Source organism: Mizugakiibacter sediminis (assembly GCF_000953855.2).
Classification (GTDB): Bacteria; Pseudomonadota; Gammaproteobacteria; order Xanthomonadales; family Rhodanobacteraceae; genus Mizugakiibacter; species Mizugakiibacter sediminis.
The window spans coordinates 1-55,228 of record NZ_DF970134.1; the positions used below are offsets into that span (position 1 = coordinate 1).

The 55,228-nt window shown below is 71.7% G+C and carries 51 protein-coding genes (1 of these 51 cut by a window edge); 13 read left to right on the forward strand and 38 right to left on the reverse strand.

Annotated features, from left to right (window positions below; translation table 11 throughout):
* The 8 genes from MBSD_RS00265 to dnaA form a co-directional block, all read right to left on the reverse strand.
* On the reverse strand, nt 1-86 hold an 86-nt coding region (locus MBSD_RS00265), incomplete at its 3' end, for an ExbD/TolR family protein (RefSeq protein ID WP_425478081.1).
* Between the two features lie 11 nt (nt 87-97).
* Complete coding sequence (locus tag MBSD_RS00270; RefSeq protein ID WP_082306391.1) at nt 98-883, reverse strand: MotA/TolQ/ExbB proton channel family protein; 786 nt, start codon at nt 881-883, stop codon at nt 98-100.
* A gap of 124 nt (nt 884-1,007) precedes the next feature.
* Nucleotides 1,008-1,661, reverse strand: coding sequence for an energy transducer TonB (locus tag MBSD_RS00275; RefSeq protein ID WP_062533964.1), 654 nt, complete (start codon nt 1,659-1,661; stop codon nt 1,008-1,010).
* Between the two features lie 181 nt (nt 1,662-1,842).
* Entirely contained in the window at nt 1,843-3,129 is a 1,287-nt protein-coding gene (locus MBSD_RS00280) for a tetratricopeptide repeat protein (RefSeq protein WP_062533966.1), read from the reverse strand.
* 199 nt (nt 3,130-3,328) lie between these two features.
* Nucleotides 3,329-5,740, reverse strand: coding sequence for a DNA topoisomerase (ATP-hydrolyzing) subunit B (gyrB, locus tag MBSD_RS00285; protein WP_062533968.1), 2,412 nt, complete (start codon nt 5,738-5,740; stop codon nt 3,329-3,331).
* Between the two features lie 113 nt (nt 5,741-5,853).
* The gene (gene recF, locus MBSD_RS00290; RefSeq protein WP_062533970.1) at nt 5,854-6,930 is read right to left on the reverse strand and encodes a DNA replication/repair protein RecF; all 1,077 of its coding nucleotides are present in this window, start codon (nt 6,928-6,930) and stop codon (nt 5,854-5,856) included.
* A gap of 79 nt (nt 6,931-7,009) precedes the next feature.
* A complete protein-coding gene (gene dnaN, locus MBSD_RS00295) occupies nt 7,010-8,110 on the reverse strand; it encodes a DNA polymerase III subunit beta (protein WP_062533972.1) in 1,101 nt (366 codons plus the stop codon).
* Between the two features lie 203 nt (nt 8,111-8,313).
* Entirely contained in the window at nt 8,314-9,639 is a 1,326-nt protein-coding gene (dnaA, locus tag MBSD_RS00300; protein ID WP_062533974.1) for a chromosomal replication initiator protein DnaA, read from the reverse strand.
* Between the two features lie 183 nt (nt 9,640-9,822).
* Between dnaA and rpmH the strand changes: the two genes are divergently transcribed.
* From rpmH to mnmE, 4 genes are all read left to right on the forward strand, one after another.
* A complete protein-coding gene (gene rpmH / locus MBSD_RS00305; protein WP_062533976.1) occupies nt 9,823-9,957 on the forward strand; it encodes a 50S ribosomal protein L34 in 135 nt (44 codons plus the stop codon).
* 7 nt (nt 9,958-9,964) lie between these two features.
* A complete protein-coding gene (gene rnpA / locus MBSD_RS00310) occupies nt 9,965-10,345 on the forward strand; it encodes a ribonuclease P protein component (protein WP_082306392.1) in 381 nt (126 codons plus the stop codon).
* 61 nt (nt 10,346-10,406) lie between these two features.
* The gene (gene yidC, locus MBSD_RS00315; protein WP_062533978.1) at nt 10,407-12,092 is read left to right on the forward strand and encodes a membrane protein insertase YidC; all 1,686 of its coding nucleotides are present in this window, start codon (nt 10,407-10,409) and stop codon (nt 12,090-12,092) included.
* Nucleotides 12,093-12,119: 27 nt separating this feature from the next.
* Complete coding sequence (gene mnmE, locus MBSD_RS00320) at nt 12,120-13,463, forward strand: tRNA uridine-5-carboxymethylaminomethyl(34) synthesis GTPase MnmE (RefSeq protein ID WP_062533980.1); 1,344 nt, start codon at nt 12,120-12,122, stop codon at nt 13,461-13,463.
* 24 nt (nt 13,464-13,487) lie between these two features.
* Here the strand turns inward: mnmE and MBSD_RS00325 are convergent, their stop codons facing one another.
* Nucleotides 13,488-13,697 carry a hypothetical protein gene (locus tag MBSD_RS00325; RefSeq protein WP_062533982.1) on the reverse strand — a complete coding sequence of 70 codons (210 nt, stop codon included), beginning with the start codon at nt 13,695-13,697 and terminating at the stop codon, nt 13,488-13,490.
* A gap of 315 nt (nt 13,698-14,012) precedes the next feature.
* Here MBSD_RS00325 and MBSD_RS00330 point away from each other — a divergent pair, with 315 nt between their 5' ends.
* Nucleotides 14,013-16,334, forward strand: a complete 2,322-nt coding sequence (locus tag MBSD_RS00330) for a S9 family peptidase (protein WP_062533984.1) — start codon at nt 14,013-14,015, stop codon at nt 16,332-16,334.
* A gap of 105 nt (nt 16,335-16,439) precedes the next feature.
* On the opposite strand, the gene MBSD_RS00335 is transcribed toward MBSD_RS00330, so the two are convergent.
* The 4 genes from MBSD_RS00335 to MBSD_RS00350 form a co-directional block, all read right to left on the reverse strand.
* The gene (locus MBSD_RS00335; protein WP_062533986.1) at nt 16,440-17,273 is read right to left on the reverse strand and encodes a pirin family protein; all 834 of its coding nucleotides are present in this window, start codon (nt 17,271-17,273) and stop codon (nt 16,440-16,442) included.
* Nucleotides 17,274-17,539: 266 nt separating this feature from the next.
* Nucleotides 17,540-18,211, reverse strand: coding sequence for a YecA/YgfB family protein (locus MBSD_RS00340; RefSeq protein ID WP_062533988.1), 672 nt, complete (start codon nt 18,209-18,211; stop codon nt 17,540-17,542).
* Nucleotides 18,208-18,975, reverse strand: a complete 768-nt coding sequence (xth, locus tag MBSD_RS00345; RefSeq protein ID WP_062533990.1) for an exodeoxyribonuclease III — start codon at nt 18,973-18,975, stop codon at nt 18,208-18,210. The genes MBSD_RS00340 and xth overlap by 4 nt, the downstream gene beginning before the upstream one ends.
* Before the next feature lie 19 nt (nt 18,976-18,994).
* Entirely contained in the window at nt 18,995-21,040 is a 2,046-nt protein-coding gene (locus tag MBSD_RS00350) for a M3 family metallopeptidase (RefSeq protein ID WP_062533992.1), read from the reverse strand.
* 99 nt (nt 21,041-21,139) lie between these two features.
* On the opposite strand from MBSD_RS00350, the gene MBSD_RS00355 reads away from it, so the two are divergent.
* Nucleotides 21,140-22,897 carry a patatin-like phospholipase family protein gene (locus MBSD_RS00355; protein WP_062533994.1) on the forward strand — a complete coding sequence of 586 codons (1,758 nt, stop codon included), beginning with the start codon at nt 21,140-21,142 and terminating at the stop codon, nt 22,895-22,897.
* Here MBSD_RS00355 and MBSD_RS00360 read toward each other — a convergent pair.
* Nucleotides 22,887-24,299, reverse strand: coding sequence for a coniferyl aldehyde dehydrogenase (locus tag MBSD_RS00360; protein WP_062533996.1), 1,413 nt, complete (start codon nt 24,297-24,299; stop codon nt 22,887-22,889). The genes MBSD_RS00355 and MBSD_RS00360 overlap by 11 nt on opposite strands.
* 59 nt (nt 24,300-24,358) lie before the next feature.
* On the opposite strand from MBSD_RS00360, the gene MBSD_RS00365 reads away from it, so the two are divergent.
* Nucleotides 24,359-24,898, forward strand: coding sequence for a gamma carbonic anhydrase family protein (locus MBSD_RS00365; protein ID WP_062533998.1), 540 nt, complete (start codon nt 24,359-24,361; stop codon nt 24,896-24,898).
* Nucleotides 24,899-24,914: 16 nt separating this feature from the next.
* On the opposite strand, the gene MBSD_RS00370 is transcribed toward MBSD_RS00365, so the two are convergent.
* The 6 genes from MBSD_RS00370 to MBSD_RS00395 form a co-directional block, all read right to left on the reverse strand.
* A complete protein-coding gene (locus MBSD_RS00370; protein ID WP_062533999.1) occupies nt 24,915-25,202 on the reverse strand; it encodes a hypothetical protein in 288 nt (95 codons plus the stop codon).
* Between the two features lie 87 nt (nt 25,203-25,289).
* Nucleotides 25,290-26,615, reverse strand: coding sequence for a Na+/H+ antiporter NhaC family protein (locus tag MBSD_RS00375; RefSeq protein WP_062534001.1), 1,326 nt, complete (start codon nt 26,613-26,615; stop codon nt 25,290-25,292).
* Nucleotides 26,616-26,754: 139 nt separating this feature from the next.
* Complete coding sequence (plsB, locus tag MBSD_RS00380; RefSeq protein WP_062534003.1) at nt 26,755-29,292, reverse strand: glycerol-3-phosphate 1-O-acyltransferase PlsB; 2,538 nt, start codon at nt 29,290-29,292, stop codon at nt 26,755-26,757.
* A gap of 40 nt (nt 29,293-29,332) precedes the next feature.
* Nucleotides 29,333-30,271 (reverse strand): hypothetical protein, encoded by a 939-nt coding sequence (locus MBSD_RS00385; RefSeq protein ID WP_062534004.1) that lies wholly within the window; start codon nt 30,269-30,271, stop codon nt 29,333-29,335.
* Nucleotides 30,272-30,596: 325 nt separating this feature from the next.
* Nucleotides 30,597-31,469 (reverse strand): 5'-nucleotidase, lipoprotein e(P4) family, encoded by an 873-nt coding sequence (locus MBSD_RS00390; protein WP_062534006.1) that lies wholly within the window; start codon nt 31,467-31,469, stop codon nt 30,597-30,599.
* Between the two features lie 67 nt (nt 31,470-31,536).
* On the reverse strand, nt 31,537-33,516 hold the full coding sequence (locus MBSD_RS00395; protein ID WP_062534008.1) for a UvrD-helicase domain-containing protein: 1,980 nt from the start codon (nt 33,514-33,516) through the stop codon (nt 31,537-31,539).
* Between the two features lie 147 nt (nt 33,517-33,663).
* Here MBSD_RS00395 and MBSD_RS00400 point away from each other — a divergent pair, with 147 nt between their 5' ends.
* Entirely contained in the window at nt 33,664-34,308 is a 645-nt protein-coding gene (locus MBSD_RS00400) for a thymidine kinase (RefSeq protein WP_062534010.1), read from the forward strand.
* A 22-nt stretch (nt 34,309-34,330) separates the two neighbouring features.
* Here the strand turns inward: MBSD_RS00400 and mutM are convergent, their stop codons facing one another.
* The 5 genes from mutM to MBSD_RS00425 form a co-directional block, all read right to left on the reverse strand.
* Entirely contained in the window at nt 34,331-35,143 is an 813-nt protein-coding gene (gene mutM, locus MBSD_RS00405) for a bifunctional DNA-formamidopyrimidine glycosylase/DNA-(apurinic or apyrimidinic site) lyase (RefSeq protein WP_062534012.1), read from the reverse strand.
* 61 nt (nt 35,144-35,204) lie between these two features.
* On the reverse strand, nt 35,205-35,711 hold the full coding sequence (locus MBSD_RS00410) for a hypothetical protein (RefSeq protein WP_062534013.1): 507 nt from the start codon (nt 35,709-35,711) through the stop codon (nt 35,205-35,207).
* Nucleotides 35,711-37,063, reverse strand: coding sequence for a GldG family protein (locus MBSD_RS00415; RefSeq protein WP_062534015.1), 1,353 nt, complete (start codon nt 37,061-37,063; stop codon nt 35,711-35,713). The genes MBSD_RS00410 and MBSD_RS00415 overlap by 1 nt, the downstream gene beginning before the upstream one ends.
* On the reverse strand, nt 37,063-37,818 hold the full coding sequence (locus tag MBSD_RS00420; RefSeq protein ID WP_062534017.1) for an ABC transporter permease: 756 nt from the start codon (nt 37,816-37,818) through the stop codon (nt 37,063-37,065). The genes MBSD_RS00415 and MBSD_RS00420 overlap by 1 nt, the downstream gene beginning before the upstream one ends.
* Nucleotides 37,815-38,543 carry an ABC transporter ATP-binding protein gene (locus MBSD_RS00425; RefSeq protein WP_062534019.1) on the reverse strand — a complete coding sequence of 243 codons (729 nt, stop codon included), beginning with the start codon at nt 38,541-38,543 and terminating at the stop codon, nt 37,815-37,817. Before MBSD_RS00425 ends, MBSD_RS00420 begins: the two co-directional genes overlap by 4 nt.
* Nucleotides 38,544-38,653: 110 nt before the next feature.
* On the opposite strand from MBSD_RS00425, the gene MBSD_RS00430 reads away from it, so the two are divergent.
* A complete protein-coding gene (locus MBSD_RS00430; protein ID WP_062534021.1) occupies nt 38,654-39,847 on the forward strand; it encodes a DesA family fatty acid desaturase in 1,194 nt (397 codons plus the stop codon).
* An 81-nt stretch (nt 39,848-39,928) separates the two neighbouring features.
* Here the strand turns inward: MBSD_RS00430 and MBSD_RS00435 are convergent, their stop codons facing one another.
* From MBSD_RS00435 to rpmB, 3 genes are all read right to left on the reverse strand, one after another.
* Complete coding sequence (locus MBSD_RS00435; RefSeq protein WP_082306394.1) at nt 39,929-40,825, reverse strand: alpha/beta fold hydrolase; 897 nt, start codon at nt 40,823-40,825, stop codon at nt 39,929-39,931.
* Nucleotides 40,826-41,060: 235 nt separating this feature from the next.
* Complete coding sequence (gene rpmG, locus MBSD_RS00440) at nt 41,061-41,225, reverse strand: 50S ribosomal protein L33 (RefSeq protein WP_062534025.1); 165 nt, start codon at nt 41,223-41,225, stop codon at nt 41,061-41,063.
* 13 nt (nt 41,226-41,238) lie between these two features.
* Nucleotides 41,239-41,475 (reverse strand): 50S ribosomal protein L28, encoded by a 237-nt coding sequence (rpmB, locus tag MBSD_RS00445; protein WP_062534027.1) that lies wholly within the window; start codon nt 41,473-41,475, stop codon nt 41,239-41,241.
* A 284-nt stretch (nt 41,476-41,759) separates the two neighbouring features.
* On the opposite strand from rpmB, the gene secB reads away from it, so the two are divergent.
* The 3 genes from secB (at nt 41,760) to MBSD_RS00460 (ending at nt 46,419) form a co-directional block, all read left to right on the forward strand.
* The gene (gene secB, locus MBSD_RS00450; protein WP_062534029.1) at nt 41,760-42,251 is read left to right on the forward strand and encodes a protein-export chaperone SecB; all 492 of its coding nucleotides are present in this window, start codon (nt 41,760-41,762) and stop codon (nt 42,249-42,251) included.
* 3 nt (nt 42,252-42,254) lie between these two features.
* Complete coding sequence (locus MBSD_RS00455; protein ID WP_062534031.1) at nt 42,255-43,277, forward strand: NAD(P)H-dependent glycerol-3-phosphate dehydrogenase; 1,023 nt, start codon at nt 42,255-42,257, stop codon at nt 43,275-43,277.
* A gap of 118 nt (nt 43,278-43,395) precedes the next feature.
* Complete coding sequence (locus MBSD_RS00460; RefSeq protein ID WP_062534033.1) at nt 43,396-46,419, forward strand: DEAD/DEAH box helicase; 3,024 nt, start codon at nt 43,396-43,398, stop codon at nt 46,417-46,419.
* Between the two features lie 245 nt (nt 46,420-46,664).
* Here the strand turns inward: MBSD_RS00460 and MBSD_RS00465 are convergent, their stop codons facing one another.
* The 10 genes from MBSD_RS00465 to MBSD_RS00510 all read right to left on the reverse strand — a co-directional run bounded on the left by MBSD_RS00465 (nt 46,665) and on the right by MBSD_RS00510 (nt 54,210).
* The gene (locus MBSD_RS00465; RefSeq protein WP_062534035.1) at nt 46,665-47,027 is read right to left on the reverse strand and encodes a gamma-butyrobetaine hydroxylase family protein; all 363 of its coding nucleotides are present in this window, start codon (nt 47,025-47,027) and stop codon (nt 46,665-46,667) included.
* Between the two features lie 197 nt (nt 47,028-47,224).
* Nucleotides 47,225-47,839 (reverse strand): hypothetical protein, encoded by a 615-nt coding sequence (locus MBSD_RS00470; protein WP_062534037.1) that lies wholly within the window; start codon nt 47,837-47,839, stop codon nt 47,225-47,227.
* A gap of 34 nt (nt 47,840-47,873) precedes the next feature.
* Nucleotides 47,874-49,208, reverse strand: coding sequence for an ATP-dependent protease ATPase subunit HslU (gene hslU / locus MBSD_RS00475; RefSeq protein WP_062534039.1), 1,335 nt, complete (start codon nt 49,206-49,208; stop codon nt 47,874-47,876).
* Between the two features lie 126 nt (nt 49,209-49,334).
* Nucleotides 49,335-49,868 (reverse strand): ATP-dependent protease subunit HslV, encoded by a 534-nt coding sequence (gene hslV, locus MBSD_RS00480; protein ID WP_062534040.1) that lies wholly within the window; start codon nt 49,866-49,868, stop codon nt 49,335-49,337.
* A 166-nt stretch (nt 49,869-50,034) separates the two neighbouring features.
* Complete coding sequence (gene xerC / locus MBSD_RS00485; protein WP_082306395.1) at nt 50,035-50,925, reverse strand: tyrosine recombinase XerC; 891 nt, start codon at nt 50,923-50,925, stop codon at nt 50,035-50,037.
* A 1-nt stretch (nt 50,926) separates the two neighbouring features.
* Entirely contained in the window at nt 50,927-51,610 is a 684-nt protein-coding gene (locus MBSD_RS00490; protein ID WP_062534041.1) for a DUF484 family protein, read from the reverse strand.
* Nucleotides 51,611-51,670: 60 nt separating this feature from the next.
* Nucleotides 51,671-52,501 carry a diaminopimelate epimerase gene (gene dapF, locus MBSD_RS00495; protein ID WP_062534042.1) on the reverse strand — a complete coding sequence of 277 codons (831 nt, stop codon included), beginning with the start codon at nt 52,499-52,501 and terminating at the stop codon, nt 51,671-51,673.
* 1 nt (nt 52,502) lies between these two features.
* Nucleotides 52,503-52,676, reverse strand: coding sequence for an LPS translocon maturation chaperone LptM (gene lptM, locus MBSD_RS00500; protein ID WP_114693175.1), 174 nt, complete (start codon nt 52,674-52,676; stop codon nt 52,503-52,505).
* Nucleotides 52,677-52,731: 55 nt separating this feature from the next.
* On the reverse strand, nt 52,732-53,577 hold the full coding sequence (locus MBSD_RS00505; RefSeq protein WP_187300519.1) for an SEL1-like repeat protein: 846 nt from the start codon (nt 53,575-53,577) through the stop codon (nt 52,732-52,734).
* A gap of 123 nt (nt 53,578-53,700) precedes the next feature.
* On the reverse strand, nt 53,701-54,210 hold the full coding sequence (locus MBSD_RS00510; RefSeq protein ID WP_425478080.1) for a GNAT family N-acetyltransferase: 510 nt from the start codon (nt 54,208-54,210) through the stop codon (nt 53,701-53,703).
* A 121-nt stretch (nt 54,211-54,331) separates the two neighbouring features.
* Here MBSD_RS00510 and MBSD_RS00515 point away from each other — a divergent pair, with 121 nt between their 5' ends.
* Nucleotides 54,332-55,228, forward strand: partial view of a RimK family protein gene (locus MBSD_RS00515; RefSeq protein ID WP_062534045.1) — the 5' portion only. 582 nt of this gene lie beyond the right edge of the window; only the first 897 of its 1,479 coding nucleotides appear in the window; it begins with the start codon at nt 54,332-54,334; the stop codon falls past the right edge of the window.

The following is a 55,228-nucleotide window of genomic DNA, read 5'->3' on the forward strand; positions in this document are numbered from 1 at the left end:
ATCAGCAGCACCAGCATCACGTCCACGAGGGGCGTGACGTTGATGTCCGCCATCGGACCGCCGCCGCTGTTGGTGCTGAAGGCCATGACCGTCTACCTCACTTCTTGGCGGCCGGCGCCGGCGCCGCCGCCGGACGCGCGCCCGGCATCGCCGCCGCCGGGCTGGACTCGACGCGCGAACCGGTGGCGAAGAAGTCGTGCAGGTCGTGGGCGAACTCGTCGAAGCGGGCGTAGGTCACGCGGTTGGCGCGCACGTAGAAGTTGTACGCCAGCACCGCCGGGATGGCGACCGCCAGACCGATCGCGGTCATGATCAGCGCCTCGCCCACCGGACCGGCGACCGCGTCGATCGACGCCTGGCCGGACGCGCCGATGCCGATCAGGGCGTGGTAGATGCCCCACACGGTGCCGAGCAGGCCGACGAACGGCGCGGCCGAGCCGACCGTCGCCAGCAGGGTCAGGCCGGTCTCGAGGCGCATGCTCTCGCGGGCCACGGCCTGGCGCAGGGCGCGGTCGATGAACTCGGAGCGGTTCAGGGCCTCGACCAGACGGCTGCCCTCGTGGCGCTGGTGGTGCGCCGCGGCGGAAGCGCAGTCCAGGGCGATCTTGGAGAACGGCTCGGACTTCGGCTGCTGCTCCATGAAGCGGACCGCTTCCTGCGCGGACGGCGTGTCCCAGAACTTGCGGATCACCCCATCCATGCGCGAGCGGATCATGGCGTTCGTGAGGAAGTTCCTCACGATGTAGAACCACGACATCACCGACATGATCAGCAGGACCAGGAACACCACGAAGCCCACCCAGTTCTCGCCGTGGATGAAGCTCTGGAACAGATGGTCGAAGCCCATCTGCTGCAGGGCGTGGGCACTGGTGTTGCCGCCCATGCCCGGGACCGGGGCGGCCGTGGCGTCGGGCGGGATGGAACCAGCAGCAGGCTGGGTGGAACTGGCTTCTTGCAGCATAAACGCTACCCTTCGTTAAGCGTGGACTTGGACTCTAGCGCAGCCTTCATTGGCCGAGCGTAAAGTTGACCGGAATTCGTGCATAGCCCTCGACCGGCTGGCCGTTGTGCTTGCCCGGATTGAATCGCCAATTGCGTGCCGCCTCGATGGCGGCACGGTCCAGCTCGCGATAACCGCTGGAACGCTCCACTTTGACTTCCTTGGGCGCACCGTCCACGCCCACCAGGACGAGCAGGATCACCGTTCCCTGATGCTGCTGGCGCAACGCCTCCGGCGGATAGCGCGGCGGATTGCGCTGACGATAGCTCACGTCCTCGCTCGGCGCGATATCCGACGGCGGCGCGGGCGGTGCCGGCGGCGCCGGCGGCGGCGCAGGCGTGGACATCGCCGACTGTTCCTCCACCGGCGGCGGTTGCGGCGGCGGCGGCGTCGGCGGCGGCTTGACCAGTTCCTTGATCTTCGGCGGCGGCTTCTTCGGCGGCTCCGGCGGCGGCGGCGGCGGCGGCGGCGGTGGCGGCGGCGGCTCGATGAACTCCACCTGGACGATGTTGTCCTTCTTCACTTCCTTGGCTTGCGGTGGCGCGGCCGGCGCGGCGATGAGCAGGAACGCGAACGTGTGCAACGCGAAGGCCACGGCCAACGCCCACGTGCGCTTCCAGTTGAACGGCTCGGAGCCGGGGGGGTACATGCTTGTGGCCATCAGTACGAATCAACCACTCTCAAGGGGTACACCTGTTTTCCTTACACGCGCGGACGGCGCAGCCGGGAGCAGCGTCGCGTCCATAACGCATCGGGGAAAGACGTTGACACTACACCAGCCACCGGGGTCTTGTATATAGGCTGAACATCGGCCCGGGGCGGTGGCCGCCATGTGACCAAAGCTACTTGGCGGCGCCGAGTTTCTTCAGCATGTCGCGGGCCATCGGCGCGGTCTCGGCATCCTCGGCGGCGCGCTTGTAGGCCGCGATCGCCGCGGCCTTGTTCTTCATCTTCAGCTCGGCATTGCCGAGCAGCAGATACGCGGTGCCTTGGCGCTTGACGCCCTTCTGCAGGGCGCGCTGCAAGGCGGCCTTGCCCTCGGCGTACTTCTGCTGGTCCTGGATCAGCACCTGCGCGCGCAGCAGGTCGAGTTCGCCGTCGGGCGCATCCGGCGCGGCCTTGGCGTAGGCGTCCATCGCCTTGGCCGTGTTGCCGGCGATGCGGTAGGTGTCGCCGATCAGCTTGTAGGGCTTGTAGCCCGGCTTGACCACGCCCTTGGCGAGGCCGTCCTCCACCGCCTTGATGCCCTTGGCGGCATAGGCTTCCGCCTGCGACTGGTTGTCGGCGTTCTGCGCCATCACGGCGAACACCTGGCCCATGCGCATGTAGTCGTCCTCGGTGGTGAGGGCGCCCTTGGCCGCGGCCTTCTCCATCAGCGCGCCCATGCGCGCGTACTCGCCGTTGTTCTGGTAGTAGACCAGCGCGTTGTTGAGCTGGGTGGTCTTGGTGGGATCCTTGCTGAGGGCGGCGTCGACCATCTTGTCCATCTGGTCGTACTGCTTGGTCTCGCCGTAGCTGGCCAGCAGCAGCTGGTCCCAGGAGTCCTTGCTCTCTCCGTTGTTGAGGGCGATGGCCTTGTTCAGCGCGGCGATCGCTTCCGGATACTTCTCCAGCCGGTAGTCGATGTTGCCCTCGATGGCGTAGGAATCCGCCGTTTCGCGCTTGCCCTGCTCGCGCCAGACCTTGAGCTGTTCGCCGGCCTGCTGGTACTGCTCGTCGGCCATGTAGGCGGCGACCAGGTTCAGCATCGAACCGAAGTAGCTGTCGTTCGGCAGCGAGTTGAGGTCGAGCAGCTGCTTGTACAGGGCGATCGCGCCCTTGTAGTCGCCGGCGTTGTACTTGATGTTGGCGAGCACCTGCAGGGCGACGCCCTTGGCGTACTTGCTGCTGCTGGTGTCGAGGATCTTCTGCGCGGCTTCCTGCGCCTTGGCGTCGTCGCCGGCATTGCTGGCGTCGATCGCGGCCTGCAGCGCCTTCTGGTCGCGCTCGCGCAGATCGTTCTTCGGCTCGCTGCGCGTGGCGTTGGGGTAGTCCGTCTGCTTGCTCTCCTTGGCCGCGGCGATACCGCCGGTGAGCAGCAGCGCCAGCATCGTGGCGGCGAGCAGGCGGGCGAAACGTCCAAGCATCATGGCGCACCTCGTTGACTGCGCGCCGACCGCGCGCGGGGAGTCGGCGAGAGTAGCGCCCCTTGCGCACGCCGCTCAAGCGGCGGCGCATCATCCCCAGGATCGGGTTCGCGACGAAATGCAAATTTTTGCATGGCCGCGGCGCCGTGCCGACGCGCGGCCGCCGCCTCGCCGGAACGCGGCGGGCGCGGGCCGTGGCGGTTCAGATGTCGAGATTGGCGACCTTGAGCGCGTTGGATTCGATGAATTCGCGGCGCGGCTCGACCACGTCGCCCATCAGCGTCGCGAAGATCTGGTCGGCGGCGACGGCGTCCTCGATGCGCACCTGCAACAGGCGCCGCGTTTCCGGGTTGACCGTGGTCTCCCACAGCTGCTCGGGGTTCATCTCGCCGAGGCCCTTGAAGCGCTGGATGGTGCGGCCCTTCTTCGCCTCCTCCAGCAGCCATTCGCGCGCCTGCGCGAAGCTGGTCACCGCCTGGGCGGCGTTGCCGCGGCGGATCTGCGCGCCCGGCTGCACGAGGTCGTGCAGCGCGCGCGCCGTCTCCAGGATCGGCCGGAACTCGGCGCCGGCGAAGAACGGCTGCGGCAGCACATGGGTCTGCGCGAGACCGTGCTGCAGGCGCTCGATCAGCAGCGCCGGCGGCTGTTCGCCCTGCCCGGCGCGCACGCCGAGCGTGTAGCGCGCGCGGCCGAGGCCGCTGGCGTTCAGGCGTTCGCCGAGGCCGTCGACCCAGCGCTGCAACGCCGACGGGTCCTGCCACAGCGCGGCCTCCAGCGGCGCGTATTCCAGCATCGCCTGCAACGCGCCCGGATCGCAGCGATGGCCGAGACGGGCGACCTGATCCAGCGCCGCCTGGTAGTCGCGCAACAGCTTCTCCAGGCCTTCGCCGCGCACCGCCGGCGTGCCTGCCGCGTAGGCGAGCTCGGCGCCTTCGACGGCATTGGCGATCAGATAGGCGTTCAGCGCCGCGTCGTCCTTGAGGTAGGTCTCCTGCTTGCCCTGCTTGACCTTGTACAGCGGCGGCAGGCCGATGTAGACGTGGCCGCGCTCGATCAGCTCCGGCATCTGCCGGTAGAAGAAGGTCAGCAGCAGGGTGCGGATGTGCGAGCCGTCCACGTCCGCGTCGGTCATGATGATGATGCGGTGGTAACGCAGCTTGTCCGGGTTGTACTCGTCCTTGCCGATGCCGGTGCCGAGCGCGGTGATCAGCGTGCCCACCTCCGCCGACGCCAACATCTTGTCAAATCTGGCTTTTTCGACGTTGAGGATCTTGCCCTTCAGGGGCAGGATGGCCTGATACCGGCGGTTGCGGCCCTGTTTGGCGGAGCCGCCGGCGGAATCGCCCTCGACGATGAACAGCTCGGACAGAGCCGGGTCCTTTTCCTGGCAGTCCGCCAGCTTGCCGGGTAGGCCGGCGATGTCCAGCGCGCCCTTGCGGCGGGTCAGCTCGCGCGCCTTGCGCGCGGCCTCGCGGGCGCGGGCGGCGTCGACCACCTTCTCGGCGATGGCGCGCGCCTCGGCGGGGTTTTCCAGCAGGAACTCCTCGAGCCGGGCGTTGACCACCTGCTCGACGATGCCCTTGACCTCGCTGGAAACCAGCTTGTCCTTGGTCTGCGAGGAGAATTTCGGGTCCGGCACCTTCACCGACAGCACGGCGATCAAACCTTCGCGCATGTCGTCGCCGGACAGCGCCACCTTGGCGCTCTTCGCCAAACCCGATTGCTCGATGTAGGCCGTCAGGGTGCGGGTCAGCGCGGCGCGGAAACCGGTCAGATGGGTGCCGCCGTCGCGCTGCGGGATGTTGTTGGTGAAGCAGAACATCGTTTCCTGGTAGCCGTCGGTCCACTGCATCGCGACTTCGACGGTGACCTGGTCCGCCATGGCGCTGAAGTTGATCACGCTGGGATGCAGCGCGGTCTTCAGTTGCGCCAGGTGCTGCACGAACGAGCGGATGCCGCCGGCGTACTGGAACACGTCGCGCTTGTCGGCGCGCGCGTCGATCAGCTCGATCTTGACCCCGGAATTGAGGAAGGCCAGTTCGCGCAGGCGCTTGGCCAGCACGTCATAGTGGAACTCGACGTTGGAGAAGATCGTCGGGCTGGGCAGGAAACGCACGGTGGTGCCGCGGCGGGTCGACGGGCCGACCTGCTTCAACGAATACAGCGGCTCGCCCAGGCGGTACTCCTGCCGGTACTCGTGGCCGTCGCGGTAGATGGTCAGCCAGAGGTGGTCGGAAAGCGCGTTGACCACGGAGACGCCGACGCCGTGCAGGCCGCCGGACACCTTGTAGGAGTTGTCGTCGAACTTGCCGCCGGCATGCAGCACGGTCATCACCACCTCGGCGGTGGAACGCCCCTCCTCGGGGTGGATGCCGACCGGGATGCCGCGGCCGTTGTCCTCGACGCTGACCGAGCCGTCGTCGTGGATGGTGACGACGACGTGGTCGCAGTAGCCCGCCAGCGCCTCGTCGATCGAGTTGTCGACGACCTCGAACACCATATGGTGCAGGCCGGTGCCGTCATCGGTATCGCCGATGTACATGCCCGGACGCTTGCGGACGGCTTCGAGACCTTTGAGGACCTTGATGCTGCTCGAATCGTAGTGTGCGTTCATGCGGATCCGGCTGGCGGGCGATGGTGGGCGGCGCCAGGGCGCCGCGGCCGCGGGATAACCGGACGATTATACCAGCACACGCCGCGCCGGCTGTTCCACGTGGAACAGCCGGCTCAGCGACGGCGCTCGATCCGCCCCTGTTCCACGTGGAACAAGGCGGCTTCGAGGCCGGCCAGCGCCGGCGGCAGCTCGGTGCCGGTCACCAGCACCTGTGCGGCACCGGCCGTCAGACGCTCCACCACCCGGCGCTGATGGGTCTGATCGAGCTCCGAGGCGAGATCGTCCAGCCCGATCATCGGCCATTCGCCGCGGCGTTCGGCGTGCAGCTCGGCCTGCGCCAGCACACAGGCCAGCGCACAGAGTTTCTCCTGGCCACGCGAGAGGTGTTCGCGGGCGGGCGCTTCCGGAAAGGCCAATGCCCAGTCCGCGCGGTGCGGTCCGGCCGTGGAGTGTCCGCGCGCGTAGTCCTGGCCGCGCCGCTCGGCCAGATGCTCGAGCAGCGCGGCACCCTCCGGCCAGCCGCGCCGGTAGCTCAGCCGTACCGGTCCCAGTTCCGCCAGGAAGGCCTCGGCGGTCCGGCCGATCCAGATCGACAGCGCTTGCAGATAACGCCGGCGGACCGTATCGATGACGGCCGCGACCGCGGCCATCTCCGCCTCCCAGGGTGTCAGCCAGCCGGCGGGCGCCTGTTGCCGCAGCAACGTGTTGCGCTGCCTGAGCGCCCGTTGGTAGCGGCGCCAAGCCGGCAGGAATTCCGGTTCCACGTGGAACACGCCCCAGTCGAGGAAGCCGCGACGCTCCTCGGAGCCGCCTGCGATCAGCGCGTGCGAGCCCGGCTCAAAACACACCACCGCACAATGACGCAACAGATCGCCGACGCTCTCGGGGGGCTCGCCGTCCAACCGTGCCGTCCAGCGCCCGGCCTCCCGCCCCAGCCCCAGCCGGTGGCGGGCGCCGCCCGTCGTCGTCAGCTCGGCATAGACGGAGAACGCGCGCTCGCCCCGCCGCACCAGGACGTCGCGTCCGCCTGCGCGGAACGAACGCCCGTGCGAGAGAAGATAGACGGCTTCCAGCACGCTGGTCTTGCCGGCGCCGTTGGGGCCCAGCAGCAGATTGATGCCCGGCTCCGGCGCCAGTTCGACATGATCGAAGCAGCGCAGGTTCTGCAGGCGCAGCCGCTCGAACCTCACGCCAGCCCTCCCCGGCAACGAAGACGCCGGGCCGGCCCGCGGCCGCACCCGGCGTCACGACATCGCCGAGACATCGCGGTCAGAGCCGCAGCGGCATCACCACGTGGCGGGCGTTCTCGCCCTGCTCGCCCTCCAGCAGGCAACTGGACTGCGCGTCGCGCAGGCACAAGCGCACGCGCTCGCTGCGCAGGGCGCCCAGCGCATCCAGCAGGTAGCTGACATTGAATCCCACCGCGAGATCGCCCACGCCGGTCTCGGCTTCCAGTTCCTCGACCGCCTCTTCCTGCTCGGGGTTGTGCGCCACCAGGCGCAGCTTGCCCGGACTGACCTCGATCTTGACCCCGCGGTACTTCTCGTTGGACAGGATGGCGGCGCGCTGCAGCGCCGCGCGCAGCAACTCGCGGTCGACCAGCACGACCTTGTCGGCGCCGATCGGGATCACCGCCTCGTAATCGGGGAAACGGCCATCGATCAGCTTCGAGGTGAAGGTGACCTCGCCGCGGCGCACGCGCAGGTGATTGCGGCCGAACTCCAACTCCACCTCGCCTTCGCCGGACTCGAACAGGCCGGCCAGCTCCAGCACGCCCTTGCGCGGGATGATGATCTGCCGCCGGGCGCTGCCGCCGGCTTCGCGCCGGGTTTCGGCCAGCGCCAGACGGTGGCCGTCGGTAGCCACGCAGCGCAGCGTGTCCTCGCGCAGGTCGAGCAGCATGCCGTTCAGGTAATAGCGCACGTCCTGGTTGGCCATGGCAAAGGCGGTGCGGTCCATCAGATCCTTCAGCACCGCTTCCGGCAGGCGCACGCGCTCGACCAGCTCGATCTCGTCGATGGTCGGGAACTCGCTGTGCGGCAGGGTGGCCAGGGTGAAGCGGCTGCGGCCGGCGTTCAGCGCGACGCGGTCGCCGTTCATTTTCACCTCGATCGGCGCCCCGTCCGGCAACGCGCGCACGATGTCGAACAGCTTGCGCGCCGGGATGGTCGTCTCTCCGGCCTCGGCGTTGTCGGCGGCCGCGGAAGCGATCATCTCGACCTCGAGGTCGGTGCCGGTGAGCGCGACCCTTCCGCCATCGACCTGAACCAGCAGGTTGGCGAGCACCGGCAGGGTTTGCCGCCGCTCCACGACGCCGATCACCTGCTGCAGCGGCTTGAGCAGAACTTCGCGTTGGATGCTGAATCGCATGACCCCGTTCCTGATCCAATCCTGCTTGTTTATAACTTCATGGCCATAGCGGTGGTGGGCGCTGTGGACACGCGGGATAAGTCAAAAATTTCTTCTACATCAAAGGCATACTGTGACATCGGCGCAGGCCGACGCGGTCGTCTTGCTGTGGGTGCGCTGTGGATAAGTTTTCATCCCCGGCGTTCCTTCCGATTATCCACAGCTTATTGACCGGTGAGTATACGGATCAGCTTTTCCCAGTCCTGGCGCATGCGCACGTCGCTGTCGCTCAGGCTGCGGATGGTGCGGCAGGCGTGCAGCACGGTGGTGTGGTCGCGTCCGCCGAAGGCCTCGCCGATCTCGGGCAGGCTGTGCTCGGTCAGTTCCTTGGCCAGCGCCATCGCCAATTGCCGCGGCCGCGCCACCGATCGCACGCGCCGTTTCGACAGCAGGTCGGACAAGCGCACCTGGTAGTAGTCCGCCACCGCCTTCTGGATGTTGGGAATGGTGACCGCCTGCGCATGCACGCTCAGCAGGTCGCGCAGCGTCTCCTGGGCGAACTCCAGATTGATCGCGCGGCCGAAGAAGTTGGCGCGGGCCGCCAGCGTGTTCAGCGCGCCCTCGAGGTCGCGCACGTTGGAGCGGATGCGCCGCGCCATCAACATCGCCACGTCCTCCGGCACGGCCACGCCCTTGTGCTGCGCCTTGGCCAGCAGGATCGCCGCGCGCGTCTCGAAGTCCGGCGGCTCGATCGCCACCGACAGTCCCCAGCCCAGGCGCGACTTCAGCCGCGGCTCCAGGTTCTCCACCTCCTTCGGGTAGCGGTCGCAGGTCAGGATGATCTGCTGCTTGCCCTCGAACAGGGCGTTGAAGGTGTGGAAGAACTCCTCCTGCGTGGTGTTCTTGCCGGCGAAGAACTGGATGTCGTCGATCAGCAGCGCGTCGACCGAGCGGAAGCGCCGCTTGAATTCGTCCATGTTCTTGGTGCGCAGCGCCTCGATCATCGCGCCGACGAATTGCTCCGAGCGCAGGTACAGCACCTTGGTGCCGGCGTTGCGCTCGCGGATCAGGTTGCCGGCCGCGTGCATCAGGTGGGTCTTGCCGAGGCCGGTGCCGCCATACAGCAGCAGCGGGTTGTAGGCGCGGCCCGGATTCATCGCCACCTGCATCGCCGCGGCCTTGCCGAGCTGGTTCGACTTGCCCTCGACGAAGCTGTCGAAGGTGTAATGGGGATCGAGGTTGTGCTCGAACTCCGGTTCCGCCGCGGCGGCGGGCGCGGGGCGCGCGCCGGCCCGCGGCTTGCGTCCGCCGTCCGCCGTGCCGACCTCGAGCTGCACCTCGACCGCGCGGCCGGCCAGATGCGCCAGCACCGCCTGGATGCGCGCCAGGTACTCGTTGCGCACCACGTCCAGCGTGTAGGCGTTGGGTGCGAACAGCCGCACGCCGTCGTCGGCGTCGCGCGCCTGCAGCGGCAGCAGCCAGGTATGCATGTCCTCGGCGCTGAGTTCGCCTTCCAGGCGTTCCAGACAGCGCCGCCACAGATCGTTCATGGGTCCTCGGGGTCGTGCGGGTACGCGCGTCGGCGCGCCGAGCGAGAGCTTGGAAGCATAGCAGGATGGCATGGCGCCGATGCCGCGCCGCCGCCGCGCGCGCATGCGCGCGGCTTGACCCGCGCCCGGCCGCCACGTATCCTCCCGCGTCTTTTTCCCAGGCCCATTTCCTGGAGGTCCCCCATGAAGCGCACCTATCAGCCCGGCAAGCTCAAGCGCGCCCGCACCCACGGCTTCCGCGCCCGCATGAAGACCGCGGACGGCCGCAAGGTGCTGAGCGCCCGCCGCGCCAAGGGCCGCAAGCGTCTGATCCCGTAACACGCCGATGCACCGGGCCGGCCTGCCGCGCGGCGCGCGGCTTCGCCGCGCCGCCGATTTCGCCGCGCTGCGCTCCGCAGCCGGTCGCCTCAGCAGCCGCTATTTCCAGATCCGCTACCGCGCCGGCGGCGCCGCGCGCGCGCGGCTCGGCCTCGCCGTTTCGAAGCGCGTCTCCAAGCGCGCCGTCGACCGCAACCGCCTGAAGCGCCTGGTGCGCGAGGCGTTCCGCCGCGCGCGGGCCGAACTGCCGCCCGTCGACATGCTGGTGATCGCCCGCGCCGAAGCCGTGACGCAGCCGGGGCCGGCACTGCTGGAGGATCTGGCCCGCCTGTGGACGCGGCTCAAGCCGTTGAAGCCGCCGGAGCCGACCGGCACAATCGCGGACTGATTTTGTCCGCGTCCGCCCCGTATCGCGGGTTTCCCGCACCGCCAGCCGAGCCCATCCCGCGATGAACCAAACGCGTTCGCTCCTCGTCTTTGCGCTGCTCTTCATCGCCTATCTGATCTGGAACCAGTGGCAGGTCGACTACCGCACGCCGCCCGCCACCGCGTCGGCGCCTGCGGCCGGCAGCACCGCCGCGGCGGCGGTTCCCGCGGCGAGCGGCGCGGCCGCCGCCACGCCCGCGCCGCTGGCGCCGGCCGCCGCTTCCGCCGGCACGCCCGCGGAAGCGCACGCGCTGGTCACCGTGACCACCGACGTGCTGCGCCTCGCCATCGACACGCAGGGCGGCAGCCTGGTGCGCGCGGACCTGCTGCACTACCCGGTCAAACCCGAGGACACGCAGCATCCGGTGCGGCTGTTCGACGACAGCGCGGAGCGCTACTTCGTCGCGCAGAGCGGCCTGGTCAGCGCCAACGCGCCGGCGCCCGACCATCGCGCGGTGTTCAAGGCGGAGCAGTCGAGCTACACGCTGGCACCCGGCCAGCAGCAACTGGTGGTGACGCTGACCTGGCAGGACCCGTCGGGCCTGACGGTGAAGAAGCGCTACACCTTCGAGCGCGGCAGCTACGTGATCAGGCTCGCGCAGGAGATCGACAACGGCAGCGCGCAGCCGTGGAGCGGCAACGCCTACCGCCAGCTGGTGCGCGTGCCGCCGCCGGCGCCGCCCAAGCACTTCCTCGAGTTCTACGATCCGGAACGCGTCGCCTACAAGGGCGCGGCCTGGTACGGCCCGGAGAAGAAATTCCAGAAGCTGCCGTTCGACAAGTTCGCCAGCGAACCGCTCGATGCCGAAGTGACAGGCGGCTGGGTGGCGATGCTGCAGCACTACTTCTTCGCCGCCTGGATCCCGGATGCCGGCGAGCGCAGCCGCTTCGGCAGCGCCGAGCTGGACGAGCAGGGCACGCAGCGCTACCTGGTGCGCGCGCTCGGCCCCACCCTCACCGTCGCGCCGGGCGGCAGCGCCGTCAGCCAGGCGCGCCTGTACGTCGGCCCGGAGCTGCAGAGCAGCCTCGACAGCGTCGCGCCCGGCCTGTCGCTGGTGGTCGACTACGGCGTCTTCACCGTGATCGCGCAGCCGCTGCACTGGATCCTGGCGCACCTGCACCAGCTGGTGCAGAACTGGGGCCTCGCCATCATCCTGCTGGTGCTGCTGATCAAGGCCGCGTTCTTCAAGCTCAGCGAGGCGCAGTTCAAGGCCGGCGCGAAGATGCGCAAGCTCTCCCCGCGCATCCAGGCGCTGAAGGAGCGCTACGGCGAAGACAAGCAGAAGATGCAGCAGGCGATGATGGAGCTGTACCAGAAGGAGAAGGTCAACCCGCTGGCGGGCTGCCTGCCGACGCTGGTGCAGATCCCGGTGTTCTTCGCCCTGTACTACGTGCTGATGTTCAGCGTCGAGCTGCGCCAGGCGCCGTTCTTCGGCTGGATCCAGGACCTGTCCGCGCCGGATCCGTACTTCGTGCTGCCGGTGCTGTACACGCTGGTGATGATCGCCACCCAGTACCTGACGCCGACCGTCGGCATGGACCCGACCCAGGCGAAGATCATGAAGGTGATGCCGATCGTGTTCGCGGTGATGTTCGCCTTCTTCCCGGCCGGCCTCACCTTGTACTACGTGGTCAATGGCCTGACCAGCGTGATCCAGCAGTGGTTCATCACGCGGCGCATCGAGGCCGGCGACAAGGCCAGGGCCTGAGCGGCGCGCCGGCGTAAGCTCGCCGCCGTGAGCGCACGCGACACCATCGCCGCCGTCGCCACGCCGCCGGGCGCCGGCGGCGTCGGCGTGCTGCGCGTCTCCGGCCCGGCGGTGCCGGCGCTGGCGCGCGACCTGCTCGGGCGCACGCCGCAGCCGCGCCACGCGCACCTCGCCGCCTTCCGCGACGCCGACGGCGCCGTGCTCGACCGCGGCCTGCTGCTGTACTTCCCCGCCCCGCGCTCCTACACCGGCGAGCACGTGCTGGAGCTGCACGCGCACGGCAGCCCGGTGGTGCTCGACCTGCTGCTGCGCCGCGTCTGCGCGCTGGGCGCGCGGCCGGCGCGCGCCGGCGAGTTCTCCGAGCGCGCCTTCCTCAACGGCAAGCTGGACCTCGCCCAGGCGGAAGCCGTCGCCGACCTGATCGCCGCCGGTTCCGAAGCCGCCGCGCGCGCCGCGCTGCGCTCGCTGGAAGGCGCGTTCTCGACGCGCGTGCAGACGCTGCTGGAGGCCTTGACGCGGCTGCGCGTGCATGTCGAGGCGGCGATCGACTTTCCCGAGGAAGAAATCGACTTCCTCGCCGACCCGGCGATCGCCGCGCAGCTCGAGGCGCTGCGCGCCGACCTCGCCGCGCTGCTGGCCGAGGCGCGCCGCGGCGTGCGGCTGGCCGACGGCCTGCACGTCGCCATCGTCGGCCGTCCCAACGCCGGCAAGTCCAGCCTGCTGAACGCGCTGGCGGCGAGCGAGCGCGCCATCGTCACCGACGTCCCCGGCACCACCCGCGACGTGTTGCGCGAGCGCGTGCAGCTCGACGGCATCGAGCTGACCCTGGCCGACACCGCCGGCCTGCGCGACAGCGGCGACGCGGTCGAGCGCGAAGGCATGCGTCGCGCGCGCGCGGAGCTCGAGCGCGCCGATCTCGCCCTGCTGGTCAGCGACGCCGCTCACGCCGAGGCCGACCTCGCCCTGCTCGCCGCGCTGCCGCCGGAAGTCGCGCGCGTCGTGGTCGTCAACAAGATCGACCTCGACGGCGCCGCGTCGCGCCGCGAGACGCGCGGCCGCGAGGTCTGGCTGTGGCTGTCGGCGCTGACCGGCGCCGGCCTCGACCTGCTGCGCGAGGAGCTGAAGCGCCACGCCGGTCTCGGCGAGGGCGCGGCCGGCGCGTTCAGCGCGCGCACGCGCCACGTGCTGGCGCTGGAGCGCGTCGCCGCGCATCTCGAGGCGGCCGCGCTGACGCTGGCGGCAACCCGCGCCGGCGAGCTGGCCGCCGAGGAGCTGCGTCAGGCGCAGCGCGCGCTCGGCGAGATCACCGGCGAGTTCACCAGCGACGATCTGCTCGGGGCGATCTTCAGCAGCTTCTGCATCGGCAAGTAGCGGTCGCGCGCTCCGTCGCGATGCTCAGCGCCGCGGCGCGGTGCGGCCCAGCGTCCACGACGGCGGATCGCTGGCGGGGAAACTCTGCTGCAGCGTCTCGTCGACGCGGCGCTCGCGGCGGCGCGCGCCGTTCTCCGGGCGCGGGCCCGGCGCCGGACGCGTGCGCACGGGCGCGCCGACGACGCTGCGATGCGGATGGCGGATCTGCAGTTGATGGAGCGGAGACAGGGGCATCACGGTCGACCTCCTGTTGCGGCCGGGGAGACCGCCGCGGCGCGCGCCGCGGCGGTGTGCGTGCGCGCGGGCGGGGCCTGGCGATGATGCGCCCGCGCGCGCCCGGCTGCAAAGGCCGGCGGTGTTGCGCGCCGGCACGCGTTCGGCGCGCCGGCGCGAGCGCAACCGCGGTCCGGCCGCCGTCGCGACGAAGCCTTGCGCCGGCGCGCAACCGCCGGGCGAGAATCGTCCGCAGCAGGGCGCGCCATGCCGCCGGAGCTTGGCGGCGCGGCGCACGGCGCGCTTTAATCGGCGCTTCCGTCCCCGGAGGCTCCGATGCGCACGTTGCTGCTTGCCGCACTGATGACCGTCGCCCTGCCCGCCATGGCGGAAAAACTCACCATCGACCGCATCTTCTCCGACCCCGCGCTCGGCGGCCCGGCGCCGCGCGGTCTGCAGATCTCCCCCGACGGCGCGCGCGTCAGCTTCCTGCGCGGCAAGGCGGAGGACCAGAACCAGCTCGACCTGTGGGAGTACAACCTCGAGGACCGCCGCCTGCGCCTGCTGGTGGACTCGAAGAAGCTGGAGCCGGAGGGCGAGCAGCTTTCCGACGCGGAGAAGGCGCGCCGCGAGCGCGCGCGCACCGCCGCGTTGCACGGCATCCTCGAATACCAGTGGTCGCCGGACGGCAGGAAGCTGCTGTTCCCGCTGAACGGCGAGCTGTACCTGTACGACCTGACCGCGCCCGCCGCCAAGGCGGTGCGCAAGCTGACCCGCGGCGGCGGCTTCGCGCTCGATCCGAAGATCTCGCCGAAGGGTCGCTACGTCTCCTTCGTGCGCGACCAGAACCTGTACGTGATCGACCTCGCCACCGGCACGGAGACGCGCCTCACCCACGACGGCGGCGGCACCGTGCACAACGGCGAAGCCGAGTTCGTCGCCCAGGAGGAGATGCACCGCTCGACCGGCTACTGGTGGGCGCCGGACGACTCCATGATCGCCTTCGAGCGCTACGACGAGGCCGACGTGCCGGTGGTGCGCCGCTTCGAGGTCTACGCCGACCGCACCGACGTGATCGAGCAGCGCTACCCCGCCGCGGGCGATCCCAACGTGCGCGTGCAGCTCGGCCTGATCGCGCCGACCGGCGGCCAGCCGCGCTGGATCGACCTCGGCGACGACCCCGACATCTATCTGGTGCGCGTCGACTGGACGCCGACGGCGAAGTGGCTGAGCTACCAGCGCATGCCGCGCAGCCAGCAGCGGCTCGACCTGCAACTGGTCGACACGACCACGCTGCAGCAGCGCACGCTGCTGAGCGAGAGCAGCCGCACCTGGGTCGACCTGCACGACGATCTGCGCTTCCTCGACGGCCAGCAGGCCTTCGTCTGGGCCAGCGAGCGCAGCGGGCACAAGCACCTCTACCTGTACGGCCTGGACGGCCAGCTGCTGCATCCGCTCAGCCGCGGCGAGTGGGACGTCGACGCCGTGCTCGGCGTCGACGAGAAGGCCGGCCGCGTCTACATCGCCTCCAACAAGGACTTCGTGCCCGACAAGCAGGTCTACGCGCTCAAGCTCGACGGCAGCGCCGCCGACGCGCCGCAGCGCATCAGCGAGCGCGACGGCTGGCACGAAGCGGTGTTCGCCAAGGACGCGGGCTTCTACGTCGACACCTTCAGCGATCCGAAGACGCCGCCGCAGGTGGCCCTGCACAAGGCCGACGGCACCTTCCTCGCCTGGATCGAGCCGAACGCGCTGGACGCCAGGCACCCCTACGCGCCCTACCGCGACAGCCACGTGGTGCCGGAATTCGGCACGCTCGCCGCGGACGACGGGCAGACGTTGTACTACCGCCTGTACAAGCCTGCCGGTTTCGATCCCGCCAAGCGCTATCCGGTGTTCGACTACTTCTACGGCGGCCCGCACGCGCAGCTGGTCACGCGCGGCTGGGTCGATCTGTTCGGCGAATACATGGCGCAGCACGGCTACGTGGTGTTCACGCTGGACAACCGCGGCATGGCGCGCCGCGGCCGCGCGTTCGCCGACGCGATCCGCGGCCAGCTCGGCGCCGTCGAGGTCGCCGACCAGATCGCCGGCATCCGCTGGCTGAAGCAGCAGCCGTGGGTCGATCCCGCGCGCATCGGCACCTTCGGCTGGAGCTACGGCGGCTACCTCAGCCTGATGACGCTGGCCAAGGATTCCGCCGACCTCGCCGGCGGCGTGGCGGTGGCGCCGGTCACCGACTGGCGCCTGTACGACACCTTCTACACCGAACGCTACCTCGGCACGCCGCAGCAGAATCCCGCCGGCTACACGCGCAGCGCCGTGTTCGCCTGGCTGGACGGCCTGACCGCGCCGCTGTTCCTCGCCCACGGCATGGCCGACGACAACGTGCTGTTCGTCAACTCGACGCGGCTGATGGCCGAGCTGCAGCGCCGCGGCACGCCGTTCGAGCTGATGACCTATCCGGGCGGCAAGCACGGCCTGTCCACGCCGGCGATGAAGAAGCACGTCTACCGCGCCATCGCCGCGTTCTTCGACGAAAAGGTGAAGGGCGAATGCGGCGCGCAGTGCGCGGCGGCGACGCCGGCGGCGGCGAAGCCCGAGAAAGCGAAGCCGGCCGCGGCGCCGAAAGCGAAGGCGGCGGCAGCCAAGCCATGACGACCTCGCCGCATGCGTCCACGCCCCGAGCGCGCTCGGGGCGTGGGCAGGGGTGAGGGCGCTTCGGCGCGGTGCGAGGCGAACGCGTGCCGCATCGCCGTGCGCTCAGAACCGCCCGGCGCGATAGTCCTCGATCGCCTGCATGATCTGCTGCGGCGTGTTCATCACGAACGGGCCGTACTTGGCGACCGGCTCGTTGAGCGGCCTGCCGGCGACCAGGATCAGGCGCGCGGCCTCGTCGCCCGCCTGCAGCGCGACGCTCTCGCCGGGGCCGAGCACGCCGAGCTCGTAGTGCGCCAGCGTCTCGCCGCCGATCGTCACGCCCGCGCCCTCGAACACGAAGGCGAAGGCGTTGTGCGCCGCCGGCAGCGGCACCTCGACGCGCGCGTGCGGCTGCAAGGCGAGATCGAGGAACACCGGCTCGGTGGCGACGCCGCCGACCGGGCCGCGCGCGCCGGCCAGCTCGCCGGCGATCACGCGCGCGTGCACGCCGGGTGCGGGGTCGACTTCGGGGATGCGCTCCGGGGCGATGTCCTGGTAGCGCGGCGCGGTCATCTTGTCGCGGGCCGGCAGGTTCACCCACAGCTGGAAGCCGCGCATCTCGCCGTCCTCCTGCTCGGGCATCTCCGAATGCACGATGCCGCGGCCGGCGGTCATCCACTGCACGCTGCCGGGACCGAGCAGGCCGGTGTTGCCCTGGTTGTCGCCGTGGCGCATGCGCCCGGCCAGCATGTAGGTGACGGTCTCGAAGCCGCGGTGCGGATGGTCGGGGAAGCCGCCGATGTAGTCGGCGCCCTTGTTCGAGCCGAACGCGTCCAGCATCAGGAACGGATCGAGCATCTCCAGCGCCGGCTGGCCGATCACGCGCGTCATTTTGACGCCGGCGCCGTCGCTGGTGGGCATGCCGCGCACGCGGCGGACGATGGTGCGGATGGTCATGGCGCCCTCCTCGGGCTACGGAATGCGCCCAAGATGCGGCCGCGGCGGCGCGAAGGGAATAGCGCGGCACGGGATGCAGCGTTCGCGCGGCAATACCCATGGGCGCTTCGGGTGCCGAGAGGCGAGCCCTTCCGGCGAACGCCGCCTGCGGCGGCGTTCGCCTCGCCCCGCGCCGGGGAGCGGGCGACGAGCGTGGCGCCCAAACCGCACCCTGCGCGCAGAGATCGCCGCGCCGACTACGCTCTCCGCGTCCCGCGTCCCGGCCGTCAGTGCACCCACCGTCCGCCGCGCCGTCGCGGCTGCTCGCGGAACACGCTGGCGGAGGCGCCGCCGCCGGCGGTGCGCTCGCGCTCGGTGGGCGGATGCACGCGCCAGTACTGCGCCACCGCGCCGACCGCCTGCGGGATCTGCGCCAGGCATTCCTCGTACTCGGCCTCGCTGAGTTTCTCGAAGTCGGCGTCGCCGGACAGCACGCCCTCGTCGACGGCCAGCGCCATGATCGGCGTCAGCAGCTCCATCAGCTCGGGATCCTCGCCCAGGCGCGACTCCCAGATCGGCGCGCGCAGGTCGATGCCGCGGCTGAAGCCCTCGCACCAGCCGGCGGCGGTCAGCGCGCTGCCGTGCTCGCGATCGACCTCGCCGAGGATCGGCTCGTAGGCGTCCATCTCCAGCTCGGCCGGGATGGAGTCGTTCAGCTTGGCCAGCAGGCCGAGCACGCGCTCGCCCTCCGCCTCGCTGGCGAACGGCGCGTTCAGCACCTCGGGCAGCCACTCGTCCGGCTTGGCCGGCTCGGGCCCGATCGCCAGCGCGGTCAGCAGGCCGTGCACGCCGTCCAGCAGCAGGTCGTCCTCGCCGGCGTGGCCGCGCAGGAAGCGGTCGAGCTCGTCCAGCTCGGCGTCGCCGAGGGATTCCAGCCAGGTGGGGCGTTCGTCGCTCATGCAGCAAGTTCCAGCAGCGCGGGGGCGTGGTCGGAGGGCCGCTCCCACGTGCGTGGCGTGCGGTCGATGGCGGCGGCCTTGAGACTCGGCCTCAGCGCCTCGCTGGCGAGGATCAGGTCGATGCGCAGCCCCATGTTGCGCCGGAACGCGCCCTGGCGGTAGTCCCACCAGCTGTAGTGGCCGGCCCCGTCGACGAACTGGCGGAAGCTGTCGACCAGGCCGAGCGCCAGCAGGCGCTTCAGCGCCTCGCGTTCGGGCGTGGAGCACAGCACCTGCTCGCGCCAGGTCTCGGGGTCGTGCACGTCGCGGTCGTCCGGCGCGATGTTGAAGTCGCCCAGCACGATCAGTCGCGGATGGCGCCGCAGTTCCTCGGCGAGAAAGGCGGTGACCTTCCGCAGCCAGTCCAGCTTGTAGGCGAACTTGTCGCTGCCCACCGCCTGGCCGTTGACCACGTACAGGTTGACGACGCGCAGGTCGCCGACCGTCGCCGCGAGGATGCGCCGCTGCGCGTCGTCGAGGCCGGGGATGTCGGTCAGCACTTCGCGCGGCGCCTGGCGCGCCAGCAGGGCGACGCCGTTGTAGGTCTTCTGCCCGCTGAACGCGCAGCGGTAGCCCAGCGCCTCGACCGCGGCCACCGGAAACCTGCCGTCCTCGAGCTTGGTTTCCTGCAGCGCCAGCACGTCCGGCCGGACGTCGCGGCACCATTGCTCGACGTGCGGCAGGCGCACGCCGAGCGAATTGACGTTCCAGGTGGCGATCTTCATCGGGCTATTGTAGGGCGCGTCATGCGGCCAGACCGTAGCTCTTCAGCAGCGCATCCGCTTGCGGCTGGCGGCCGCGGAACTCGACGAAGCTCTCCAGCGCCGGCCGCGAGCCGCCGACGGCGAGGATGCTGCGGCGGAAGGCGTCGCCGATGGCGCGGTCGAAGGTGCCGTGTTCCTCGAACTTGGCGAATGCGTCCGCCGACAGCACTTCGGCCCACAGGTAGCTGTAGTAGCCGGCCGCGTAGCCGCCGCTGAAGATGTGCGTGAAGGCATGCGCGAAGCGCTGCCAGGCCGGCGGATGCACCACCGCCACCTCGCGGCGCACCTCCTCCAGCAGCTGCTGCACGCGCGCGCCGCGGGCCGGGTCGTATTCGAGGTGCAGGCGGAAGTCGAACAGGGCGAACTCGAGCTGGCGCACCAGGAACAGGCCGGCGTGGAAGTGTCGCGCCGCGTGCATGCGCTCGAACAGCGCCTGCGGCAGCGGCTCGCCGGTCTGCCAATGGCGGGCGAACAGGTCGAGGCTTTCGCGCTGCCAGGCGAAGTTCTCCATGAACTGGCTGGGCAGCTCGACCGCGTCCCACTCGACGCCGTCGATGCCGCCGACCGAAGGCAGGTCGACCTCGGTGAGCATGTGGTGCAGGCCGTGGCCGAACTCGTGGAACAGGGTCAGCACGTCGTCGTGGGTGAGCAGCGCCGGCGCGCCCTCGGTGGGCGGCGCGAAATTGCAGGTGAGGAAGGCGACCGGCGGCTCCAGCGTGTCGCCGTCGCGGAAGCGCGCGCGGCAGACGTCCATCCAGGCGCCGCCGCGCTTGCCGGCGCGGGCGTACAGGTCGACGTAGCAGCCGGCGATGGTGCGGCCGGCGGCGTCGCGCACGTCGTAATAGCGCGCGTCGGGATGCCAGACCTCGACGTCGTCGCGCGGCACCAGGTCGATGCCGAAGACGCGCCGGGCGACGCCGAACAGGCCGTCGATCACCGCCGGCAGCGGGAAGTACGGCTTCAGCGTTTCCTCGTCGAGGTCGTAGCGGCGCTTGCGCAGCTTCTCCGCGGCGTAGGCCAGGTCCCACGGCTCGAGTTCGGTGAGGCCGAGTTCGTCGCGGGCGAATTCGCGCAGCTCCGCCAGCTCGCGTTCGGCCACCGGCTTGGCGCGACGTACCAGGTCGCGCAGGAAATCCAGCACTGCCTGCGGCGACGGCGCCATCTTGGTGGCCAGCGATTCCTCGGCGGCGTTGGCGTAGCCGATCAGCCGCGCGGCCTCGTGGCGCAGGGCGAGGATCTTCTCGATGCGCGCGCTGTTGTCGAACTTGCCGGCGTGCGGGCCCTGGTCGGAGGCGCGCGTCTGGTAGGCCCAGTACACGCGTTCGCGCAGCGCGCGGTCGTCGGCGTAGGTCAGCACCGCCTGCACGCTGGGCTGCTTCAGCGTGACCAGGAAGCCTTCGAGATCGCGCTCCTTGGCGTACTGGCGCAGCACGGCGCGGGCGGACGGCGGGATGCCGGCGAGGTCGCGCTCGTCGGTGACGTGCTCGTGCCAGGCGTCGGTGGCGTCCAGCACGGCGTTGGAGAATTCGGTGGACAGCCGCGCCAGTTCGTTGGCGATCGCCTTGAAACGCGAGCGCGCCGGCTCTTCCAGCGCCACGCCGGCCAGGCGGAAGTCGCGCAGCGCGTGCTCGACCAGGGTGCGCGCGGCGCGCGGCAGCGCGGCGAAGTCGGGCCGCTCCGCCACCGCCTGCACCGCGGCGTACAGCGCGCGGTTCTGGCCGATCTCGGTGCCGAAGTCGGTGATCGCCTCCAGCGCGCGGGCGTAGGCCTCGCGCAGCGCCGGCGAGTCCTGCACCGCGTGCAGATGGCCGACCGGCGCCCAGGCGCGCGCCAGGCGCTGCTCCAGACGCTCCTGCTCCAGCATCACGTGCGCGAAATCGCGCGGCGCGCCCTCGGCGCACAGCGCGTCGACGGCGGCGCGGTAGTCGGCCAGGATGGCGTCGATCGCGGGGCCGACGTGTTCCGGCCGGATCTGCGAAAAGGCCGGCAGTCCGGTTTCGATCAACAGCGGATTGTGGGTATCCATGGGGCGTAGCGTTTTCCAGTAGCGGCAGCGTGGCGGCGGCGCCCGGCGAAATCAAGCGCGCCGTTGGCCGCGTCACGGGGTTTCAATAGCATGCGCGCGATGGACGCGATCGACCCGCCGGATATCCGCGAACTGCTGCGCAAGACGCAGGTCTTCGCCCACCTCGACGATGCCCAGCTCGCCGCGCTGGAGGCCGAGCTGGTCTGGTTCAGCCTGCCTGGCGGGCAGACCCTGTTCGAGGCCGACCAGCCGCCGCAGGGCCTGTACGTGGTGCGCACCGGCAGCCTCGGCGTGTTCCATCCGCCGGTGGAGGGCGGGCCGCCGCGGCTGGCCGCGGTGCGCAGTCCGGGGCAGACGCTGGGCGAACTGGCGCTGATCACCGACCAGCCGCCCGGCGTCAGCCTGCGCGCGTTGCGCGACTCCGAACTGCTGTGGCTGTCGCGCGAAGGTTTCGACCGGCTGGTGCGCCGCCATCCGGAAGCGATGCTGGGCGCGGCGCGCATCGCCGTGCAGCAGGCGGCGATCCGCGCCACCGAGCGCGTCGCCAGCACGCCGCGCACCTTCGTCGTGCTGGCGTTCGACGGCCAGGTCGACGCCCGCGGCGTGGTCGCGCAGTTGCGCCACGCGCTGTTGCCCTACGGCGACTGCCTGGTGATCGACGCCGCGCTGGGCCACGGCCGCAGCAGCGAGTGGTACGCCGAGCGCGAGGCCGAATCGCACTTCGTGCTGTACCTCGCCGACGGCCCGGCGGAGTGGCGCCGGTTGTGCATCCGCCAGGCCGACGCCTTCCTGCTGCTGGTCAACGCCGGCCGCCGCGCCGAGCCCTGGCCCGAGGCCGGTCCGTTCGATCCGCGCCGCCCGCGCTTCCGCGCGCGCCACCTGCTGCTGCTGCATCCCGACGGCCGCATCCTGCCCGGCGCGGCACGGCGCTGGCTGGAGCAATTGCCGGCGGCGCGCCACCACCACGTGCGCGGCCCGGCCGACATCGCCCGCGTCGCGCGCCTGATCAGCGGGCGCAGCACCGGCCTGGTGCTGTCCGGCGGCGGCGCGCGCGGCTTCGCCCACATCGGCGTGGTGCGCGCGCTGCGCGAGGCCGGCATCGCCATCGACGCGGTCGGCGGCACCAGCATCGGCGCCATCATCGGCGCCGGCGTGGCCTGCGGCTGGGACGACGCGGCGATGCTGGCCAACTACCGCCGCGCCTTCGTCGAGGGCAAGCCGCTGCGCGACTGGACGCTGCCGTTCATCGCCCTCACCCGCGGCCGCCGCACCAGCCTGCTGCTGCGCGAGGCGTTCGGCGCGCACGACATCGAGGATCTGCCGATCCCGTTCTTCTGCCTGTCCGCCGACCTCACCGGCGGCCACGCGGTGATCCACCGCGACGGCCCGTTGTGGCTGTGGTTGCGCGCCTCCAGCGCCATTCCCGGCGTGCTGCCGCCGGTGCTGCACCGCGGCCATGTCTACGTCGACGGCGCGGTGATCAACAACCTGCCGGTGGACGTGCTGCGCGAGGACGGGCTCGGCGAGATCATCGCCGTCGACATCGGCGCCGACGACGTGCTGCGCGCCGACGTCGAGGAATGGGAATCGCCGCCGTGGTGGCGGCTGGCGATGCAGCGCTGGCGCCACCGCGACGCCCCGCGACGCCCCGGCCTGATCTCGCTGCTGCTGCGCGCCGGCATGGTCAACGCCGAGGCCGCCGGCGCCGGCCGCCGCGCCGCGGCCGACCTGCTGCTGCATCCGTCGCTCGGCAACGTGCAACTGCTCGACTGGCGCGGCTACGAGCGCATCGTCGAGGCCGGCTACGCCTACGCGCGCGACGCGCTGCCGAAGGCGGGCATCGTCTTCAGCGGGTGAGGAAGCGCACGATGCGTTCGGCCAGCCTGCCGTAGGGCGGTCGCATCAGCGCCATCGACGACCAGCGCGCCTGGCGGAACACCGGCTTCTGCTTGCTGAAGGCGAGGAAGCCGGCGTGGCCGTGGTAATGGCCCATGCCGGAAGGGCCGACGCCGCCGAACGGTAGCGATTCCTGCGCGAAGTGCAGCACGGTGTCGTTGAGGCAGACGCCGCCGGCGACGGTGCGCTCGAGCACGCGCTCGCTACGCGCGCGGTCATGGTCGAAGTGGTACAGCGCCAGCGGCCGCGGCTGCGCGTTGACGTAGGCGATCGCCTCGTCGAAGGCGGCGTAGGTGAGGATCGGCAGGATCGGGCCGAAGATCTCCTCCTGCATCACGCGCATGTCGTCGTTGACGCCGAGCAGCAGGGTCGGCGCGAACACGCGGCGCGCGGGATCGTGCGCGCCGTCGTCGGGCAGCGTGATCGCCTGCGCGCCCTTGGCGCGCGCGTCCTCGACCAGCGCGGCCAGCCGCGCGTACTGGTGGTCGCCGACGATCGAGCTGTAGTCGGGCGAGTCGCGCAGGCCGGGATAGCGCGTCGTCACGTAGGCGCGCAGCGCCTCGACGAAGGCGTCGCGCGCGCCTTCCGGCAGCAGCACGTAGTCGGGCGCGACGCAGGTCTGCCCGGCGTTGAGGAACTTGCCGGCGGCGATGCGCGCGGCGGCGGTGTCCAGCGGGTAATCCGGCGCGACGATCGCCGGCGACTTGCCGCCCAGCTCCAGCGTCACCGGCGTGAGATTGCCGGCGGCCTCGCGCATCACCTTGCGGCCGATCGCCGTGGAGCCGGTGAACAGCAGATGGTCGAACGGCAGCGCGGCGAACGCCGCCGCCGTCTCCGGGCCGCCCAGCACGGTGGTGACGCGCTCCGCGGGAAACACCGACGCCAGCAGTCCGCGCAGCAGCTCCGCCGTGCGCGGCGTGTGCTCGGACGGCTTCAGCATGACGTGGTTGCCGGCGCCGAGCGCGTCCACCAGCGGGATCAGCGCCAGGTTGACCGGATAGTTGGACGGCGCGATCACGCCGACCACGCCCAGCGGCTGGTAGCGGATCTCGCAGCGCGCCGGCCAGAACAGCCAGTCCGCCCACATGCGTTTCGGCCGCATCCAGCGGCGCAGGCGGCGGCGCACGTAGTCGATCTCGGCGAGCACGGTCATGCCGTCGCTCAACAGGCTCTCGTGGCGCGAGCGGCGGCCGAAGTCGGCGCTCATCGCCGCGGCGAACTCCTCCAGTCGCGCCTTGAACGCGGCGCGCAGGCGCGCCAGGTCGTCCATGCGCTGCGCGTAGTCCGGCGTGCGCGCGTGCCAGGCCTCGCGCTGGCGCGCCAGCAGCGCGCGCAGTTCGGCAGGGGTGACGGGGGTGTCCATGCGCGACGGCTCCGCGATCGTCGATACTAGGATGCTCCCCCGCCGGACCCGAAAGCGCAATGACCCCGATCCGACCGTACAAGGGCGTGTGGCCGCGCATCGCCGCGTCGGCCTACGTCGATCCCGCCGCCGTGGTGATCGGCGACGTCGAGCTGGGCGAGGACGCCTCGGTGTGGCCGGGCGCGGTGATCCGCGGCGACGTCAACGCCATCCGCATCGGTGCGCGCACCAGCGTGCAGGATGGCGCGATCCTGCACGTCACCCACGACGGCCCATACACGCCGGGCGGCCTGCCGCTGCTGATCGGCGCCGACGTCACCATCGGCCACGGCGCGATCCTGCACGCCTGCACCGTCGAGGACGCCTGCCTGATCGGCACGCGCGCCACGTTGCTGGACGGCGCGATCGTGCGCCGCCACGGCTTCGTCGGCGCCGGCGCGCTGCTGCCGCCGGGCAAGGAGGTCGGCACGGGCGAGCTGTGGCTGGGCAGCCCCGCGCGCTTCGCGCGCCGGCTGAGCGAACGCGAGATCGAGCAGCTGCACTATTCCGCGCAGCACTACGTGCGCGTCAAGAACGCGCACCTCGCCTTGGCGGGCTGAGCCGCGCGGCGCGGTTTCAGGCGGCGCCGGAGACGGGCGCCGCGCCCTCGTCCAGCGCCTCGCGCGCGCGCTGCTGCAGCGCCGCCCAGTGGCGCGCATGGGCATCGGCGTGCGGCGTGGTGCCGGCGATCTGCCGCAGCACCGCCGCGTAGCGCTCCAGCTTCCGCGTCGCGTCCGCCAGCGCCGCCTCGGCCTCGCCGGCGTCGACCACGCGCCGCTTGCGGTCGCGGCAGACGCCGATGCAGGGTTGCGGCGCCTCGATGCGGCCGCAGCCGATGCACTGCCAGATCTCGATCACTTCCATCGCGTTCACCGCATGCGCGGAGAGACCTTTGCAGTCTAGCGCCGTGCCCGGCGCGTGCGGCTGATGCGGGTCAAGCGGCGGCCGCGTTCAGGCGGGTTCCGCCGCCGCCGCGGCGCGACGCTGCGGCCAGCCGAAGGCGATGCCGGCCAGCGTCGCCAGGCCCAGCATCCAGCAGTAGTGCACGTGCCCGGCCAGCGCCAGCGGCGACAGCCCGGCGATCGAGCCGGCCAGCAGGATCTGCGCACCGTACGGCAGCACGCCCTGCAGCACGCAGGTGAAGGTGTCGAGCAGGCTGGCGCTGCGGCCGGGACGGATGCCGTGGCGTTCGGCGAGCTCCTTCGCCACCGGCCCGGTGATCAGCACGGCCACGGTGTTGTTGGCGGTGAACACGTCGGCCAGCGCGCCCAACGCGCCGATGCCGAGCTCGCCCGCGCGCCGCCCTTCGCGCCCGCGCGTCAGCCGCGCCACCGCCTGCGCCAGCCAGGCCAGCCCGCCCTGCTCGCGCATCAGCGCGCCGAGGCCGCCCACCAGCATCGACAGCAGGGTGATCTCGACCATGCTCTCGAAACCGGCGTAGATGTCGCCGGCCAGCGTCGCGAACGCGTAGCCCGGCTTCAGCGCCAGCCCCAGCGCGCCGGCCAGCGCGATGCCCAGCGCCAGCACCGCCAGCACGTCGACGCCGGCCACCGCCAGCGCCAGCACGACGAGATACGGCAGGGCGAGGGCGGCCGGCGCCGGCGCGGGCGCCGCGCCCGCGCCGCCCGCGTGCATCGCGGCGAGCAGCGCCAGCGTGGCCAGCGCGGCGGGCGCGGCGATCCACACGTTCTCGCGGAACTTGTCGCGCATCGCCGCGCCTTGCGTGCGCGTGGCGGCGATGGTGGTGTCGGAGATCACCGACAGGTTGTCGCCGAACATCGCGCCGCCGACCACGGTGCCCATCGCCAGCGCCACGTCGACGCCGGCGGCGCGCGCCAGGCCCAGCGCGATCGGCGCCACCGCGGCGATCGTGCCCATCGACGTGCCCATCGCCAGCGACACCAGCGCGGCGACCGCGAACAGGCCCGGCAGCACCAGCCCCGGCGGTATCACCGCCAGCCCGAGATACACCGCGGCATCGACGCCGCCGATCGCGCGGCTGACCCTGGCGAACGCGCCGGCCAGCAGGAAGATCAGGCACATCAGCATCACGTTCGGCTCGCCCATGCCGGCGAGCAGGGTGTCGGCCGGCGCGCGCCTGCCGCGCCGGCCGAACGCCAGCGCCAGCGCGATCGCCGGCAGGATCGCCACCGGCGCGCGCAGCTTGTAGAAGCCCATCGCTTCGCCGTGCAGGCTGAAGTACAGGCCGGCGCCGAAGAACAGCAGCAGGAACAGCGCGAGCGGCAGCAGGGCCCGCGCCGAAGGGCGATCGTGCATGGAGGCGGATCCGAGGGACGCGCCGTTTGTTGCGGCGCAACAAACGGCAGTCTAGCCGTTTGGATGGCTGAACGCAAAAGGCGGGGAGCAGGGAGACGGGAGATGAGGCGCGGCGGGCGCGCGTTGGCGCGGCGGCGGTTCAGGCGCCGCCCTGCGCGGCGGCGGGCGGTTCGGCGGGCGCGGCTTCGGCGCCCGGAGTGATCTTCAGGATCGAGTGGCGCAGCTCGCGGGTCAGGATCACGCGCGCCTCCTGCGCGACCGCGGCCAGTTCCGGCGCGAAGTCCAGCTTGCCGTCGGCGTCCGGCCAGATCACGCGGCGTTCGCGCAGCTTCTGGATGAAGCCGCGGAACAGGCTCTTGTCGAAGAACTCCGGCGCGGCCAGTTCGTGCAGCATGCCGAGGCGCTGCGCGGTCAGCGTGCAGACGTTCTCCAGCTCGGCGGCGCTGAGCGTGCGTGGCCCGTTCTTCACCAGCGCGGCGATGGCGATGTAGTAGCGTTCGAACGCCTGCAGCAGGCTGCGCGCGATGGTGCGCAATTGGTAGGCCGCGTCGCCTTGCCCCGGCCCGCGCTGGTAGACGCGGCCCTCGCCGCTCGATTCCAGCAGGCCGCGCTGGGCGAAGAAGTCCAGCGTGGCCTGGATGCGCGCGACGAAGCCGTCCTCGTCCCAGGGCAGGAACAATTCGGCCTGCAGGAACGGATAGACCAGGCGGCCGAGGCGCTGCACCGAGGCGCGCGCCATGCGCCGGTTGTTGAGGAAGCACGCCGCCACCCACGCCGCGGTGGCGAACAGGTGCAGCACGTTGTTGCGGAAGTAGCTGAGCAGCACCGCCTGGTCGCCCTCGGTGACCAGCACGTCGCCCAGCGGATGCGCGACGCGGCGGATCCAGCCCATGCGTTCGCCGTAGGCGACGATCTCGGCCGGCGACGCCGGCGTGATGGTGACGCGGTCGGAGTACGGCAGCTCTTCCAGCAGCGCCTTCGACAGCTCGAGCTGCGCCAGCAGGTCGGCTTCGGCGATGGCGTGCTTGGGCGTCGACAGCAGCACCAGCGCCAGCAGGTTGATCGGGTTGACGTCGGCGGCGCGGTTGACGTTGACCTGGATGCGCGCGGCCAGCGCGTCGATCACGCCGGGGAACCAGCCCTGGCGCGCGTCGATGTCCTCGCCGGCCTGGCGCCACTCGGGCGCCGCGGCGTCCAGCAGCGGCGTCAGGAACACCGGCTCGCCGAAGTTGATGGTGACGCGGCCGTAGCGTTGGCGCAGCAGCGTCCGCAGCCCGCGCAGCAGGCCGAGCAGCGACTCCTTCTCCTTCGGCTGCCCGGACAGCTCGCCGATGTAGCTCTTGCCCTCCATCAGCTTCTCGTAGCCGACGTACACGGGCTGGAACACCACCGGCCGGCGCGGCGTGCGCAGGAACGCGCGCACGGTCATCGCCAGCATGCCGCCGCGCGGCGCCAGCAGGCGGCCGGTGCGCGAGCGGCCGCCTTCGATGAAGTACTCCAGCGGCACGCCGCGCGCGACCAGCTGCGCCAGGTACTCGTTGAACACCACCGAGTACAGCGCGTTGCCCTTGAAGCTGCGGCGCAGGAAGAAGGCGCCGCCGCGGCGCAGGATCGGCCCGATCACCGGCAGGTTGAGGTTGACGCCGGCGGCGATGTGCGGCACCACGATGCCGCTCTGGTAGAGCTGGTAGCTCAGCAGCAGGTAGTCGGCGTGGCTGCGGTGGCAGGGCACGTAGACCACCTCGTGGCCGGGCGCGATCGCGCGCAGGCTGTCGAGGTGGTGCATGGCGATGCCGTCGTACAGCTTGTTCCAGAACCACGACAGCAGGAACGAGGCCGAACGCACCACCGGGTGCGAATAGTCGGCGGCGATCTCCAGCGCGAAGTCCTGCGCGCGCCGCCAGGCGCGCGCGTAGCTGATGCGCTCCTTGGCGGCGGTGGCGGCGATCGCCGCGCGCACCGGCTCGGCGTTCAGCACGGAATCGACGACGGTGCGCCGGTGCGACAGGTCGGGGCCGATCACCGCGGCGCGGATGCGGCGGAAGTGCGCGCGCAGCACGCGCGAGACCTTGCGCACCAGCCGCTCCGGGCGTTCGCCGCCGGCCTCGTCCAGCACCTGCCGCAGGCTGACCGGCGGCGAGAAATGCACGACGGTGTCGCGGCCGTTCAGCAGCAAGGCCAGCAGGCGGCGAAAGCGGCCGACCACCACCCAGTTCTCCGAGAACAGCACGCTGAACCAGCCCGACTGGCGGTTGGGCGCGCGCCCGACGTAGATCGCCACCGGCACCAGCTGCACGTCGCGGCCGGACTGCGCTTCCAGCGCGCGCATCAGCTGGCGCAGCGCCTCGCGCGGGTTGCGCTTGCGCGTGCGCCCCAGCAGCCAGCCGTCGCGGCGGCTCAGCGCGAACATCGCGCGGCGCTGCCGCAGCGGCAGGCCGCGGATCGGTGCCAAGGGACTGGGCAGGCCGGCCTCGCGGCAGGCGCGTTCGAGGATCAGCGCGTCGGACAGGCCGTGGCGCTCGATCACGTAGCACACCGGCACGTCGGGCTTCAGCAGCGCGGCGGGTTCGGCCGGATCGCGCTTCAGGCGCAGCCACGGCTCGAGCAGGCGCCCGAGCAGCGAGAACCACCACGGCGCGTGCGTGTCGGCGGCGTCGGGGCTCAGGTGCTGCTGCATGGTGTCCATGGGCCGGAGGCGGCCGGCGCGGCCGCCGTGCTCACTGCGCGGACGGTTCGCCGGCCGGCGCGTTCGCCGCGGCGGGCGGCGCGGCGCTCGCCGCGGTGGCGGTCTGCGCGGCGCGCGCCTTGACGCGCGCCTCCAGCGCATCGCGGTCGTACCAGCGGCCGTCGCGCTGCACCATCGTCGTCTCGCCGCTGATCGGCTTGCCGAACAGGGTGTAGGTCACCTTCAGGCGCGCGGTCTGGCCGTCGTTGGACAGCGTCTCCACCTTGGCCGAATCCAGCACCTGGTCGATGTCGAGGCCGTAGATGGCGGTCAGCCGCTTGAAGCCCTGCCAGGCCAGGCCGTACTTCTGCACGGCCTGCGCATAGGGCAGCGCGCGCGCCTGGTCGAGGCTCTTCAGATCGAGCCTGCGCGCCGTGTCGCAGATCACCGCGATCGCCTGCTGCGCCTTGGCCGGGTCGGTCCAGGCCACGCCCTGCGCCCATTGCGCCAGCGCCGCCAGCGCCTCCTTGGCCTGCGCCTTCTGCGCGGCGGTGAGGTCGGCGGACTGGTCGATCGCGGTGCCGAGCATGGTCTGGCCGATGCCGATCATGGTCGGCAACTGGTCCTTGTACTGCTGCTCGAACGCGGCCAGCTGCGGCTTGAGCTGGGCGAACAGCTGCTGCTCGGCGCCGGGCGCGGTCAACCGCTGCATGGTCGAGGCGAACTTGCGGCGGTCCTCGTCGGTGATGTCCGACACCGCGAGGTGTTCGCGCTCCCAGTCCGCCCGCTGCGCCTGGTATTCCTGCGGCGGCAGGGTCGCCTGGGCCAGGCCGTCGAAGTCGCCCGCCTTCAGCAGCCGCGTCGCGGTCAGCACCGCGCCCTCCGGCGTGCGCGTGTCGGCGGTCGGCGAGGCCGGCTGCTTGCCGCAGGCGGCCAGCAGCCCGGCCGCGACCAGGGCGACAAGCGCGAGGCGGAACAAGGCCTTAGGCATGATCGGATTCCATGGGAAAGTCGCGGGAGGTTAGGGGCTGCGGGAGGGCCAGGCAAGTGTGGGGCGCCCCGGACGTGTCGCAGCCGCCGGATCGGCCGACCATGTTCGCATGCCCCGGATTCAGGAGGCGTTAGCGGCGAGCGGGCAAGAAAAACCCGATGGCCGGACGACCATCGGGCTCAATCCGGACGCGCCGGAGGGAAATGACCGAACGGGCGCCATCGAGCCGGCGCAGGGATTCGGCGCCGGGAATGCTACTTGGAAAACAAACCTCCAGCAAGATCTCAGTTGATAATATTCAAGATACTGATTTTATTGACGTCAACTACTGCACGCGCAGCGCGGCGCGCTTGGCTGCCCGCCGCTGCGGCAGCGGCAACGCCCCGTCGTTGCCGAACAGCGCCGGCTCCCACGCGCCGTAGGTCGGATTGGGCAGCACGAACCAGCGCTGGCCGATCCAGTCGAGATAGGGCCGCACCGCGGCGGCGCGGCCGTTGGGGGTGTTGTCCAGCACGTCGAGGAAGTCGCCGAGCTGGTCGCCGAACTGCATCAGCACGCGGTAGCGCCGGGCGATCAGCCGGCGCCGGCAGCCCTTTTCCGAGCCGACCTGCTCGCAGCCGGGGACGAAGGTGCCGAGGCCGAGGAAGCGGTCGTCGCCGGCGACCGGAAAGCCGTCCTTGCGCAGGTTGGCCAGCGTGGCGGCGTTGAGATCCTGCGAACGGTTCGACAGGTAGAACACCGCGACGCCGTGCGCGGCGGCATGGCGGGTGAACTCCAGCGCGCCGGGCAGCGGCCGCGCGATGCCCTCCCTGCACCACTGCGCCCAGCTGTATTCGTCGAACTCCTTGCCGTCGCGGATCAGCCGCGCCTGGTAGGGCGAGTTGTCCAGCACGGTCTCGTCGATGTCGAGGATCACCGCCGGCGGCAGGCCGGCGTCGTCGTTGCCACGCTCGCCGCGGGGCAGCGCGTCCCAGGCCGGATCGGCCAGCGCGGCGGCGAGCTTCTCCTCGGCGTCGCGGTAGACCTCGCGGTAGACGAGGTCGTGCTCGACCGCGGTCTGCGCCCAGACGACGGCGTTGAGGTTGTCGTCGGCGGGCACCGCCGCGGACGGCGCCGGGGCGGGCGTCGGCTTCGACGGCGCCGCGGCGCAGCCGGCCAGCAGCACGCTCAACAGGAGGACGGAACGGCAACGGCGCATGGTGTGTGTGCTCCGGCGGGTCGCGGCGCGCGAGGATCGCGGAAGTTTACTGCAGCGCGTCGATCGCTCAGTCCGCCAGCAGCGCCGCGAGCCGCGCCAGGTGGCTGTCCGCGGTCTCCTTCTTCACCGCGGCGTCCGCCTGCGGATCGCGGCCTTCCCAGTGCAGATCGCCGGCCGGCAGCTCCTTGAGGAAGCGGCTGGGCTCGTTGGCCAGCACCTCGCCGTAGCGGCGCGCGCGCGCCGCCCAGCTCAGCACCAGGTGCTCCTTGGCGCGGGTGATGCCGACGTACATCAGGCGCCGCTCCTCCTCGAGGCGGCCCTCGTCCAGCGCGCCCTCGTGCGGCAGCGTGCCCTCCTCCAGGCCGACGATGAACACGCAGCGGAACTCCAGGCCCTTCGCCGCGTGCAGCGTCATCATGCGCACCGCGTTGCCGGGGTCGTCGCGGTCGGCGTGGGTCAGCAGGGCGAGCTGCGCGGCGAGGTCGCCGGCGCGCGCGCCGTCCTTTTGCATGGCGCGGAACCAGTCGGCCAGCTCGCGCAGGTTGCCCAGCCGGCGCTCGCGCGTCGCCGCGTCCGGCGCCTGCTGCGCCAGCGCCTCGGCGTAGCGCGTGCGTGCCAACACCGTCTCGACCAGTTCCGCCGCAGGCAGGCGCTCGGCCTCGCGGCGGAGTTCGTCCAGCAGCGCGACGAAACCGGCCAGCGCCGAGGCCGGCCGTGGCGCCAGCTGCTTCAGCGCGGCGTCGCTGCGCGCGGCCTCCAGCAGCGACAGATGCCGCGCACGCGCCAGTTCCGCCAGCTTCTCCAGCGAAGTCTGGCCGATCTCGCGCTTCGGCACGTTGACCACGCGCAGGAAGGCGGCGTCGTCGGCGGGGTTGGCGAGCAGGCGCAGATACGCCAGCACGTCCTTCACCTCGCCGCGGTCGAGGAAGGACAGCGCGCCGGTGAGGTGATACGGCACGCGCGCCAGGCGCAGCGCCTTCTCCAGCGCGCGCGCCTGGTGGTTGCCGCGGTAGAGGATCGCGAACTCGTGCCAGCGCGCCTTGAGCTTCTCGGCGAGGTGCACCAGTCCGGCGGCGACGCGCTCGGCCTCGTGCTCGCCGTCCCTGCACTCCAGCACGCGGATCGGCGGGCCTTCGGCGTGCTCGCTCCACAGCTTCTTCGCGTGCAGGTGCGCGTTGTGCGCGATCAGCGCGTTGGCCGCGCGCAGGATGCGCCTGGCGCAGCGGTAGTTCTGCTCGAGCTTGATCACGCGCAGCGCGGGCCAGTCGCGGCCGAGCTGGTCGAGGTTCTGCGGATTGGCGCCGCGCCAGGCGTAGATCGACTGGTCGTCGTCGCCCACCGCGGTGAACGCGCCGCGCTCGCCGGCCAGGAGCTTCAGCAGCGCGTACTGCGCGGTGTTGGTGTCCTGGTACTCGTCGACCAGCAGGTAGCGCAGGCGCTCGCGCCAGGCCGCGCGCGCCTCGGCGTCCTCGGAAAGGACCGCCACCGGCAGGCGGATCAGGTCGTCGAAGTCGACCGCGTTGAAGGTGGCGAGGCGCTGCTGGTACAGCGCGTACATCGCCGCGGCGTCCTGCTCGCCGGGCGAACGCGCGCGCGCCAGCGCCTGCTCGGGCGACAGGCCTTCGTTCTTCAGGCGGCCGATCAGGTGGCGCAGCGCGGCCAGCTCGTCCGGCTTGCGTGCCTTGACGGCGAGGTCCTTCAGGATCGCCTCGCCGTCGTCGGCGTCCAGCACCGAGAAGCCGCGGCGCAGCCCGGCGCGCGCGTGCTCGAGCTGCAGGAACTTCAGCCCGAGCGCATGGAAGGTGCACACGGTCAGCGCCTCGGCGGCTTCCGCCTTGACCAGTTTGGCGACGCGCTCGCGCATCTCGCGCGCGGCCTTGTTGGTGAAGGTGATCGCGGCGATCTTCGCCGGCGCCAGCCCGTGCCGCGCGATCAGGTGCGCGATCTTCTCGGTGATCACGCGGGTCTTGCCGGAGCCGGCGCCGGCCAGCACCAGCAGCGGGCCGTCGCAGTACTCGACGGCGGCGCGTTGTTGGGGGTTCAGCACGGGAGACGGGAAATGGGAAACCGGCCGCAAGCGTGCAGCGTCGCCGGCCTCGTCCGCAAGTGTGGCACAGTACCGCGTGCGACCCGCAGCCGATGCGGCGGCCACGCGATCCGCGACGACCCCGTCTCCCAGCTCCCGTCTCCCGACATGGCTAAGCTCTACTTCTACTACTCGGCGATGAACGCCGGGAAGACCACCACGCTGCTGCAGAGCGCGCACAACTACCACGAGCGCGGCATGCGCACGCTGATCCTGACGCCGGCGCTGGACGACCGCTACGGCGAGAGCGTGGTCGCCTCGCGCATCGGCCTGAAGGCGAGCGGCCGCCGTTTCGCCCACGACGAGGATCTGTACGCCCTGGCCGAGGCCGACATCGCCGCGCGCGGGCCGCTGCACTGCGTGCTGGTCGACGAGGCGCAGTTCCTCGGCCGCGCGCAGGTGTGGCAGTTGAGCGACGTCGTCGACCGCCTGCGCATCCCGGTGCTGGCCTACGGCCTGCGCACCGACTTTCGCGGCGAGCTGTTCGAGGGCAGCCAGTACCTCCTGGCCTGGGCCGACGAGCTCACCGAGATCAAGACCATCTGCCACACCGGCAAGAAGGCGACGATGGTGGTGCGCGTCGACGCGCAGGGCCGCGCCGTCACGCAGGGTCCGCAGGTGGAGATCGGCGGCAACGAGCGCTACGTCTCGGTCAGCCGCGCCGAGTTCAAGCGCATCATGGCCGGCGAAGGCCGCGTCGAGTTGCAGCAGGCGGTGCTGCCGCTGGGCGAGCCGGCGGCGCCGGCGCCCTGAGCGCGCGGATGCGCCGTCCGTCTCAGCGCTGGCAGCGCGGGCAATAGAACGTCGAACGCTGGCCGAGCGCGATCGCGCGGATCGGCGTGCCGCAGACGCGGCATGGTTCGCCGGCGCGGCCGTACACGGCGAGCTCCTGCTCGAAGTAGCCGGGCGCGCCGTCGGGAGCGAGGAAGTCGCGCAGCGTGGTGCCGCCGCGCGCGATCGCGTGGGCGAGGATGCGCCTCACCGCCGCGGCGAGGCGCGCGTAGCGCGCGCGCGACACCGCGCCGGCGGCGCGCTTCGGATGGATGCCGGCGGCGAACAGCGCCTCGCTGGCGTAGATGTTGCCGACGCCGACCACCACGCCCTGGTCCATCAGGAAGGTCTTCACCGGCGCGCTGCGGCCGCGCGACAGCCGCCACAGGTGGTCGCCGTCGAACGCCGCATCGAGCGGCTCCGGGCCGAGCCCGGCCAGCAGCGGATGCAGCCTGCCCGCCGGCTGCCACAAGAGGCAGCCGAAGCGGCGCGGATCGGTGAAGCGCAGCACGCGGCCGGAATCCAGCGCGAGATCGTAGTGGTCGTGCTTGCCGGCCGGCGTGTCCGCCGGCAGCACGCGCAGGCTGCCGGACATGCCGAGGTGCAGCAGCGCGCTGCCGGCGGCGGTGTGCAGCAGCAGGTACTTGGCGCGGCGCTCCACCGCGTCGATGCGCTGGCCCGGCAGCGCGGTGCGGATCGCGCGCGGGATCGGCCAGCGCAGATCCGGCCGGCGCAGCAGCACGCGCGTGACGCGATGGCCCTCGAGATGCGGGGCGATGCCGCGGCGTGTGGTTTCGACTTCGGGCAGTTCGGGCATGGGGAGCGTCGTCGGTTTGCGCAGGCGATGCAGGGGCCGAGGCGCACCCTGGCGCGTCGCGTCACCTCGTCGCGGGCGCGGCCAGCTCGCGCTGCGGATCCACCGCAAGATAGGGCGTGTAGCGGTCCGGCACCAGGGCGATGCGCGCGCCGACCTGCACGTAGCGCGCGCGCGCGAACGGCGCCAGCGTGCCGAAGCGGAGCGTCTCGCCGTCCAGCGTCAGCGTCGCCGCCGGCGGCGCGAGGCCGATCTTCGCCGGCGCGAAGTCGGACAGCGGCCGCCATTGCAGCGCCGGCGCGGCGGCGATCGCGGCGAGGTCGGCGAGGTGCGCGTCGTCGGCGCGGCCGGCCTGCGGCGCGGTCATCCACCAGTGGCCGTCGCGGCGCTCGAAGCGGCGCGGCGGGCCGCCGGCCATCTGCACCTCGACGCGCGTCACCGCGGCCGGATCGAGCGCGAGCAGCGTGTCCGGCGACGCGGTCCGTTCCTGCCGCAACTGCCACGCCGCCGCGGCCAGCAGCGCGGCGACGCCGGCCGCCAGCGCGAGACGGCGGACGACGACGCGGCGCATCAGCGGCGCCGCCGGCGCCAGGCGATCGCGGCGCCGGCGCCGAGCAGCAGCAACGGCAGCGCGATCAGGAAGCCGAAGGTCAGCGCGGTCAGGCCGCGCTGGCCCAGCGCCAGGCTGCGGTCGGGCGCGCCGCGCGCCGGCAGGTCGACCAGCGCGTCGTCGCCCAGCAGCCAGTCGAACACGCGCTCGCCCAGCGCGCGGTTGCCGCCGTTGCCGAGGAAGCTGTTGGAGAGGAAGTCGCCGTCGCCGATCACGACGACGCGCTGCTCGCCCTTGTCCGGGCTGGGCGACAGCCGCGTCAGCGCCAGGCCGAAGTCGAGCGGGCCGCGCAGCTCGCCCTGGTCGGGATCCTGGCGGATCGGCGCGCCGCCGGCGCCGGGCGCGACCGGCCCGGTCTCGTTCCAGCTCTGCGCGGAGCTGCGCAGCAGCGGCGCCGCCGCCCATGCCGCCGAGCCCTGCACGACGGCCAGCGCGGCGGCCTGCGGGAACAGCGTGGTGAGATCGAAGCCGCGGGTGATCGCGTGCTGCGGATACTGCGTCGCCACGACGAAGCTGGGATCCGGCACCTGCGCGGCCGCGCCCGCCGCGTCGACCAGCGTGCCGGGCAGCACGCGCACGTCGAGCGCGGCGGCCAGCGGCGCCAGCCCGAGGTCGTCGCGGCCGGGCTCGGTCAGCCACAGCAGGTTGCCGCCGCGCTCGAGGTAGTCGGTCAGCGCCGTCACCGCGCGCGGCGCCAGCGCCGCCTGCGGGCTGGCCAGCACCACCAGCGCGGCGTTCTGCGGCACGCCGGCGGCGGCGTCGAGGTTCACCGGCACCGCGCGCATGCCGCGCGCTTCCAGCTGGGCGACGAAGGTGCCGAGGTCGGCGTTGGCCTGGCCGTCCGGGCGGCGCTCGCCGTCGCCGGTAACGAAGGCGACCAGGCGCTCGCCGCCGCGCGCCAGGCGCTGCAGCGCGTTGGTGAAGTCGCGCTCGTTCAGCGTCACCAGCCGCTCCTTGCGGCCGTGCCAGGCGATGGCGAGTTCGCCGTCGACGCTGATGCCGGCCGCGCGCATCGCCGCCGGATCCTGCTCGGGATCGACGAAGCGCAGCGCCAGATCCGGCTTGAAGCGCTGGTAGCGGGCGAGGAACGCGGCGATGATGGGCCGCAGTCCGCTGCCGGGCGTCGCGTAGCTGGTCACCTCGACCGGACCCGCGAGCTGCGCCAGCACGGCCCGGCTCTGCGGCGCCAGGCTGGCGCGCGCGTTCGCGCTCCAGTCGGCGACGAAGCCGTGGCGCGTCGACAGGAAGGCGAGGCAGGCCGCGCCGACCAGCAGCAGCAGCGCGTGCAGCCAGGCGGCGACACGTTCGCGCATCAGCCGCGCACCCTTTCCGCCGCCAGGCGATGCGTCGCCAGCGCCAGCGCCAGCGCGATCGCCAGCGCGAAGTAGAGCAGGTCGACGCTGGCGACCAGCCCGCGCAGCAGCGGCTGCACGTGGGTGGCCATGGCGAGGTAGTTGATCGCGCCGTTGTCGACGCCTTGCGCGCGCGCGCCGGCGTCGATCGCCCACAGCGCCAGCGTCAGCGCGAAGGCCGCGGCCGCGGCCAGCGCCGGGTGCGAGGCGTAGGCCGAGCAGGCCACGCCGATCGCGGCGAGCGTCGCGGTCAGCAGCGCGACGCCGAGCAGCGCGGCGGCGAACTTGCCCCCGTCGAGGTGCGTCGCCGGCGCCAGCGCCAGCGGCATGGCCGCGGCCAGCAGCAGGATGCCGGCCAGCCACGGCAGCACGCCGAGATACTTGCCGAGCACGATCGCGCGCGGCGACTGCCCGCAGGCGAACAGCAGCGGCAGCGTGCGCGCGCGCCGCTCGCCGGCGAGCGCGTGCATGGTCAAAAGCGGCGTCGCCACCAGCAGCAGCTGCGCGGCGGCGGCGAGCAGCGGCACGGCGACCAGGTCGGTGTAGCCGGGCGCGTCCGCCTGCGCGGCGAGGCGCGTCTGCACCTTGAGGAAGCCGTCCAGCAGCTGCAGGAACTGCCAGGCGAGGAAGGCCAGCGCCAGCGCGGCCAGCGTCCAGGCGAACGGCCGCACCGCGAGGCGCTTCAGTTCGAGGCGGGCGACGGCGCGCGCGCTCATGCCGCGGCCGCCCCGGCGGCGATGGCGAGGAAGGTGCGCTCGAGCGCGGCGCCGTCGGTCAGCGGCGCGTCGTGGCGCAGGCGGCCTTCGTGCAGGATGGCGACGCGGTCGCACACGGCGGTCACTTCCGGCAGCAGGTGCGTGGACAGGATCACCGCGCGGCCGCGGCCGAGTTCGCGGATCAGCGTGCGCAGGCTGGCGGTCTGCAGCGGATCGAGGCCGTTGCCGGGTTCGTCCAGCACCAGCAGCGGCGGATCGTGCAGCAGCGCCTGGGCGAGGCCGACGCGCTGGCGCAGGCCGAGCGACAGCGCGCCGCACAGGCGCCGCGCCACCGCGCCGAGGTCGAGCCGCGCCAGCACCGCCTCGATCGCGCGCCGCCGCGCCGCCGCGTGCATGGCGCGCAGGCGGCCGCAGGCGTCGAGGTATTCGCCCACCGTCAGCTCGGCGTACAGCGGCACCTGCTCGGGCAGGTAGCCGACCATGCGGCGCGCCAGGCCGGGATGCTCGGCGAGATCGCGGCCGTCGATGCGCACCGCGCCGCGGCCGGGCGCCAGCACGCCGGCGATCATCGCCAGCGTGGTCGACTTGCCGGCGCCGTTGACGCCGAGCAGGCCGAGCACCTCGCCGCGGTCCAGGCTCAGGCACAGATCCTGCACGACCTCGCGGCCGGCGAGGCGCCGGCCGACGTGGTCGAGGACGAGCAGCTTGGGTTCCGTGTCGAGCATCACCACATTGTCACGGGCCGTGTCGCAAAGTCGCAACCATGCTGGTAGGTATGGCTGGGGTCGCGTAGACTGCGGCGCGCTTCGATCTTCTCCCCCCGCAAAGCTTTCTCATGACCGATTTTCTGCTCGATTTCGCCGCGCGCGGCCTCACCGGCGCCGGCTGGGCCACCTGGCTGGTGTACCTGCTGGTGGTGACGCAGTTCACCATCTTCGCGGTGACGCTGTACCTGCACCGCAGCCAGGCGCACCGCGGCGTGGACTTCCACCCCGCCCTGGCGCACTTCTTCCGCTTCTGGGCGTGGCTGACCACGGCGATGGTCACCAAGCAGTGGGTCGCGGTCCACCGCAAGCACCATGCGCACTGCGAGACCGAGCAGGATCCGCACAGCCCGCAGGTCTACGGCATCGACAAGGTGTTCTGGCAGGGCGCCGAGCTGTACCGCAGCGCCGCCGCCAACGCGGCGGACCTGGAGAAGTACGGCCGCGGCACGCCGGACGACTGGCTGGAGCGGCACCTCTATGCGCGCCACCCCGAGTGGGGTCCGACGCTGATGGCGATCGTCAACATCGCGCTGTTCGGCGCGGTGGGCGTGGCGATCTGGGCGATCCAGATGCTGTGGATCCCGGTGTGGGCCGCGGGCGTGGTCAACGGCATCGGCCACTGGTGGGGCTACCGCAACTTCGAGACCACCGACACCGCCACCAACCTGGTGCCGTGGGGCGTGTGGATCGGCGGCGAGGAGCTGCACAACAACCACCACGCCTTCCCCAGCTCGGCCAAGTTCGCCCTGCGCAAGTTCGAGGTGGACATCGGCTGGGGCGTGATCCGCCTGTGCGAGAAGCTCGGCCTGGCCAAGGTGCTGCGCGTGGCGCCGACGCTGGACCTGCGCCCGAACGTGCACCTGCCCGACACCGAGACGCTGAAGGCCGTACTGACGCACCGCTTCCAGGTGATGACCGATTTCTTCCGCAACGTGATCGTGCCGACCCTGCGCGAGGAGGCCGCGCACGCCGGCGAGAGCCTGAAGGCGACGCCGCGCAAGCTGCGCCGCGCGCTGGCCGACGGCGGCCGCTGGCTGGACGCCACCTCGCGCGAGAAGCTGACCGCGTTCGTGCGCCAGCGCCCGCGCCTCGCCACCGTCTGCGAATTCCGCACGCGCCTCGCCGCGCTGATGGAGCAGCGCGGCGCCGACGCCGCCCTGACCGGCCTGCAGCAATGGTGCCGCGAGGCCGAGGCCAGCGGCATCCGCACGCTGCAGGCGTTCGCCGCGCGGCTGAAGGGCTACGCGGTCGCGCAGGCTTGATCCTCGCGCCTCGCGCAACGGCCGCTTGAGACGACAAACCCGCCGCGAGGCGGGTTTGTCTTTTTCTGCGGGCGGGCCGGTTCAGCCGTGCGGGGCGCCGCGCCCGTGCGCCGCGGCGATCGCTTCCTCCACCGCGGCGGCGAATCCGGCGGGATCCTGCATGGGCGCGAAATGGCTGACGTCCTTGAGCACGACCGCGCGCGCATGCGGAATGGTCGCGGCGATGAACTCCGAATGCGACCGCTTGATGCTTTCGTCGTGGTCGGCGATGGCCACCATCGTCGGCACGCGGATGGCCGCAAGCTGCGCGGCGGTGTAGTCCGGCTGCGGCATGGCGTCGTAGGCGGCCCGAAAGCGGGCATAGCCGTCCGGCGTCGGCGAGAGGCGCCGGTATTCGGATTTCGAGCGCTGCAGGGCGAGCCGCACCGCCGCGAGATCGCGGGGATGCGGCTCGATGCCTTCCGCGTTGGTGTTGGCGCCCTGGATGAACAGGCCGCTCAGCAGCTCCGGATGGTGGATCGCGATGTCGAGGCCGATGATGCCGCCGTCGCTGGTGCCGACGAGATAGACGGGCTGCGCATGCAGAAATCGCAGCAGGGCCACGTAGTCGCTTGCGAAGAGCGGATACGAGAGCGGTTGCGCGCCCAGCGAACTGCGCCCGAAACCGCGGGTATCGGCCACGATGACGGTGTGATCCCTGGCCAGGCGCGGGACCACCCCGCCCCAATCGTCCGCGCTGCCGAGGCCGTTGTGGATGAGCAGGATCGCGGGGCCGTGGCCGAACACGGCGTAATACATGCGGATGCCGTCGATCGCGGCCCGTCCCGAACGCAGCGGTGCGGGGAGTTGCGCGACGGGCGGCAGGGTTTCCCAGCGCGGCGCGCCGGCCGTCGCCGCGCCGGCGGGGCGGATGAACAGCAGCAACGCGGCAGCGAAAAAGAGGCCCTGCATCGACCGGGAAGCAATGCGACCGGACATGGCGATTCCTCAGCGTGGAGGCGCAGCCATGCTCCGAGCATCCCCGCGCACCGGCAATCCCCCGAAGGTCACGCGGCGGCGCATGGCAAGGACACCGCACCGGCGGGCGCGCAAAAACGAAACCCCGCCTTGCGGCAGGGTTTCGACGGAAAGGCGACAGGATGGCGATCCGTGCCGGCAGGGCCGGGCGCAGCGCGTGGCGATCCAGGGGCGCCGGACCCCGGCTCGCGCCGGGTCACTTGATCTTGCCTTCCTTGTAGATCACGTGCTTGCGGACGACGGGGTCGTACTTCTTGACCTCCATCTTGTCCGGCGTGTTCTTCTTGTTCTTGTCGGTGGTGTAGAAGTGGCCGGTGCCGGCCGAGGAGATCAGGCGGATCTTGTCGCGCTTGGAAGCCATGGTTCAGTCCTCCTCAGATCTTCTCGCCGCGGGCACGCAGCTCGGCGATCACGGCCTCGATGCCCTTCTTGTCGATGGTGCGCAGCGCCTGGTTGGAAACGCGCAGCTTGACCCAGCGGTTCTCGCTGGGCACCCAGAACCGGCGCTCGTGCAGGTTGGGCAGCCAGCGGCGGCGGGTCTTGTTGTTGGCGTGCGAGACGTTGTTGCCGACCTGCACGCGCTTTCCGGTGACTTGGCAAACTCGGGCCATGATGTGCTCCGAAAGCTCGTAGGACCGCCCTTTGGCCAGGACGGCATCGGCCCAGCGGCCGGCCCGGTCCGACCGGGCTGCGCCACGCGGTGCTGGAGTCGATCGCCGCATGCGCCCGGACCGCGTCCCGGAACGCCCCCGGCAGGCGCCGGGTCGGCGTGAAACAGCTCATCATTATGGCATCGGCCGCGCGCGCGCGGCAAGCACGGGATGCAGCCTGCGCGCGGGTATGGGACAATCCCCGCCTTTGTCCGATCCTGTTTATCGAGGGGAGTTCGAGCACCATGGCAGACAACACGCCGGTCCAGCCCAACGGCCAGGCCACGCAGGCGCAGCTGGCGCTGCAGAAAATCTACGTCCGGGACGCGTCCTTCGAGGCGCCGAACGCCCCGCGCATCTTCCAGGAGATCGGCGAGAGCCAGCAGGCGCCGCAGGTGCAGCTGAACCTCAGCCACAAGGCCGACCAGCTCGCCGACGGCGTCTTCGAGGTCGTGCTGACGCTGACCCTGACCTGCACCCTGCAGGACCGCACGGTCTACCTCGCCGAGGTGCACCAGGCCGGCATCTTCGGCGTGGCCGGTTTCGCCGACGCCGAGCGCGACGCGATCCTCGGCAGCTACTGCCCGAACGTGCTGTTCCCGTACGCCCGCCAGATGATCTCCGAACTGGTGGTCAACGGCGGCTTCCCGCCGTTCCTGCTGCAGCCGATCAACTTCGACGCCCTCTACAGCGAGCAGCTGCGCCGGCGCGCCGAGGCGCCCGCCGCCAACGCCTAGGCGATGGGCAAGCGACCGACGGTCGCGGTGCTGGGCGCCGGCTCCTGGGGCACGGCGCTCGCCGCGCTGCTGGCCCGCAACGACGTGCCCACGCGGCTGTGGGGGCGCGACGTCGAGGCGCTGGCGGCGATGGCCGCCACGCGCCGCAACGCCCGCTACCTGCCCGACTGCGAGCTGCCGGCGGAACTCGCCTTCGAGCCGGATCTCGACCGGGCGCTGGCCGGCGTCGATCTCGCGCTGATCGTGGTGCCGAGCCACGCCTTCCACGCACTGCTGGACGAAGTGGCGCCGCGGCTGCCGGCAGGCGCCGGCCTGGCGTGGGCGGTCAAGGGTTTCGAGCCCGGCACCGGTCGCTTCCTGCACGAACTGGTCGCGGAACGCCTGCCGCGGACGCCGGCGGCGGTGGTCACCGGCCCTTCGTTCGCCAGGGAGGTGGCGCAGGGTCTGCCGACGGCGGTGACCGTGCACTCGGCCGATCCCGCCTTCGCGCAGTTCGTCGCCGGCCTGCTGCATGCGCCGATGTTCCGCGCCTACACCGGCACCGACGTGATCGGCGCCGAGCTGGGCGGCGCGATGAAGAACGTGCTGGCGGTGGCGGTCGGCGTCGCCGACGGCATGCAGCTCGGCCTGAACGCGCGCGCCGGCCTGATCACGCGCGGCCTGAACGAGATGCTGCGCCTCGGCGTCGCCATCGGCGCGCGCGCGGAAACGCTGATGGGGCTCGCCGGCCTCGGCGACCTGGTGCTGACCTGCACCGGCGACCTCTCGCGCAACCGCCGCCTCGGTCTCGCGCTCGGCCGCGGCGTGCCGCTCGCGCAGGCGCTGGCCGAGATCGGCCAGGTGGTGGAGAGCGTGGTCACCGCCGACGAGGTGATGCGCCTCGCCGAGCGCCACGGCCTCGACCTGCCGATCGCCGGCGGCGTGCGCGCCGTGCTGCACGACGAGATCACCCCGACGGAAGGCCTGCGCGCGCTGCTGGCGCGCGAACCGAAGGCGGAATATCCCGACGCGTGGTTCTGCCGCTGAGACGCAACCGTGCGGCGAACCTGCGGCCGGCCTGAACGCGAAGTTTGATCTGGCTTGCGGTTTCGCCCCGGGGCGGTGCTAGGCTATCCGTTTTGGTCATGCCAGCGCGCGAGGGCGGATGCCGCAGCCGACCCAGCAACCCAAGGACGGGCGACACGAAACCCGCAGCGGTGACGGCGAAGTCCGTCTGCCGACGGCATGGCAGCGACTGCTGGAAGGCCGCACGACCGACGCCGCGCCGCACGAGGCGCAGACGCTCGGCTTCTTCCTCGACCTGGCGCAGGACGAAAGCAGCCCGGCCGCGCACGTCGAGGTGGCTCCGGTATTGCTGCAGGCGCTGCCGGAAGGCCGCATCGGCCGCGCGGTGCCGCTGGACGGGCGCAGGCTCGCGCAGGCCGGACTGAAGCCCGTCGAACAGCGCCTCGCCGCCAGCGTGCTCGGACTGCCGCAGACGCAGCGCAAGGGCCGCAGCTATGCGCGCCTGACCGGCGCCGTCGCCGACGCGCTGCTGCTCGAGATCCTGGATGTCGCGCCCTGCTTCCTCGGCGGGGTGGCCGGCCTGCGCCTGGCGCGCGGCCGCGCGCGGCCGCTGCGCTGGCACTGGGAAACCCTGCGCGACGGCCATCAGCGCCTGCTGCCGCAGCTCGATCACGGCGCGCGCCTGATCCGCGTCGACGCGCTGTGGTTCCTCGATCCCGAACGCGCCGAACTGGGGCCGCTGGACGGCCCCGCCGAAGAAGCCGCGCTGCTGGACGCGCCGCCGCTGGCGCCCGAGCACAGCGAGCCGCTGCGCGCGGCGCTGATCGGTTCCGCGCTGGAAGGCCGCGTGCCGCCGCCGCGCGTGTTCGCCGCACCGCAACGCGCCGACCTCAAGCCGAAGCCGGTGCTGACGCTGCACGCGCTGACCCGCCATGCGCGGCTCGCCGCCGGCACGCCGCCGCTGGCGTACGCGCGCCTCGCCTTCGACTACGGCGGCGAGCGCCTGCCCGGCCGCGGCGGCGAAGCGCTGGTGCGCCGCGTGCGCGACAACAAGCTGGTCGAGATCACGCGGCGGCGCGCGGAGGAACTGGCCGCGATGGAGCGGCTCGAGGCCAAGGGCCTGGCGCCGGCGGTCGACTGCGAGGGCCTGCCCTGGGATCTCGCCGACACCCTGCCCGAGGACGCCTGGCTGTTTCCCGGCAGAGGCTACGCCGGCGCGCTCGAGGTCAACACGCCCGCGCGCTGGCTGGCGCTGCGGCCGAAGCTCGAACAGGACGGCTTCAGCCTCGACTACGCCTCGAGTTTCCCGTTCGAGGTGCTGGAAGGCCCGCCGCGCTGGTACGGCGTCGCCGAGCCGGACGAGGACGGCCACGCCTTCCAGCTGGAGATCGGCATCGAGATCGAGGGCAGGCGCGTCAACATGCTGCCCGCGGTGGCGCAGGCGCTGGCCGAGCACCAGATTGCGCTGACGCCGACCGCCAACGAGCCCGAGGATGCGGTGTGGTACGCGCCGGTCGACGAGCGCCGCCGCGTGCCGGTGCGCCTCAAGGTGCTGCGCGGCCTGCTGGCGCCGCTGGCCGAATACCTCGAGCGGCCGCGCGAGAAGCTGCACCTGCCGCGCGTGCAGGCAGGGCGCCTGGAAGAATTCGCCGAGGCGCTGCCGAAGAGCGGCACGCTGGAGGCGCCGCCCGCGCTCGCCGGTTTCGCGCAGCGCCTGCGCGAGGCCGCCGCGCACGCCTCCGACGCGGTGCCGGCCGAGCTGCAGGCCGAGCTGCGGCCGTACCAGCGCGAAGGCCTGCGCTGGCTGAATGCGCTCGCCGAAGCCGGCCTCGGCGGCGTGCTCGCCGACGACATGGGCCTCGGCAAGACCGTGCAACTGCTCGCGCACCTGCTGGCGCTGAAGGCCGCCGGCGGCTTGAAACGGCCCGCGCTGATCGTCGCGCCGACCAGCCTGATCCCGAACTGGGAGGGCGAGGCCGCGCGCTTCGCGCCGTCGCTGCGCGTGCTCACCCTGCACGGTCCGGACCGCGCGCAGACGTTCGCGCGCCTCGGCGAGTGCGACGTGGTGCTGACCAGCTATGCGCTGCTGCCGCGCGACCTTGCCGCGCTGAAGCCGCAGCGTTTCGCGCTGGTGGTGCTGGACGAGGCGCAGCAGGTGAAGAATCCGCGCACGCAGGCGCGCCGCGCCGTGCTGGCGCTGAAGGCGGAACGCCGCGTCTGCCTGACCGGCACGCCGCTGGAAAACCACCTCGGCGAGCTGTGGTCGCAGCTCGACCTCGTCGTGCCGGCGCTGCTCGGCGACGAAGGCACGTTCCGCCGCCACTACCGCCAGCCGATCGAACGCTACGGCGACGCCGAATGCCAGGCGCGCCTGAACCGCCGCATCGCGCCGTTCATCCTGCGCCGCACCAAGACGCAGGTCGCCACCGAACTGCCGCCGAAGACCGAGATCGCGCGCACCGTCACCCTCGAAGGCCGCCAGCGCGAGCTGTACGACAGCCTGCGCCTGACGCTGGCCGAGGAGCTGCGCGAGGTGATCGCGCAGCGCGGCCTCGAGCAGAGCGGCATCGTCGTGCTGGATGCGCTGCTGAAGCTGCGCCAGGTGTGCTGCGATCCGCGCCTGGTCAAGCTCGAAGCCGCGCGCGGCGTGCGCGAGTCGGCGAAGATGGAACTGCTGATGGACATGCTGCCGGCGCTGGTCGCCGAAGGCCGGCGCGTGCTGCTGTTCAGCCAGTTCACCGAGATGCTGGGGCTGATCGCGCGCGAGCTCGACCGCCGCCACATCCGCTACGTCACCCTCACCGGCGAGACCCGCGATCGCGCCGAACCGGTGCGCCGCTTCCAGGAAGGCGAGGTGCCGCTGTTCCTGCTGTCGCTGAAGGCCGGCGGCGTCGGCCTCAACCTCACCGCCGCCGACACCGTCATCCACTACGACCCGTGGTGGAACCCCGCCGCCGAGGCGCAGGCCTCCGACCGCGCGCATCGCATCGGCCAGGACAAGCCGGTGTTCGTCTACCGCCTGATCTGCGCCGGCACCGTCGAGGAACGCATCGAAGCGCTCAAGGCCCGCAAAGCCGAACTCGCCGAAGCCGTGCTCGCGGGTGGCGGCACCCGCGACCGGCTGGCCTTCGACGAGGCGGATCTCGAGGCGTTGTTCGCCTAGCGTCCGCGGTTTCGCGGCGCGCGGGCGTTGTGGAACGGGCGCGGTTGAACGCCACCGTGCGATCGTCGGATGTCGCATCTCAGGTGCGAAGCGGTGTCGGGTCTTGAATGATCGTGCGGCAGCGGAAGAGCCGATGCGGGAGCGGCCTGATCGTGCGGGCGGGCTCCCGGTGTCTGCGCCTCCCTGCGAACGATGGGCGCGCAGTCGTTCCCGTTGCAGCGTCCCGACTATCGCGCCGCCGCTGTCTACGGCTCCCGCCGCAGCCCGCTCGCCGCCAGCGCGTCGAGGTAGGCCTGCCAGTTCTTCGCGTAGCCGCGGCCGAGTGCGTACAGCGTGCCCCAGGCGAAGATGCCGGTGGCGTGGCCGTCGTCGAAGCGCAGCAGCACGCCGTAGTTGCCGACCGGTTCGATGGCGTCGATGTTGACGTGACGCTTGCCGGCGACCAGCACGCGCTGGCTGGGATGGTGGCCCTGCACTTCCGCGCTGGGCGAATGCGTGCGCAGGTATTCGCAGGGCAGCTCGAAACGCTCGCCGTTGTCGAAAGCGACCTCGAGGGTGTGCGAGGCGCGGTGCAGGACGATGTCGGTGGGGTGCGGCGTGCGCGTCATCCGCCTAGTCTAGCGGCGCGCGGATCGAGGCGGCCTGGCCTGCGTCAAGCGGGCGCGCGCATCGCGCAGCGGCAGGGCGGTAGCCGGCGGGAGGGAAGCCCGCGCTGCTCCGGATCCCGTGGCAGCCCTTCCCGCTTCCGCCCGGGCGGAAGCGGGGCGCACGCGGCGGAGGCGGTTCGACCGGCGAGGTGGAGCGCTCAGTGTGCGCGGCCGATGCCGGAATCGCCCTGCTCCAGCGCCGGCGCCGCGCCGGCGACGTCGAGCAGGGCCTGCGCGTAAGGCTCGTCGAAGCTGATCGTGGAGACCTCGTCCCAGGCGAAGAACGACGGCTCGCGCAGCCATTCGGCGTCCGGGGTGATCTCCTGCAGGTTGAAGCCGTCGTCCTCGAAGTTCAGCAGACGGCCGATGTAGCAGACCTCCTGCTCGTCCTCGCTGTCGACGTGCACGCCGATCACCGGCGCCTGCAGGCTGGCCGCCTCGACCACCTGGCCGACGTCGTCCAGCGGGAAGCCGCGCGGCAGGCGCGGCACGACGCCCTTCAGCGCCAGCGCCTTCTCCATGAAGCGATGGTGCTTCTCCGGCGCTTCCAGTTCGGTGATGTCGCGGTGGCGCAGGGCGTACAGGCCGTCGAAGCCGATGGAATCGCCGACCACCCACAGCAGCACGAACTCGCGGCCGATGCCGGCCACGTAGCCGCAGAAGCTGCCGTGCTCGAGCTCGCCGCGCCACAGGCGGACGAGCTGCCGATGCTGCTGCGCCTCGCGCAGGCGCACGCGCAGACTGTTGGTCTTGAGCGGAATGACGGTACCCATAGCAGGACAAGTCTAGCAGGCGGGGCGTTAAGCCTCAGAGGATGTAGCGGCTGAGGTCCTCGTCGCCGATCAATTTTCCCAGCCTTTTGTCGACATATTCGGCGTCGATCAGATATTTTTCGCCGCTTTTGTCTGCCGCTTCGTAGGAGATCGCCTCCAGCAGCCGCTCCATGACGGTGTGCAGGCGGCGGGCGCCGATGTTCTCGGTGCGTTCGTTGACCTGGTGGGCCACCTCGGCCAGCCGGTCGATGCCGGAATCGGTGAACTGCAGCGCGACGCCCTCCGTGCCGAGCAGCGCAACATACTGTTTCGTAAGGGCGTTGTTGGGTTCGCGCAGGATGCGTTTGAAGTCGTCGACGCTGAGCGCGGAGAGCTCGACGCGGATCGGCAGGCGGCCCTGCAGCTCCGGGATCAGGTCCGACGGTTTGGCCAGCGAGAACGCGCCGGAGGCGATGAACAGCACGTGGTCGGTGCGGATCGGGCCGTACTTGGTGGAGACGGTCGAGCCTTCGACCAGCGGCAGCAGGTCGCGCTGCACGCCCTCGCGGCTGACCGACGCCCCGCCCCACTCCGCGCGCTGGCAGATCTTGTCGATCTCGTCGATGAAGACGATGCCGTTCTGCTCGGCGGCGGTCACGGCTTGTTCGCGGATCTCGTCCTCGTTGAGCAGCTTGGACGCCTCCTCCTCGACCAGCAGCGGCCGCGCCGCGCGCAGGGTCATCTTGCGCTTCTGCGTCTTCGCGCCGGAGAGGTTCTGGAACAGCGAGCGCAGTTGCTGGCTCATCTCCTCCATGCCGGGCGGCGTCATGATCTCGATGCCGACGTTCATGGCGAGGTCGAGCTCGATCTCGCGGTCGTCCAGCGCGCCCTCGCGCAGTTGCTTGCGCAGCTTCTGCCGGGTCTCGCCGCCGTCGGCGGCCGGCGCCGACGGCTGGTCCCAGCCGGCCGCCTGACGGCGCGGCAGCAGCGCGTCCAGCAGGCGGTCCTCGGCGCGGTCCTCGGCCTGGCTCTTCACACGCGCCTTGGCCTGCTCGCGGGTCAGCTTGTAGGCGACGTCGGCGAGGTCGCGCACGATCGACTCCACGTCCTTGCCGACATAGCCGACCTCGGTGAACTTGGTCGCCTCGACCTTGACGAACGGCGCGTTGGCCAGCGTCGCCAGGCGGCGCGCGATCTCGGTCTTGCCGACGCCGGTGGGGCCGATCATCAGGATGTTCTTCGGCGTGACCTCGTCGCGCAGCTCGCGCGGCAGCTGCATGCGCCGCCAGCGGTTGCGCAGGGCGATGGCGACGGCGCGCTTGGCGTCGTGCTGGCCGACGATGTAGCGGTCGAGCTCGTTGACGATTTCGCGGGGGGTCAGTTCGGACATGGATTGCCTGCGGACGGGTAGCAGCGAGCGTGCTCGCGGCCGGATATGCGTGGCGGTGTCATCCGGATAGGGGGTTCTGCCGGTCGCCCGCGTGCGGGCTCATCGGGGTCGCCTGCACGCAGGCTCCTACAGTTCCTCGATGCTGACGTTGTGGTTGGTGTAGATGCAGATGTCGCCGGCGATCTTCAGCGCCTTCTCGACGACGCTGCGTGCGTCCAGCGTGGAGTTCTCCAGCAGCGCCTTGGCCGCGGCCTGCGCGTAGGGGCCGCCGGAGCCGATCGCGATCAGGCCCTGCTCCGGTTCGAGCACGTCGCCGTTGCCGGAGATCAGCAGCGAGGTGTCGCGGTCGGCCACCGCCAGCATCGCCTCGAGGCGGCCGAGGCGGCGGTCGGTGCGCCAGTCCTTGGCCAGCTCCACCGCGGCGCGCGTGAGGTTGCCGCCGTGTTTGGTCAGCTTCTCCTCGAACAGCTCGAACAGGGTGAAGGCGTCGGCGGTGGCGCCGGCGAAGCCGGCCAGCACGTCGCCCTTGCCGAGGCGGCGGATCTTGCGCGCGTTGGCCTTCATCACCGTGTTGCCGAGCGTGACCTGGCCGTCGCCGCCGATCACGACGCGGCCGTCGCGGCGCACGGAGACGATGGTGGTGGCGTGGAAGGATTCCATGACGGTGCCCCGCTGGCTGGAACAGCCCAACATGGGGGAGCCGGGTCCGAATCCAAGCCCGCCCGGCGGCCCTGCCCCGGCCGCGGCTTTGCGCGATCCGATCCCCGCCGGCCCGCCGTCGTGGAGGGATCCGTCGCTGTGCCGCGCGCGGCGCCTCGTCGGCGGTCTATTTGCGCCGCGCGCGCGGATGGGCGGCGTCGTAGACGCGCGCCAGGTGCTGGAAGTCGAGGTGGGTGTAGATCTCGGTGGTGCCGATGTCGGCATGGCCGAGCAGTTCCTGCACGGCGCGCAGGTCGCCGGAGGATTCCAGCAGGTGGCTGGCGCAGGAATGGCGCAGCAGGTGCGGATGGATGCGCTTGGCGATGCCCTGGCGCAGCGCCAGCGTCTTCAGCCGCGCCTGCACCGTGCGCGGGGTCAGCGCGCCGCCGTGGCGCGAGACGAACACCGGCGCGTCGGGGGCCGCGCCGCCGGCGGCCGCCAGCGCGCGCAGCGCGGCGCAGGCGTGGCGGCCGACCGGCACGATGCGCGTCTTGCCGCCCTTGCCGGTGACGCGCACCAGGCCCTCGTCGAGGTCGAGCGCGCCCCAGCGCAGGCCGACCAGCTCCGACAGGCGCAGCGCGCTCGAATAGAACAGCTCCAGCATCGCGCGGTCGCGCGGGCCGAGCGTGCCTTCGGCCGGCAGCTCGACCAGCGCGTTGGCCTCGTCGGTGTCCAGCACCTGCGGCAGCTTGCGCCGTACCTTGGGCGCGCGCACGCCGGCGGCGGGATCGTGCGCCAGCGCGCCGCTGCGGGCGAGGAAGCGGAACAGGCTGCGGCAGGTGGACAGCACGCGCTGCAGGCTCTTCGGCGACAGCCCCGCGCGATGCTCGGCGGCGACGAAGCCGCGCAGCAGGTCGGGCGTCAGCGCGTCGAAGCGCGCCAGTCCGCGCGCCTGCATCCAGCGCGCGAGCTTGTCGAGGTCCTGCCGGTAGCCGGCGAGCGTGTGCGGCGAGTAGCGGCGCTCGACGGCGAGATGGTCGAGGAAGCGGGCGACGCCGTCGGCCAGCGCCTCGGCCACGTCACGCCTGCGGGAAGCGGGCCAGCGCGGTGGCGACCGCTTCCGCGATCAGCTTGAGGAAGATCGTGCCCATGCCCGGATGGAAGCGGTTGGGATCGTCGCTGCCGATCGCCAGCGCGCCGGCGTCGGCGATGCGCATCAGCGTGGCCGAGCGCACGGCGCCGGCCTCCTCGCCGAACAGGTATTCGAGCTTGTCCTGCGCCAGGCGTCCGCACAGCGGCTCGCCGCGCGCGAGGAATTCGGCGAATGCCGGCAACGCCGCCGGGCCGGCCGGTTCCAGCAGCAGCCACGGTGCGGCCGGCAGTTCGGGATCGGCGCGGAACAGCAGCAGGCGCACCTGCTCGGTGTCGAAGTCCTCGGTCAGGCTGGCCACCACCGTGCGCACGGTCTCGCCCAGCGTGGGCGCGCGCATCAGCGCCAGCGTCAGCGAGTGCACGCGCACCATCAGCTGTTCGTTGTCGCCGGCCACTTCGATCAGCTCGGCCAGGCGGCGGGTCAGCTCGCGGTTCTTCTCGCGCAGCACCTCGAGCTGGTAGCTGGCCAGCGAGGCGGCGGGGCCGTGTTCGCGCGGTATCAGCAGCGACAGCGCGAGGTCGGGGAAATCCTTGAGGAAGTTGGGATGGCCGCGCAGGTAGGCGGCCACGTCCATCGCTTCCAGGCCGTCCTTCAGGGTCATCTCGGCCATGCATGCACCTCGTTCGGCGTTGCGCGAAGTGTGGGCGTTCGCGCCGGCATGCGCAACGGTTCAGTCGAGGTATTCGCCCTCGTAGACGAAGGCCGCGGGGCCGCTCATCCACAGCGTGTGGCCCGGGCCTTCCCAGGCGATGGTCAGCATGCCGCCGGGCAGCGCGACGCGCACGCGCGGGCCGACGCGGTCGCGCCGCCGCAGCACGGCGACCGCGGCGCAGGCGCCGGTGCCGCAGGCGAGCGTCCAGCCGGCGCCGCGCTCGTGCACGCGCAGGCGCACCGCGTCCTCGCCGAGCACCTGCACGAAGCCGGCGTTGACGCCGGCGGGAAAGCGCGGATGCGCGGTCAGCGCGGGGCCGAGGCGGTCGACGCGCGGATCGGCGATGTCCGTCACCTCGACCACGGCGTGCGGGTTGCCCATCGATACCGCGCCGATCTGCACGATCTCGTCGCCCAGCGCCAGCGCGTAGCGGTCGGCCTCGGCCGGCGCGTCGAACGGAATGCCGGCGGGCGCGAACAGCGGCGCGCCCATGTCGACGGCGATCTCGCCGTCGGCGCCGATGCGCACGGTGACCGGTCCCGCCGGGCTCTGCAGCCGCGCGGCGCCGACGCCCAGCGCGCCGGCGCGGCGCAGCCACGCGGCGACACAGCGCACGCCGTTGCCGCACTGGCGCGCGGGCGAGCCGTCGCTGTTCCAGATGCCATAGGCGTAGGCGCAGCCCGGAGCGTCGGCCGTCTCGATGGTCAGCAGCTGGTCGAAGCCGATGCCGCGGTGGCGGTCGCCCATGCGCGCGACACGCGATGCGTCCAGCAGCGGGCGGCCGGCGCGCGCGTCGATCACGGCGAAGTCGTTGCCCGCGCCGTGCATCTTGGTGAAGGCGATGGGCATCTCAGCCGCTGCTCGAGGCGGGCGCCGGCGGCGTCGTCGCGGCCGGCGCCGGCGCGGCGCTGGCGGCGGGTGCGGGCGGCGCCGGCCGCGTCGGCAGCACCAGCGGGCCCTTGTTGCCGCAGCCGGCGAGCGCGGCGGCGGCCAGCAGCGGTAGGAGGGTCAGCGCACGGCGCATCGGCGAGGCCTGTCGAAGCTCGGAGATGCGCCAGTATAGCCGTCGGCGTGCGCGCTCAGCGGTGCAGCCGGTGCGCGCAGCGCGGCCGCTCTGCGGGAGCGTCGGGCCGGTGTTGCTCCGGCTCCCCGGCCTTGGGCGCGTCCGCCGCGGGCTTCGCGGCGTCCTTGTCCGCCGGCGCGGGCGGCTGCGCGATCGCGCCGACCGTCACCGTGCCCTTCCACTGCGCGTCGCGCGCGGCGAAATACAGCTTCGGATCCCAGCGCGCCGGCGCCCAGAAGTCGCCGCCGCAGCCGGCGCGCGGCACCCGCACGCCGTTGACTTCGACGACGGCGCCGGCGCAGTCCTGGCGCGCGGAAGCGTGCAGGATGCCGCTGTCGAAGCCGGTGCGCGAACCCGTCATCTGGAACAGCGCGAGGCGCAGTTGCTTCTCCATGCGCGGCTTGGCGACCGGATCGCCGTAGGTTTCGTAGAGCTCGTAGGCCGCCGCCTTGGCCTGTTCGCGCTGCGCCGCGGTCAGCTCGGACCACAGGCGGTCGCGGGTGGCGAGGAACTGCGGGTAGCCGCGCTCGGCGGACACCGCGATCCAGGCGTAGGCGGTGACCGGATCCTTGGCCACGCCGTTGCCGTTGAGATACATCAGGCCGATGGAAAGCTGCGAGAGCTTGTCGGCGTAGTAGGCGCCCAGCTTGAAGTACTTCAGCGCGCCCTCGTAGTCGTGCGCGGCGAAATGGCGCACGCCGGCGAATTCGCCGAACTGGTCGGGATGGCCCCAGGTGGAGGCTTCGTTCATCGCCCGCAGCAGGCGCTGCATCGAGGCGTCGAGTTCGGGATCCTCGGCGCGGCCGGGCGGGGCTGCGGCCATTGCGAGGGCGATGGCGAGGGTGGCGAGCAGGCGTTTCATCGGCGGCTCCTTGCGCGTACGCATCCCGGAATCTTTCCGGCCCGGCTGTAGTACTCCGCGAGGGGGCGGGCCGCAAGTGCGGGCGGCCGTGCCGTGGCGAAGTTCGGGGCGCGCGGCGCGCGTTCACCGCAGTGGCTTGACGTACAGCAGCGCGTCGGCGCCGTCTTCGTAATAGCCGCGGCGCCGGCCGCGGGGCTGGTAGCCGTCGCGCTCGTACAGGCGCCGGGCGGCGACGTTGCCCGTCCGCACCTCCAGGCGCAGCGCATGGCAGCGCCGCTCACGCGCCAGCCGCTCGGCGCTGGCGAGCAGCGCCGCCGCCACGCCGCGCCCGCGCGCCTCCGGCGCGGTGGCGAGCGAGTACAGCCGGGCCGTGCGCGAGTTGCGGCGGAAGAACAGCACGGCGGAGCCAAGCAGACGGCCGGCCGCCGTCGCCACCAGCACCGCGGCGCTGGCGCTGTCGAGGTGGCGGCGGTACTGTGCGCGGCTGATCAGGTCGCTGTCGAACACCTGCCGTTCCAGCGCGACCAGGGCGTCGAGATCGTCGGCAACGGCGCGGCGGATGCGGGCGACGGGCGGGGAGGCGGGGTCGGGCGGCACGCGCGGCAGGGTAGTGACCGCCCTGGCTGACTGCAAGCCATATCCGGCGACGCCCTCCGCTTGTGCGCCGCAGAGGCTGTGCCAAACTTGGCGGCGTCGCCGCATCGAGACGCCGGCCTGCCCGGGCGCCGCCGGTCGACCCACCGCACGAGGTGCCATGAGCCGGCTCGTCATCGTCGTCGAGAAAGCCTCCGACTGGGGCTCCTACTACCCGTCCGACAACGTCGTCACCGCCATGGACTACCTGCGCGAGCCCGTCGGCGGGGAGGAGCGCACGCACGTCGTCAACCTGTGCCGCAGCTACAAGTACCTCGGCACCGGCTACTACGTCTCGCTGCTGGGCGAGGCGCGCGGCCACCGCGTGATCCCCTCGGTGCGCACCATCAACGACCTGCGCAAGCGCGCGCTGTACGGCCTCGACGTCGAGGACCTCAACCAGAAGCTGGCCAACTTCCTGCCGGCCGGCGGCCGCGACACCACCGACCTCGGCATCCTGGTCTACTTCGGCGAGACCTCCTACCCGGCGCTGAAGGATCTGGCGCGGCAGGTGTTCGAGCTGTTCCCCTGCCCGCTGCTGCGCATCGAGTTCGAGCGCGAACGCGTGTGGCGCATCAGCGCGATCAAGCCGATCGGCCTGCACACGCTGGACGACCCGCAGGAAGACGCGTTCGCGCAGTCGCTGGACGCGTTCTCGAAGAAGCTATGGCGCAAGCCGCGCGCGCGCCGCCAGTACCGCTACGACCTCGCCATGCTGGTCGATCCCGAGGAGGCGATGCCGCCCTCGGACAGGAAGGCGCTGAAGTCGTTCATCGCCGCCGGCAAGGAGATCGGCATCGAGGTCGACCCGATCGGCAAGAACGACTACACGCGCCTCGCCGAATACGACGGCCTGTTCATCCGCGAGACCACCGCGCTCGACCACCACACCTACCGCTTCGCGCACAAGGCCGAGCGCGAGGGCATGGTGGTGATCGACGATCCCACCTCGATCCTGCGCTGCACCAACAAGATCTACCTGCACGACCTGCTGCGCTCGCGCAAGCTGGCCGTGCCG

Excerpts from the sequence above, each read along its gene's own strand:
- MBSD_RS00270 (WP_082306391.1), bottom strand. The coding sequence starts at position 883 with ATGGGCGGCAACACCAGTGCCCACGCCCTGCAGCAGATGGGCTTCGAC.
- MBSD_RS00275 (WP_062533964.1), bottom strand. The coding sequence starts at position 1,661 with ATGGCCACAAGCATGTACCCCCCCGGCTCCGAGCCGTTCAACTGGAAG.
- MBSD_RS00280 (WP_062533966.1), bottom strand. The coding sequence starts at position 3,129 with ATGATGCTTGGACGTTTCGCCCGCCTGCTCGCCGCCACGATGCTGGCG.
- gyrB (WP_062533968.1), bottom strand. The coding sequence starts at position 5,740 with ATGAACGCACACTACGATTCGAGCAGCATCAAGGTCCTCAAAGGTCTC.
- dnaN (WP_062533972.1), bottom strand. The coding sequence starts at position 8,110 with ATGCGATTCAGCATCCAACGCGAAGTTCTGCTCAAGCCGCTGCAGCAG.
- dnaA (WP_062533974.1), bottom strand. The coding sequence starts at position 9,639 with ATGAACGATCTGTGGCGGCGCTGTCTGGAACGCCTGGAAGGCGAACTC.
- rpmH (WP_062533976.1), top strand. The coding sequence starts at position 9,823 with ATGAAGCGCACCTATCAGCCCGGCAAGCTCAAGCGCGCCCGCACCCAC.
- rnpA (WP_082306392.1), top strand. The coding sequence starts at position 9,965 with ATGCACCGGGCCGGCCTGCCGCGCGGCGCGCGGCTTCGCCGCGCCGCC.
- yidC (WP_062533978.1), top strand. The coding sequence starts at position 10,407 with ATGAACCAAACGCGTTCGCTCCTCGTCTTTGCGCTGCTCTTCATCGCC.
- MBSD_RS00325 (WP_062533982.1), bottom strand. The coding sequence starts at position 13,697 with ATGCCCCTGTCTCCGCTCCATCAACTGCAGATCCGCCATCCGCATCGC.
- MBSD_RS00330 (WP_062533984.1), top strand. The coding sequence starts at position 14,013 with ATGCGCACGTTGCTGCTTGCCGCACTGATGACCGTCGCCCTGCCCGCC.
- MBSD_RS00335 (WP_062533986.1), bottom strand. The coding sequence starts at position 17,273 with ATGACCATCCGCACCATCGTCCGCCGCGTGCGCGGCATGCCCACCAGC.
- MBSD_RS00340 (WP_062533988.1), bottom strand. The coding sequence starts at position 18,211 with ATGAGCGACGAACGCCCCACCTGGCTGGAATCCCTCGGCGACGCCGAG.
- xth (WP_062533990.1), bottom strand. The coding sequence starts at position 18,975 with ATGAAGATCGCCACCTGGAACGTCAATTCGCTCGGCGTGCGCCTGCCG.
- MBSD_RS00350 (WP_062533992.1), bottom strand. The coding sequence starts at position 21,040 with ATGGATACCCACAATCCGCTGTTGATCGAAACCGGACTGCCGGCCTTT.
- MBSD_RS00355 (WP_062533994.1), top strand. The coding sequence starts at position 21,140 with ATGGACGCGATCGACCCGCCGGATATCCGCGAACTGCTGCGCAAGACG.
- MBSD_RS00360 (WP_062533996.1), bottom strand. The coding sequence starts at position 24,299 with ATGGACACCCCCGTCACCCCTGCCGAACTGCGCGCGCTGCTGGCGCGC.
- MBSD_RS00365 (WP_062533998.1), top strand. The coding sequence starts at position 24,359 with ATGACCCCGATCCGACCGTACAAGGGCGTGTGGCCGCGCATCGCCGCG.
- MBSD_RS00370 (WP_062533999.1), bottom strand. The coding sequence starts at position 25,202 with ATGGAAGTGATCGAGATCTGGCAGTGCATCGGCTGCGGCCGCATCGAG.
- MBSD_RS00375 (WP_062534001.1), bottom strand. The coding sequence starts at position 26,615 with ATGCACGATCGCCCTTCGGCGCGGGCCCTGCTGCCGCTCGCGCTGTTC.
- plsB (WP_062534003.1), bottom strand. The coding sequence starts at position 29,292 with ATGCAGCAGCACCTGAGCCCCGACGCCGCCGACACGCACGCGCCGTGG.
- MBSD_RS00385 (WP_062534004.1), bottom strand. The coding sequence starts at position 30,271 with ATGCCTAAGGCCTTGTTCCGCCTCGCGCTTGTCGCCCTGGTCGCGGCC.
- MBSD_RS00390 (WP_062534006.1), bottom strand. The coding sequence starts at position 31,469 with ATGCGCCGTTGCCGTTCCGTCCTCCTGTTGAGCGTGCTGCTGGCCGGC.
- MBSD_RS00400 (WP_062534010.1), top strand. The coding sequence starts at position 33,664 with ATGGCTAAGCTCTACTTCTACTACTCGGCGATGAACGCCGGGAAGACC.
- mutM (WP_062534012.1), bottom strand. The coding sequence starts at position 35,143 with ATGCCCGAACTGCCCGAAGTCGAAACCACACGCCGCGGCATCGCCCCG.
- MBSD_RS00410 (WP_062534013.1), bottom strand. The coding sequence starts at position 35,711 with ATGCGCCGCGTCGTCGTCCGCCGTCTCGCGCTGGCGGCCGGCGTCGCC.
- MBSD_RS00415 (WP_062534015.1), bottom strand. The coding sequence starts at position 37,063 with ATGCGCGAACGTGTCGCCGCCTGGCTGCACGCGCTGCTGCTGCTGGTC.
- MBSD_RS00420 (WP_062534017.1), bottom strand. The coding sequence starts at position 37,818 with ATGAGCGCGCGCGCCGTCGCCCGCCTCGAACTGAAGCGCCTCGCGGTG.
- MBSD_RS00425 (WP_062534019.1), bottom strand. The coding sequence starts at position 38,543 with ATGCTCGACACGGAACCCAAGCTGCTCGTCCTCGACCACGTCGGCCGG.
- MBSD_RS00430 (WP_062534021.1), top strand. The coding sequence starts at position 38,654 with ATGACCGATTTTCTGCTCGATTTCGCCGCGCGCGGCCTCACCGGCGCC.
- MBSD_RS00435 (WP_082306394.1), bottom strand. The coding sequence starts at position 40,825 with ATGTCCGGTCGCATTGCTTCCCGGTCGATGCAGGGCCTCTTTTTCGCT.
- rpmG (WP_062534025.1), bottom strand. The coding sequence starts at position 41,225 with ATGGCTTCCAAGCGCGACAAGATCCGCCTGATCTCCTCGGCCGGCACC.
- rpmB (WP_062534027.1), bottom strand. The coding sequence starts at position 41,475 with ATGGCCCGAGTTTGCCAAGTCACCGGAAAGCGCGTGCAGGTCGGCAAC.
- secB (WP_062534029.1), top strand. The coding sequence starts at position 41,760 with ATGGCAGACAACACGCCGGTCCAGCCCAACGGCCAGGCCACGCAGGCG.
- MBSD_RS00455 (WP_062534031.1), top strand. The coding sequence starts at position 42,255 with ATGGGCAAGCGACCGACGGTCGCGGTGCTGGGCGCCGGCTCCTGGGGC.
- MBSD_RS00460 (WP_062534033.1), top strand. The coding sequence starts at position 43,396 with ATGCCGCAGCCGACCCAGCAACCCAAGGACGGGCGACACGAAACCCGC.
- MBSD_RS00465 (WP_062534035.1), bottom strand. The coding sequence starts at position 47,027 with ATGACGCGCACGCCGCACCCCACCGACATCGTCCTGCACCGCGCCTCG.
- MBSD_RS00470 (WP_062534037.1), bottom strand. The coding sequence starts at position 47,839 with ATGGGTACCGTCATTCCGCTCAAGACCAACAGTCTGCGCGTGCGCCTG.
- hslU (WP_062534039.1), bottom strand. The coding sequence starts at position 49,208 with ATGTCCGAACTGACCCCCCGCGAAATCGTCAACGAGCTCGACCGCTAC.
- hslV (WP_062534040.1), bottom strand. The coding sequence starts at position 49,868 with ATGGAATCCTTCCACGCCACCACCATCGTCTCCGTGCGCCGCGACGGC.
- MBSD_RS00490 (WP_062534041.1), bottom strand. The coding sequence starts at position 51,610 with ATGGCCGAGATGACCCTGAAGGACGGCCTGGAAGCGATGGACGTGGCC.
- dapF (WP_062534042.1), bottom strand. The coding sequence starts at position 52,501 with ATGCCCATCGCCTTCACCAAGATGCACGGCGCGGGCAACGACTTCGCC.
- lptM (WP_114693175.1), bottom strand. The coding sequence starts at position 52,676 with ATGCGCCGTGCGCTGACCCTCCTACCGCTGCTGGCCGCCGCCGCGCTC.
- MBSD_RS00505 (WP_187300519.1), bottom strand. The coding sequence starts at position 53,577 with ATGAAACGCCTGCTCGCCACCCTCGCCATCGCCCTCGCAATGGCCGCA.